57 protein-coding genes are annotated in these 52,424 nt (G+C 67.5%); 24 read left to right on the top strand and 33 right to left on the bottom strand.

Annotated elements, in window-relative coordinates; genetic code table 11:
* The 3 genes from GCN74_RS22260 to GCN74_RS22250 form a co-directional block, all read right to left on the bottom strand.
* Positions 1-197 (bottom strand): FecR/PupR family sigma factor regulator (locus GCN74_RS22260; protein ID WP_193317202.1); only part of this gene is annotated, 197 nt, incomplete at its 3' end.
* Between the two features lie 8 nt (positions 198-205).
* The gene (locus tag GCN74_RS22255) at positions 206-781 is read right to left on the bottom strand and encodes an RNA polymerase sigma factor (RefSeq protein ID WP_152258700.1); all 576 of its coding nucleotides are present in this window, start codon (positions 779-781) and stop codon (positions 206-208) included.
* Complete coding sequence (locus tag GCN74_RS22250) at positions 778-1,521, bottom strand: STN domain-containing protein (RefSeq protein ID WP_152258699.1); 744 nt, start codon at positions 1,519-1,521, stop codon at positions 778-780. The genes GCN74_RS22255 and GCN74_RS22250 overlap by 4 nt, the downstream gene beginning before the upstream one ends.
* Positions 1,522-1,730: 209 nt before the next feature.
* Here GCN74_RS22250 and GCN74_RS22245 point away from each other — a divergent pair, with 209 nt between their 5' ends.
* From GCN74_RS22245 to GCN74_RS22235, 3 genes are read left to right on the top strand one after another with little or no spacing between them, the layout of a single operon-like run.
* On the top strand, positions 1,731-2,747 hold the full coding sequence (locus GCN74_RS22245) for a M14 family zinc carboxypeptidase (protein ID WP_152258698.1): 1,017 nt from the start codon (positions 1,731-1,733) through the stop codon (positions 2,745-2,747).
* Positions 2,744-3,550, top strand: coding sequence for an alpha/beta fold hydrolase (locus tag GCN74_RS22240; RefSeq protein WP_152258697.1), 807 nt, complete (start codon positions 2,744-2,746; stop codon positions 3,548-3,550). Before GCN74_RS22245 ends, GCN74_RS22240 begins: the two co-directional genes overlap by 4 nt.
* Positions 3,541-4,602, top strand: a complete 1,062-nt coding sequence (locus tag GCN74_RS22235) for a serine hydrolase domain-containing protein (protein ID WP_152258696.1) — start codon at positions 3,541-3,543, stop codon at positions 4,600-4,602. Before GCN74_RS22240 ends, GCN74_RS22235 begins: the two co-directional genes overlap by 10 nt.
* A gap of 10 nt (positions 4,603-4,612) precedes the next feature.
* Here the strand turns inward: GCN74_RS22235 and GCN74_RS22230 are convergent, their stop codons facing one another.
* Together GCN74_RS22230 and GCN74_RS22225 are read right to left on the bottom strand one after the other, a co-directional pair.
* Complete coding sequence (locus GCN74_RS22230; protein ID WP_226939167.1) at positions 4,613-5,746, bottom strand: YbfB/YjiJ family MFS transporter; 1,134 nt, start codon at positions 5,744-5,746, stop codon at positions 4,613-4,615.
* Positions 5,743-6,618, bottom strand: a complete 876-nt coding sequence (locus GCN74_RS22225; protein WP_152258695.1) for a LysR family transcriptional regulator — start codon at positions 6,616-6,618, stop codon at positions 5,743-5,745. The genes GCN74_RS22230 and GCN74_RS22225 overlap by 4 nt, the downstream gene beginning before the upstream one ends.
* An 87-nt stretch (positions 6,619-6,705) precedes the next feature.
* Between GCN74_RS22225 and GCN74_RS22220 the strand changes: the two genes are divergently transcribed.
* Positions 6,706-7,767 carry an NAD(P)H-dependent flavin oxidoreductase gene (locus GCN74_RS22220; RefSeq protein WP_152258694.1) on the top strand — a complete coding sequence of 354 codons (1,062 nt, stop codon included), beginning with the start codon at positions 6,706-6,708 and terminating at the stop codon, positions 7,765-7,767.
* A gap of 19 nt (positions 7,768-7,786) precedes the next feature.
* Here the strand turns inward: GCN74_RS22220 and GCN74_RS22215 are convergent, their stop codons facing one another.
* Both GCN74_RS22215 and GCN74_RS22210 read right to left on the bottom strand, forming a co-directional pair.
* Positions 7,787-8,887: an agmatine/peptidylarginine deiminase gene (locus tag GCN74_RS22215; RefSeq protein WP_152258693.1), complete on the bottom strand. Its 1,101-nt coding sequence runs from the start codon at positions 8,885-8,887 to the stop codon at positions 7,787-7,789.
* Positions 8,888-8,909: 22 nt separating this feature from the next.
* On the bottom strand, positions 8,910-10,067 hold the full coding sequence (locus GCN74_RS22210; RefSeq protein WP_152258692.1) for an agmatine/peptidylarginine deiminase: 1,158 nt from the start codon (positions 10,065-10,067) through the stop codon (positions 8,910-8,912).
* A 130-nt stretch (positions 10,068-10,197) separates the two neighbouring features.
* Here GCN74_RS22210 and GCN74_RS22205 point away from each other — a divergent pair, with 130 nt between their 5' ends.
* The gene (locus tag GCN74_RS22205) at positions 10,198-11,094 is read left to right on the top strand and encodes a LysR family transcriptional regulator (RefSeq protein ID WP_152258691.1); all 897 of its coding nucleotides are present in this window, start codon (positions 10,198-10,200) and stop codon (positions 11,092-11,094) included.
* Here GCN74_RS22205 and GCN74_RS22200 read toward each other — a convergent pair whose 3' ends face one another.
* Positions 11,095-11,655 (bottom strand): phospholipase D family protein, encoded by a 561-nt coding sequence (locus GCN74_RS22200; protein WP_152258690.1) that lies wholly within the window; start codon positions 11,653-11,655, stop codon positions 11,095-11,097. It lies immediately after the preceding gene.
* A 35-nt stretch (positions 11,656-11,690) separates the two neighbouring features.
* On the opposite strand from GCN74_RS22200, the gene GCN74_RS22195 reads away from it, so the two are divergent.
* On the top strand, positions 11,691-11,981 hold the full coding sequence (locus GCN74_RS22195) for a hypothetical protein (protein ID WP_152258689.1): 291 nt from the start codon (positions 11,691-11,693) through the stop codon (positions 11,979-11,981).
* Between the two features lie 548 nt (positions 11,982-12,529).
* Here the strand turns inward: GCN74_RS22195 and GCN74_RS22190 are convergent.
* The 3 genes from GCN74_RS22190 to GCN74_RS22180 form a co-directional block, all read right to left on the bottom strand.
* Entirely contained in the window at positions 12,530-12,757 is a 228-nt protein-coding gene (locus GCN74_RS22190; protein WP_152258688.1) for a hypothetical protein, read from the bottom strand.
* A 55-nt stretch (positions 12,758-12,812) separates the two neighbouring features.
* A complete protein-coding gene (locus tag GCN74_RS22185) occupies positions 12,813-13,610 on the bottom strand; it encodes a TOTE conflict system archaeo-eukaryotic primase domain-containing protein (protein ID WP_152258687.1) in 798 nt (265 codons plus the stop codon).
* A 277-nt stretch (positions 13,611-13,887) separates the two neighbouring features.
* On the bottom strand, positions 13,888-15,276 hold the full coding sequence (locus GCN74_RS22180; protein WP_152258686.1) for an MFS transporter: 1,389 nt from the start codon (positions 15,274-15,276) through the stop codon (positions 13,888-13,890).
* Between the two features lie 93 nt (positions 15,277-15,369).
* On the opposite strand from GCN74_RS22180, the gene GCN74_RS22175 reads away from it, so the two are divergent.
* Positions 15,370-16,266, top strand: coding sequence for a LysR family transcriptional regulator (locus GCN74_RS22175; RefSeq protein ID WP_152258685.1), 897 nt, complete (start codon positions 15,370-15,372; stop codon positions 16,264-16,266).
* A 109-nt stretch (positions 16,267-16,375) separates the two neighbouring features.
* On the top strand, positions 16,376-16,990 hold the full coding sequence (gstA, locus tag GCN74_RS22170) for a glutathione transferase GstA (protein WP_152258684.1): 615 nt from the start codon (positions 16,376-16,378) through the stop codon (positions 16,988-16,990).
* A gap of 22 nt (positions 16,991-17,012) precedes the next feature.
* Here gstA and GCN74_RS28900 read toward each other — a convergent pair whose 3' ends face one another.
* The gene (locus GCN74_RS28900; protein ID WP_193317201.1) at positions 17,013-17,189 is read right to left on the bottom strand and encodes a hypothetical protein; all 177 of its coding nucleotides are present in this window, start codon (positions 17,187-17,189) and stop codon (positions 17,013-17,015) included.
* A 59-nt stretch (positions 17,190-17,248) separates the two neighbouring features.
* Here GCN74_RS28900 and GCN74_RS22165 point away from each other — a divergent pair, with 59 nt between their 5' ends.
* Positions 17,249-17,821: a DUF4337 domain-containing protein gene (locus tag GCN74_RS22165; RefSeq protein ID WP_152258683.1), complete on the top strand. Its 573-nt coding sequence runs from the start codon at positions 17,249-17,251 to the stop codon at positions 17,819-17,821.
* 23 nt (positions 17,822-17,844) lie between these two features.
* Here GCN74_RS22165 and GCN74_RS22160 read toward each other — a convergent pair whose 3' ends face one another.
* Together GCN74_RS22160 and GCN74_RS22155 are read right to left on the bottom strand one after the other, a co-directional pair.
* A complete protein-coding gene (locus tag GCN74_RS22160) occupies positions 17,845-18,465 on the bottom strand; it encodes a ParB-like protein (RefSeq protein ID WP_152258682.1) in 621 nt (206 codons plus the stop codon).
* A gap of 48 nt (positions 18,466-18,513) precedes the next feature.
* Positions 18,514-20,175, bottom strand: a complete 1,662-nt coding sequence (locus GCN74_RS22155; RefSeq protein ID WP_152258681.1) for a SulP family inorganic anion transporter — start codon at positions 20,173-20,175, stop codon at positions 18,514-18,516.
* Positions 20,176-20,337: 162 nt separating this feature from the next.
* On the opposite strand from GCN74_RS22155, the gene GCN74_RS22150 reads away from it, so the two are divergent.
* Entirely contained in the window at positions 20,338-20,667 is a 330-nt protein-coding gene (locus GCN74_RS22150; RefSeq protein WP_152258680.1) for a hypothetical protein, read from the top strand.
* Between the two features lie 134 nt (positions 20,668-20,801).
* Positions 20,802-21,911: an acyl-CoA dehydrogenase gene (locus GCN74_RS22145; RefSeq protein WP_152258679.1), complete on the top strand. Its 1,110-nt coding sequence runs from the start codon at positions 20,802-20,804 to the stop codon at positions 21,909-21,911.
* A gap of 32 nt (positions 21,912-21,943) precedes the next feature.
* Here GCN74_RS22145 and GCN74_RS22140 read toward each other — a convergent pair whose 3' ends face one another.
* The 3 genes from GCN74_RS22140 to GCN74_RS22130 are packed head-to-tail and all read right to left on the bottom strand — an operon-like array spanning position 21,944 to position 23,946.
* The gene (locus GCN74_RS22140; protein ID WP_152258678.1) at positions 21,944-22,423 is read right to left on the bottom strand and encodes a cupin domain-containing protein; all 480 of its coding nucleotides are present in this window, start codon (positions 22,421-22,423) and stop codon (positions 21,944-21,946) included.
* Positions 22,424-22,456: 33 nt separating this feature from the next.
* Complete coding sequence (locus GCN74_RS22135; protein WP_152258677.1) at positions 22,457-22,870, bottom strand: carboxymuconolactone decarboxylase family protein; 414 nt, start codon at positions 22,868-22,870, stop codon at positions 22,457-22,459.
* Positions 22,867-23,946 carry an alpha/beta hydrolase gene (locus tag GCN74_RS22130; RefSeq protein ID WP_152258676.1) on the bottom strand — a complete coding sequence of 360 codons (1,080 nt, stop codon included), beginning with the start codon at positions 23,944-23,946 and terminating at the stop codon, positions 22,867-22,869. Before GCN74_RS22130 ends, GCN74_RS22135 begins: the two co-directional genes overlap by 4 nt.
* Before the next feature lie 256 nt (positions 23,947-24,202).
* On the opposite strand from GCN74_RS22130, the gene GCN74_RS22125 reads away from it, so the two are divergent.
* The 3 genes from GCN74_RS22125 (at position 24,203) to GCN74_RS22115 (ending at position 26,477) form a co-directional block, all read left to right on the top strand.
* Positions 24,203-25,036: an HDOD domain-containing protein gene (locus tag GCN74_RS22125; protein WP_226939166.1), complete on the top strand. Its 834-nt coding sequence runs from the start codon at positions 24,203-24,205 to the stop codon at positions 25,034-25,036.
* 92 nt (positions 25,037-25,128) lie between these two features.
* A complete protein-coding gene (locus tag GCN74_RS22120) occupies positions 25,129-25,560 on the top strand; it encodes a hypothetical protein (RefSeq protein WP_152258703.1) in 432 nt (143 codons plus the stop codon).
* An 8-nt stretch (positions 25,561-25,568) separates the two neighbouring features.
* The gene (locus GCN74_RS22115) at positions 25,569-26,477 is read left to right on the top strand and encodes a DUF2145 domain-containing protein (RefSeq protein WP_152258675.1); all 909 of its coding nucleotides are present in this window, start codon (positions 25,569-25,571) and stop codon (positions 26,475-26,477) included.
* Here the strand turns inward: GCN74_RS22115 and GCN74_RS22110 are convergent, their stop codons facing one another.
* The 4 genes from GCN74_RS22110 to GCN74_RS22095 are packed head-to-tail and all read right to left on the bottom strand — an operon-like array spanning position 26,478 to position 29,522.
* Positions 26,478-27,053, bottom strand: a complete 576-nt coding sequence (locus GCN74_RS22110) for a flavin reductase family protein (protein WP_152258702.1) — start codon at positions 27,051-27,053, stop codon at positions 26,478-26,480. It lies immediately after the preceding gene.
* 5 nt (positions 27,054-27,058) lie between these two features.
* The gene (locus tag GCN74_RS22105) at positions 27,059-27,520 is read right to left on the bottom strand and encodes a GNAT family N-acetyltransferase (RefSeq protein ID WP_152258674.1); all 462 of its coding nucleotides are present in this window, start codon (positions 27,518-27,520) and stop codon (positions 27,059-27,061) included.
* Between the two features lie 46 nt (positions 27,521-27,566).
* On the bottom strand, positions 27,567-28,196 hold the full coding sequence (locus tag GCN74_RS22100; RefSeq protein ID WP_152258673.1) for an NAD-dependent dehydratase: 630 nt from the start codon (positions 28,194-28,196) through the stop codon (positions 27,567-27,569).
* 45 nt (positions 28,197-28,241) lie between these two features.
* Positions 28,242-29,522, bottom strand: a complete 1,281-nt coding sequence (locus GCN74_RS22095; protein WP_152258672.1) for an arsenic transporter — start codon at positions 29,520-29,522, stop codon at positions 28,242-28,244.
* Positions 29,523-29,781: 259 nt separating this feature from the next.
* Here GCN74_RS22095 and GCN74_RS22090 point away from each other — a divergent pair, with 259 nt between their 5' ends.
* The 3 genes from GCN74_RS22090 to GCN74_RS22080 all read left to right on the top strand — a co-directional run bounded on the left by GCN74_RS22090 (position 29,782) and on the right by GCN74_RS22080 (position 31,554).
* Positions 29,782-30,069, top strand: a complete 288-nt coding sequence (locus tag GCN74_RS22090; protein WP_152258671.1) for a DUF6150 family protein — start codon at positions 29,782-29,784, stop codon at positions 30,067-30,069.
* A gap of 21 nt (positions 30,070-30,090) precedes the next feature.
* Entirely contained in the window at positions 30,091-30,666 is a 576-nt protein-coding gene (locus tag GCN74_RS22085) for an Hcp family type VI secretion system effector (RefSeq protein ID WP_152258670.1), read from the top strand.
* A gap of 75 nt (positions 30,667-30,741) precedes the next feature.
* The gene (locus GCN74_RS22080) at positions 30,742-31,554 is read left to right on the top strand and encodes a hypothetical protein (protein WP_152258669.1); all 813 of its coding nucleotides are present in this window, start codon (positions 30,742-30,744) and stop codon (positions 31,552-31,554) included.
* A 3-nt stretch (positions 31,555-31,557) separates the two neighbouring features.
* On the opposite strand, the gene GCN74_RS22075 is transcribed toward GCN74_RS22080, so the two are convergent.
* Genes GCN74_RS22075 through GCN74_RS22065 form a run of 3 tightly spaced genes read right to left on the bottom strand, consistent with a single transcriptional unit; the run spans position 31,558 to position 37,291 of the window.
* On the bottom strand, positions 31,558-32,940 hold the full coding sequence (locus tag GCN74_RS22075) for an efflux transporter outer membrane subunit (protein ID WP_152258668.1): 1,383 nt from the start codon (positions 32,938-32,940) through the stop codon (positions 31,558-31,560).
* On the bottom strand, positions 32,940-36,092 hold the full coding sequence (locus tag GCN74_RS22070; protein ID WP_152258667.1) for an efflux RND transporter permease subunit: 3,153 nt from the start codon (positions 36,090-36,092) through the stop codon (positions 32,940-32,942). The genes GCN74_RS22075 and GCN74_RS22070 overlap by 1 nt, the downstream gene beginning before the upstream one ends.
* Positions 36,093-36,118: 26 nt before the next feature.
* Positions 36,119-37,291, bottom strand: a complete 1,173-nt coding sequence (locus tag GCN74_RS22065) for an efflux RND transporter periplasmic adaptor subunit (protein WP_152258666.1) — start codon at positions 37,289-37,291, stop codon at positions 36,119-36,121.
* Between the two features lie 133 nt (positions 37,292-37,424).
* Here GCN74_RS22065 and GCN74_RS22060 point away from each other — a divergent pair, with 133 nt between their 5' ends.
* Entirely contained in the window at positions 37,425-38,174 is a 750-nt protein-coding gene (locus tag GCN74_RS22060) for a response regulator (RefSeq protein ID WP_152258665.1), read from the top strand.
* Positions 38,174-39,271, top strand: coding sequence for an ATP-binding protein (locus tag GCN74_RS22055; protein ID WP_152258664.1), 1,098 nt, complete (start codon positions 38,174-38,176; stop codon positions 39,269-39,271). Before GCN74_RS22060 ends, GCN74_RS22055 begins: the two co-directional genes overlap by 1 nt.
* On the opposite strand, the gene GCN74_RS22050 is transcribed toward GCN74_RS22055, so the two are convergent.
* The gene (locus GCN74_RS22050; protein WP_152258663.1) at positions 39,272-40,180 is read right to left on the bottom strand and encodes a LysR family transcriptional regulator; all 909 of its coding nucleotides are present in this window, start codon (positions 40,178-40,180) and stop codon (positions 39,272-39,274) included.
* 101 nt (positions 40,181-40,281) lie between these two features.
* On the opposite strand from GCN74_RS22050, the gene GCN74_RS22045 reads away from it, so the two are divergent.
* Together GCN74_RS22045 and GCN74_RS22040 are read left to right on the top strand one after the other, a co-directional pair.
* A complete protein-coding gene (locus GCN74_RS22045; RefSeq protein WP_152258662.1) occupies positions 40,282-41,280 on the top strand; it encodes an aldo/keto reductase in 999 nt (332 codons plus the stop codon).
* Positions 41,281-41,401: 121 nt separating this feature from the next.
* Complete coding sequence (locus tag GCN74_RS22040; RefSeq protein ID WP_152258661.1) at positions 41,402-42,040, top strand: NAD(P)H-dependent oxidoreductase; 639 nt, start codon at positions 41,402-41,404, stop codon at positions 42,038-42,040.
* A 62-nt stretch (positions 42,041-42,102) separates the two neighbouring features.
* Here the strand turns inward: GCN74_RS22040 and GCN74_RS22035 are convergent, their stop codons facing one another.
* From GCN74_RS22035 to GCN74_RS22010, 6 genes are all read right to left on the bottom strand, one after another.
* A complete protein-coding gene (locus tag GCN74_RS22035; RefSeq protein ID WP_152258660.1) occupies positions 42,103-43,413 on the bottom strand; it encodes an ATP-binding protein in 1,311 nt (436 codons plus the stop codon).
* Positions 43,407-44,072, bottom strand: a complete 666-nt coding sequence (locus GCN74_RS22030; protein WP_152258659.1) for a response regulator transcription factor — start codon at positions 44,070-44,072, stop codon at positions 43,407-43,409. The genes GCN74_RS22035 and GCN74_RS22030 overlap by 7 nt, the downstream gene beginning before the upstream one ends.
* 69 nt (positions 44,073-44,141) lie before the next feature.
* Positions 44,142-44,408: a UBP-type zinc finger domain-containing protein gene (locus GCN74_RS22025; protein WP_152258658.1), complete on the bottom strand. Its 267-nt coding sequence runs from the start codon at positions 44,406-44,408 to the stop codon at positions 44,142-44,144.
* A gap of 43 nt (positions 44,409-44,451) precedes the next feature.
* Positions 44,452-45,141 (bottom strand): Fe2+-dependent dioxygenase, encoded by a 690-nt coding sequence (locus GCN74_RS22020; RefSeq protein ID WP_152258657.1) that lies wholly within the window; start codon positions 45,139-45,141, stop codon positions 44,452-44,454.
* A 9-nt stretch (positions 45,142-45,150) separates the two neighbouring features.
* Entirely contained in the window at positions 45,151-45,897 is a 747-nt protein-coding gene (locus GCN74_RS22015) for a tetratricopeptide repeat protein (RefSeq protein WP_152258656.1), read from the bottom strand.
* A complete protein-coding gene (locus GCN74_RS22010) occupies positions 45,897-48,299 on the bottom strand; it encodes a TonB-dependent receptor (RefSeq protein ID WP_152258655.1) in 2,403 nt (800 codons plus the stop codon). The genes GCN74_RS22015 and GCN74_RS22010 overlap by 1 nt, the downstream gene beginning before the upstream one ends.
* Positions 48,300-48,468: 169 nt before the next feature.
* Between GCN74_RS22010 and GCN74_RS22005 the strand changes: the two genes are divergently transcribed.
* Complete coding sequence (locus GCN74_RS22005; RefSeq protein WP_152258654.1) at positions 48,469-49,203, top strand: response regulator; 735 nt, start codon at positions 48,469-48,471, stop codon at positions 49,201-49,203.
* Positions 49,200-50,657, top strand: coding sequence for an ATP-binding protein (locus GCN74_RS22000; RefSeq protein ID WP_152258653.1), 1,458 nt, complete (start codon positions 49,200-49,202; stop codon positions 50,655-50,657). Before GCN74_RS22005 ends, GCN74_RS22000 begins: the two co-directional genes overlap by 4 nt.
* A 13-nt stretch (positions 50,658-50,670) precedes the next feature.
* Here GCN74_RS22000 and GCN74_RS21995 read toward each other — a convergent pair whose 3' ends face one another.
* Positions 50,671-51,264 (bottom strand): TetR/AcrR family transcriptional regulator, encoded by a 594-nt coding sequence (locus GCN74_RS21995; protein WP_152258652.1) that lies wholly within the window; start codon positions 51,262-51,264, stop codon positions 50,671-50,673.
* A gap of 92 nt (positions 51,265-51,356) precedes the next feature.
* On the opposite strand from GCN74_RS21995, the gene GCN74_RS21990 reads away from it, so the two are divergent.
* Positions 51,357-52,205: a siderophore-interacting protein gene (locus GCN74_RS21990; protein ID WP_152258651.1), complete on the top strand. Its 849-nt coding sequence runs from the start codon at positions 51,357-51,359 to the stop codon at positions 52,203-52,205.
* 43 nt (positions 52,206-52,248) lie between these two features.
* Here the strand turns inward: GCN74_RS21990 and GCN74_RS21985 are convergent.
* Positions 52,249-52,424, bottom strand: a 176-nt coding sequence (locus GCN74_RS21985) for a transposase (protein ID WP_152257550.1), incomplete at its 5' end; no start/stop codon positions are given.

Raw genomic sequence — 52,424 nt, 5'->3', positions numbered from 1 at the left:
CACACCTGCCCCAGCTCGCGCCAGGCGCGCGCATGCGCGGGGCTGCGCGCGCACCAGGCGCGCAAGGCGTCGGCGTCGGCCTGCGTGAAATCGTCGGCACGCAGCCGCGTCCACCAGACGGCGGCTTGCCGGCCGATGGCGGCATCGCCGTCGGCAGTTTCGGAAGGGGCGCGTGGATCGCGGTCAGGAGCAGTCATGAGATTCATCAATATTTACGGCGGCCCGACACATCGCTGCGCTGGGCGGCCTCGGCGTCGGCCATGCACGTTTTACAGTGTTGCATGGCGGCCTGCAATTCTTTCTTCACCATTGCCACGGAAATGCCGAAGCGCTCGGCGATCTCCGCGTTGAGCAAGCCATCGACCCTGGCGGCAGTCAGGATGGCGCGGCGGCGCGGCGACAGGTCCGCCAGGGCCGCGTCGAGCGCCTGCACGTCGAGGCGCGCCGAGACGATGCGGGCGGGATCGCTGATGTCGTCGCCCGTTTCGTCGGCCATGTGCATCAGCTCTTCGCGTTCGCGCTCCGTGACGATGATGCGGTCGCGGCGGTAGGCATCGGTGGCGATATTGGCGGCCATGCGCAGCAGGTAGGCGTCGGGATTGTGGACGGGCGCGGCGGCGGGGCCCGGCGCCACCATCGCTTCGAGGCGCAGCCACGTTTCCTGCAGCGCATCGGCCGCATTGTGCTTGCAGCCGACCACCCGTTCGAGGCGCCAGCGCAGCACGGCGTAGCGCGAACTGAGATGGCGTTTCAGCTTGGTGCGCAGGTCCGGCATGCTCATGGCGCCGCCCCTCCCGGCACGCCGGCGGCGCAATCGACTTCGCTGCCCGGCCCTTGCGGCAGCAGCAGGATGGAAACGGGCTGCGGCATCGATGGCAGCGGCGCCGCGCCCACGCGCATGCCCAGCACCAGGCGCGCGATGGCCGTGTCGCGCGCGCGCAGCCCCGTGCTGTCGAGCAGGTGCACGCGGTCCACCACGCCGGCGCGGTTCAGGTATAGCTGCAGCGCCAGCCGGTAGCCGCCGGGACGCGTCTGCGCCGCGCGGCACAGCAACCCCAGCAGCACGTGCTGCAAGCGGCTCACATAGGCCGCATGGTCGCCGCCGTTCTGCACGGCGCCCGGGATGTCGGCGGCGGCCACGACGGCGGCCGGCGGCAGCTCCGCTGCTGCAGCGGCGGCTGTGCCTGCCGGCGCGTACACGATGACGGCTTGCGCGTCGGACAGGCGCGATTGCAGCCCCGTGCCCGCCAGCAAGACTTGCAGGGCCGCGCCGGCCCCGTACGCGCCGCGCACTGCGGCCGACTGGCGCTGCGCGTAGCGCTGGTCCATCAGCACGGCGATGCCCGAGCGGCGGCTGTACAGGTCCAGCGCGTCGCCCAGGTTTTGCGCGGCGATATCGAACTGCAGCACGGGGCCGTCGGCCGGCTGCGCCCGCACGGGCCCCACCGCGGCCAGGAAACCCAGCAGTACCAGGTATCCCGCCAGCGCAAGCACATGGACGGATGCCGGGCTGCCTGTCATATCGCTATCGAGTCGCTATCGTGTGAGGGTGGAACTGCGTGGAAGCAAGGTATTGTCAAGTAACAATTCTTGCATCAACCGCAATAGCCTACACAGAAAAAATGACGGCTTCGTGACATGCTTGCGGTCAATAAATTTCGCCATGCGAGACGTCTGCCCCAGCAACGATTTCGGCTACACTGGCTGTCACATTCCCATTCAGACGCCTGATGATCGAAAAGAATCTGCCCGAGCTGGTCATGCTGAAGCGCCTCATCGACGAGGGCGGCAGCCACCTGGAAGTGGCTGCGCCCTGCAGCATCGCCATGGATGGGCGCGAGTTTCCCGTGTACACGATTGCCATGGGCAATCCCGGCCCCGACGTGCCCGTGCTGGGCTTTTTTGGCGGCATCCACGGCCTCGAGCGCATCGGCACGCAAGTGCTGCTGTCCTTCCTGGAAAGCCTGGTCGCGCGCCTGCGCTGGGACGCCACCCTGCACCAGCAGCTGGAAACCATGCGCCTCGTGTTCATGCCGCTGGTCAATCCGGGCGGCATGTGGCAAGCCACGCGCAGCAATCCCCGCGGCGTGGACCTGATGCGCAATGCGCCCCTGAGCGCGCGCGAAAAAGTGCCGTTCATGCTGGGCGGACAGCGCTACAGCGCCCGCCTGCCCTGGTACCGGGGCGCGGCGCACGGCCCCATGGAGCTGGAAAGCCAGGCCGTGTGCGACCTCGTCGAGCGCGAACTGCTGTCGCGCCAGTTTAGCATCGCCCTCGATTGCCATTCCGGTTTCGGCTTGCGCGACCGCATCTGGTTTCCCCACGCGCATACCAAGGTGCCCATCGAACACCTGGCCGAGATCGGCGCGCTGGAAGAGCTGTTCAGCCAGAGCTACCCCAACCACAACTACGTATTCGAGCCGCAAAGCCGGCAATACCGCACGCATGGCGACCTGTGGGACTATCTGTACCTGAACGGCACCAGCCATACGGGCCGCGTGTTCCTGCCGCTGACCCTGGAGATGGGCTCCTGGCTGTGGGTCAAGAAAAACCCGCGCCAGCTGTTCAACCGGGTCAGCATGTTCAATCCCACGGCCGCGCACCGGCTGCAGCGCGTGCTGCGGCGCCACCTGGTGTGGTTCGATTTCCTCATGCGCGCCGCCAGCAGCCACGGCCGCTGGGTGCCGGAAGGCTTGCTGCGCAAGGCGCAGCGCCGGCGCGCCCTGGCGCAATGGTACGAATCATGAGCGGGCCGCCCACCTGGGTCCTGCTGCGCGGCCTGATGCGCGAACAGCGCCACTGGGGCCGCTTTCCCGCCACCCTGGCGCACGCCCTGCCCGGTGCGCGCATCGTCACGCCCGACCTGCCCGGCAACGGCACGCGCCATCTGCAAACGAGCGCCACGCGCGTGGCGGACATGGTGGAAGACTGCCGCCGGCAGCTGCTGGAGCGGGGCATCCCGGCGCCCTACCACTTGCTGGCCCTGTCGCTGGGCGGCATGGTGGCCGTGGAATGGGCAAGCCGCTACCCGCAGGAAATCGCCCGCTGCGTGCTGATCAACACCAGCATGCGGCCCTACAGCCCGTTCTACCGGCGGCTGCGCTGGCAAAACTACGGCGCCCTGCTGCGCCAGCTGCTGCTGGGCGACCCGCGCAGCCAGGAAGCGCTGATCCTGCGCCTGACGAGCCGGCGGCATGGGCAAGGCAACGGCGCGCTATTGGCCGACTGGATGCGCTATCAGCAGCAATACCCCGTCAGCCGGCGCAATGCGCTGCGCCAGCTGCTGTCGGCCGCCCGCTACCGCGCCCCCGCCAGCCGGCCCGCCATGCCCGTGCTGGTGATGGCGGGCGCGCAAGACCGGCTGGTCGACCACCGCTGTTCGCAGCGCCTGGCGCGCGCCTGGCAGGCGGACTGCCTGATCCACGGCGACGGGGGCCACGACCTGCCGCTGGACGAGGGATCGTGGGTGGCGCAATCGGTGGCGCGCTGGATCGGGGTGGCAATGACGGATCATGGCGAGCAAAACACAATACAGTCAACATGCGGATAACGGAACGTGAAAACCACCTGGCGGCGCTGGCGCAGGCCGGCGTGCAGGATGGCGTTTTCCCAGGCGCGGCCTGGGCCTTTGGGACAGTCGACCACGATATGCACCGCGGCGTGGCGGGCGCGGCCGGGCGGCTCACCCCGGAGCCCGCCAGCGCCGCGATGCAGGTCGACACCCTGTTCGACATCGCTTCGCTGACCAAGGTCGTCAGCGTCTGGCCGCTGGTGGGCTGGCTGCTGAACCGCCGGCGCCTGCGCCTGGACGACCGCCTGGCCGGCCTGCTGCCCGGCACGGCCGGCTACGCGCTGGCGCCCATCACGGTCTTCCAGCTGCTCACCCATACGGCCGGCTTGCCGCTGCGCGCCCGCCTGCGCGCCAGCTATGGCGAGGTGTACGGCGATATCGTGCGCGGCGTGCTGCGCGAACCGCTGGAAGGCACGCCGGGCCAGGCCGTGGAATACACGGACCGCGCGGCCCTGATCCTCGGCCTTGTCATCGAGCGGCTGCTGGGCATGCCCCTGGACCAGGCGCTCAAACAGCATGTGCTGCGGCCGCTGGGCATGGCCGCCACGCGCTTCGGCCCCCTGCCCGCCGCGCATGGTGCGCTGGTCGCGCCCACCGAGTATTGCGAGCAGGCGGGCGCGCACCTGTCCGGCGTGGTGCATGATTTTTCCACCCGGCTGCTGGGCGGCGTATGCGGCATCTCCGGGCTGTTTTCCAACGTGCCCGACCTGCAGCGCTTCCTGCGGGCGATGCTGGCGCCGCAGGCGGGCCGCCACGGCGAAGTGTTTGACGCCGCCTGGGTGCGCGACTCGCTGACGGTGCAGACGGGCGCCCTGACGCCGTCGCGCGGCCTGTTCTGGCACCCGGCGGCAGGCACGCTGGCGCAGGACGACGTCTGGTGCCATCTGGGTTTCACGGGCACGGCCATGTGGCTCAGCCCCCGGCGCGGCCGCTACGCGGTGCTGCTGACGAACAAACTGTATTACACGCGCGATTCCGCCAGGGTCAACGCGCTGCGCAGCGACTTCATGCGCAGCGCATTCGACCTCTGACGCCGGCAGCTTACAGCCGCAGGCTCACGGCAATGGCCAGCAGCAGCGCGCCGGCCGCCGCCAATAGTGCGCTGTTGAAACTGTGCGACTGCGCATACAGGCTGCCGGCCAGCACGGGGCCGATGATCTGGCCCACGCCATACACGATCGTCATGATGGCCATCATGTTGGCGCCCGCCTTGCCCGCGGCCCGCTGCGCGGCCGGCATGGCGATGGTCACCGTGCCCACAAACGTGCCGCCGACGAGGATGGCGCTGAGCAGGTAGCCGGCGGCCGAAGGCGCCAGCACGGGCAGCGCCACGCCCAGCGCCTGCAGCAGCAAGTTCAGCCGCAGCGCCCGGCGCGTGCCCAGTCGCTCATGCAGCCGGTGCCACAGGAAACACGAGGGCGCCGCGCCCAGGCCGAACACGGCCCACACGTGGGCGGAATTGAGATTGGGCAAGGCCGCGCCCACCAGCACGGGCAGATACGTGGCCGTGACGATATAGCCGAGCCCTGCCAGTCCGTAGATCAGCACCAGCGGCCACGGCGCCACGGGCGCCAGCGCCGGTGCGGAAGCGTGCGCCGGCGGCGCGTCCGGGCCCGCCTGGCCGCCGGCGGCAATGGCGGGCGCGGCCGCCAGTCCCGCCAGCGCGGTGACGCCGGCCAGCAGCAGCCACATGCCGGCGCTGTGCCAGCCCAGGTACGATGCCAGCACCAGCAATTCGGCCGACACGGCGATGCCCGCCCCCACGCCCGCATACAGCAGGGGCGCGCCGCGCGCCTGGCGGCGCTGTTCCAGCAGCCACAGCGAGGCAGCCACCATGGCCAGCGCGCTGAAGACGCCCGCCACGCCCCGCACCGTCACGATGAACCAGACGGGCATGGGCAGGGCCAGCACGCCCAGGCACAGCGCCGTGCCGGCCACCGACCACAAACACAGCCGGTGCGCGCCGTGCGCCCGCGCGCGCATGGCCAGGATGGCGCCCAGCAAGTAGCCGGCATAGTTGGCCGAGGCGGCCAGGCTGCCGTCGCGCAAGCTCAAGACGCCTTCCTTGAGCATATGCGGGTAGATGGCCGTGAAGGCAAAGCGGCCGAAGCCCATGCCGATGGCGAGGATGGCCGCCCCGGCGATGGCCGCGCGCAGCCTGGCGGCCCCGCTCACGGCGCCGCCGCGCCGAGTTGCGCCAGCAAGTGCTGGAACGCGGGCACGTCGAAGCCCGCGCGCCACACCAGCATGGTGTCAATCTGCCCTGCAGGCAAGGTTTTCAAGCTTGCTGGCGCGTCCGACAGCGCCAGCACGCTGGCCGGCAGCAGGGTCACGCAGGCGCCGGCCGCCACGCAGGCGATCATGGTGTGATACGAACTCATTTCCTGCACCCGCCACTGCGTGCTGCCCGCCACGCCCAGCACCTCTTCCGCGATGCCGCGGTAGGTGCAGCCCTGGGGAAACGCCGCCAGCGAACGCGTGGCCACGTCCGCGGCCCGCCGCGCCTGCGCTTCGCTGGCAGGCAGCAGCAGGCACAGTTGCTCGCGCCACGCGGCCGTCGATGCCAGTCCCAGCTCCTCCAGCGCGGCGGCGCCGCCGAACGCTGGTGGCAAGGCAACAAACGCGCAGTCGAGCAAGCCCGTGCGTACCTGTTCGATCAGCGGACGCGACGGCCCCGTGCTCAACGCCAGCCGCGTCGCCGGATAGCGCGCGTGATAGGCGGCCAGCAAGGCCGGCAGGCGGCTGGCCGCCGTGCTTTCCATGCTGCCGACGCGCAAGGTGCCGCCCTCGCGCCCGCCCGTGACGACATGCCGGGCCTCGTCCGCCAGCGCCAGCAGGCGCTGCGCATACTCGAGAAAACGCTCGCCCGCCGCCGTCAGGGCCATGCGCTTGTTGGTGCGCACGAACAGTTCGGCGCCGATATCGGCTTCCAGCTGCTGGATGCGCGTGGTGACGCTGGACGGCGCGCGGCCCAGGCGGGCAGCGGCCTGGGTGACGCTCAGTTCACTGGCCACGGCGCAAAAGATCCGCAATGATTCCGGGTCCATTGTATTCTCTCTTTGAAAATGATTGTGCTATTATATTCTTAAAATACGAATTAAATGCAGCATCCTCAACTTCATGAAGGAATCATCATGACGTCAATCCAGCGTTTCCTCGACCGCCTCGGCCTGCAGTACCCCATCATCCAGGCACCGATGGCGGGCGTCTCCACGCCGCGCATGGCCGCTGCCGTCTCGAATGCGGGCGGCCTGGGCTCGCTGGCCATCGGCGCGGGCACGGCGGCGCAGGCGCGCCAGATGATCGCCGACACGCGCGCGCTGACGGCACGGCCCTTCAATGTGAATGTGTTCTGCCATGCGCCGGCCGTCAGGGATGCGCGGCGCGAAGCGGCTTGGCTGGCCCACCTGGCGCCCCTGTTTGCGGAGCTGGGCGCGGCCCTGCCCACGCAGCTGGACGAGATCTATCCAACGTTCATCGGCCATGCTGCGGCATTCGACCTGCTGCTGGAACTGCGTCCCGCCGTCGTCAGCTTTCATTTCGGCTTGCCGGCGACGCAGCAGATCGCGGCCCTGCGGCAGGCGGGCATCTACACGATGGCCACGGCCACCAATGTGCGCGAGGCGCTGCTCATCGAACAGGCCGGCGTCGACGCCATCGTGGCGCAGGGCGTGGAAGCGGGCGGGCATCGCGGCGCCTTCGATCCGCAGGCGCAGGACGAGCGCCACAGCACTTCCGTGCTGCTGCGCCTGCTGGCGGGCAGCACTGCCCTGCCCCTCGTCGCGGCCGGCGGCATCATGGATGGACAAGGCATCCGCGCGGCGCTGAACCTGGGCGCCGCGGCTGTCCAGCTGGGCACGGCGTTCGTGCTATGCCCGGAGTCGGCGGCCAATGCGGGCTATCGCGCCAAGCTGAAAAGCGGGCGGGCGGCCACTACCCGGCTGACCAGCGTGCTCTCGGGCCGCCTGGCGCGGGGCATGGTGAACCGCCTGATCGAACATGGCGAAGCGCCGGGCAGCCCGCCGCCGGCCGACTATCCCGTCGCCTACGATGCCGCCAAACAGCTGAATGCAGCGGCCAGCCTGCGCGGCGACAGCGAATTTGCCGCGCAATGGGCTGGCCAGGGCGCCCCGCTGGCGCGGGAAATGGGCGCGGCGGAACTGGTGGCCACCCTGGCGCGGGAAATGGCGGGCTGACTTTTCCCGGCCCCTCCGCCTACGCCGGCTGCTGCTGCGTGGTGCAGTGGATGCCGCCGCCACCGGCCGCGATGGCGTCGATGTTCAGCTGCACGATGTCGCGCCCGGGGAAGTGTTCGCGCAGGATGGCCCTGGTGTTGCGGTCGGCTGCCGCATCGCCGAATTCCGGGCACAGCACGGCGCCGTTGCAGACATAGAAATTGATGTAGCCGGCGGCGAAATCCTTGTTTTCATATTGCGGGCGCACCTGGCCCGGACCGGGCAGGACCACCACCTGCAGCGGACGGCCGCGCGCATCCGTGGCCTTGCGCAGGATGTCGAGGTGGCGCCGGGTGACGGCGCGCTCGGGAGAAGCGGGGTCGTTTTCAAAGCCGGCCGCGACGACGCCGGGGGCGCAGAAGCGCGCATAGAAATCCGTGTGGCCATCGGTGATGTCCTGGCCCGCGATGCCGGGCAGCCAGATGACTTTCTCGATGCCCAGCAGCCGGTGCAGTTCCTGCTCGCACTTTGCCTTGCCGACGCCGGGATTGCGGTTGGCATTCAGCACGCAGCTTTCCGTGATGATGGCCGTGCCCTGGCCGTCGACTTCGATGCCGCCCCCTTCCAGCACCAGGCTGCTTTCCAGCACGGCAACCCCGGCGCGTCCGGCAACAAAACCAGCCACCAGCGCATCGTCGTCATAGTCCTGCTTTTCGCCCCAGCCGTTGAAATTGAAATTCACGCCGGCCAGGGCGCCGCCCGCCTTCCTGACGAAGACAGGCCCCGTGTCGCGCATCCACAGGTCGTCGATGGGCTGCACCAGCAGCTTGACCTTGTTGCCGCACAGGCGAGCGGCCACGTCGTAATCTTCCTCGTTGACGAGCATGTGCACGGGTTCGACGCTGGCAATCGCTTGCGCGATGCGCGCCAGGTTCGCCTGCGCGCCCGCCTTCAGGCGCTTGCCCCACACCTCGTCATTCGCGCCAAAAGCCATCCACGTGGCCGCGTGGCGCTCGCCTTCGTCGGGCATGCGCCAGCCGGCCCCTGCGGCCAGGGCCGACGAGGCTGGCAAGGCGGGCAAGCCCACGGCGGCGCCTGCCGCCAGGCCCATGGCGCCCGAGAGAAAATGTCGTCGTTGCATGCTGTTCTCCTGTGATGCGCGTTTATGCCGGTTCCTGCTGCGTGGTGCAATGGATGCCGCCGCCGCCGGCCGCGATGGGATCGATATTGATCTGCACCACGGCGCGCCCAGGATACAGCTGCGCATACTGCGCCCTGGCGCTGGCGTCCGCCTGCGCATCGCCGAATTCCGGCAGGAAAATGGCGCTGCTGGTGGCATAGTAATTGATATAGCCGGCGGCGAAGGTGTTCGGGTTGTTTCCAGGCCGAATTTTCTCGGGGCCGTCGATGACGACGATCTGCAGCGGCTGATTATCGGCATCGGTGGCGCCGCGCAATATCTCCAGGTGGCGGCGGGTCACCGCGTAGTCGTACGATTCCGTGTCCATCTCGCGGTGCGCCACCACGACGCCGGGGCGCACGAAGCGGGCGTAAAAGTCCGTATGGGCATCCGTGATATCCTTGTTCTTGATGCCTGGCAACCAGATCACCTTGCGGATGCCCAGCAGGCGCTGCAGTTCCGCTTCGCAGTCGGCCTTGCTCCAGCCCGGATTGCGGTTACTATTCAGCACACAACTTTCCGTGATGATGGCCGTGCCCTTGCCATCGACTTCCAGCGCCCCGCCTTCCAGCACCAGGCGCGTGGCCAGCAGCGGTACCCGGGCCTGGGCGGCGACCGTGTCCGCCACCTGCCCATCCTTGCCGAACTGCTGCTTGTTGCCCCAGCCATTGAAGTTGAACTTCACGCCGGCCCGCTCGCCGTTCGGCTTGCGCACGAAGACGGGGCCCGTGTCGCGCATCCATAAATCGTCCATCTCGGCGGCAACCAGATTCACGCGCGCGTCGAGCAATTGCCGCGCGCCGGCCAGTTCCGCCGGGCGCACCAGCATGTTGACGGGTTCGTAGGCGGCTATCGCATTGGCGATGCGCACCAGGGCCAGCTGCACCTGCGGCACTTGCGCGCGCGTCCACACGGCGCTCGAGGCGCCATACGCCATCCACGTGGCCTTGTGGGCTTCGGCCTCGTCGGGCATGCGCCAGCCGTCCGCCTGATTGACGCCACCGCCGCTGATGCTGGGCGGCGTGGGCGTCACGGGGCCCGCTTCCGCAGCACCGCCGCCACACGCGGCCAGCATGCCGCCCAAGGCCAGCGCGCTGCCACCCACCATGCAATGACGCAAGAAATATCGACGTGTATTCATATCCATCCTTGATTAATTAGTCAGAGTGCCGCGCACCGTTTGCCGATGCGTTGGCATGCACGGCATTGTGGCGGGATCAAGATATGAAAACAAATGATATGATTTGCTTTAATTCATTAAGTTTTCTCATATGTCAGAACATCGCATTCCTTCGCTGAAATTATTGATGGGCTTTGAAGCGGCCGCCCGCCACGGCAATTTCTCGCGCGCGGCCGACGAACTGCACGTGACGCAGTCGGCCATCAGCCATCAGGTGCAGCTGCTGGAAGAACAGGTCAAGCAGCCGCTGTTTCGCCGCGCGGGACGGGGCGTGGAGCTGACGGTGGCGGGCGAAGTGCTGCTGCGCAGCGTGCAGCGCTCGATGACCGTGCTGCGCAGCGGCCTGGGGCGCATCGCCACCTATCTCGATCCCGGTCTCGTGGTGCTGGTGTGTCCGGCGCCCGTGCTGCACGGCTGGCTGCAGCCGCGGCTGCGGGCGCTGGAAGCGCAGCTGCCCGAACTGTGCCTGCTGCTGTCGGTGGACGAGAGCGCCCGCTTCGTCGATGAAATCGACGTCGATATCGCCATCGGCGACCGTCCCCTGCTGCAGCCGGACCTGCAGGAAATCCCCCTGCTGCACGATGAATGGGTGATGGTGGCCAACAGCGAGCTGGCGGCGCGGCTGGCCCGCGTGCCGCAGGAGGCGCATCACCTGCACGCGGATCTGGTGTGCCTGGAAGAAAGCTTGACGGGCGACGCGACGGCGCCCCTGTTCCTGGGTCCGCTGGCGCGCTTTCGCAAGCGGGCCATCTACGACGACGCGCGCCTCTTGCTCGACGCCACGCTCGACGGGCGCGGCATCGCCTGCCTGCCGCGCCTGCTGGTCGATGCCAGCCTGGCGCGCGGCCTGCTGCACGTGCTGCCCGCTTACCCCAGGGTGCCGGGCGCCACCTGGTGGCTGTCGGGCGTGGCGGAACATCCCCGTTCGCCCATCGTCGGGCAAGTATTCGACTGGCTGCGCGCGCAAGGCGCGGCGCAGGAGCAATGATCAGGGCGCCGGCACGCGCGCATAGTCGACGCCGCTGGCCCAGCGGTTTTCCCAGTGCGCCAGGTACGATTGCGCCAGGCGCGCGCTGTGCCACACGACGATCACATTTTCGCTGTTGGCGGTAGCGGCATCGGCCGTGTAATTGAAGCTGCCGTTCTGCACGGTCACGCCATCGGCAACGATGTACTTGTCGTGATGCAGCGCGTAGCGGGAAATGATACGGGTGGGGATAGCCGCGTCGACGAGCCGGTTCAAGGCGGCCCGGCTGTTCTTGCGCACGTTGCGCCGCGCATCGACGAGCACCCTGACGTCCACGCCCCGCTGGCGCGCCCGCTGCAAGGCCTCGACCACATGGGGCGAGCTGAACGAATAGGCGGCCAGCCGGATGCTCGACGCCGCGCTATCGATGACCTTGAGCACCAGCGCCTCCGCCCCGCCATCGGGCGAAAACGCGTTCTCGATGGTGACCGTGGGCGCGGCGTCGGCGGCAAGCGATACTGGCGATGCTGGCGACACACCCGCGGCCAGGCACAGCGCAAGGGCAAGCAGGAGATTCTTCATCGGTGGCATTTCCTTGTTTCAATAATCGGGTGTGGATGAACAAAAAATCAGCCTGCAAGCAGACCCGGAGCCTGCGTGACCGTCCGCTTTCACCCTTTGAAAAAGTCGAACGGCAACAATTTCAGGAGAACTCAGACTTCCAATCAGTCGGTGATCATTCAATAGCGGTGGTACTGGCCAGTCTAGGCTGGCAGGATTCCTATCTAAATGTCAACGTACCTGCGTTTTTCTACACAATAGGCCGATTGCAGGCCCTCGCAGTAAGACCAAGTGCCGAACAAGTTTCAGATATCGTTCGAAAAAACGAATTCGAAATGAGTCACTGAAGCAGGCGATTCAAGAACATCCTTTAGCATCTCAGCAAAAGACGGCAGATGCTCCCATGACCAACTTGCACTCCATTCCATATGCGGTTGAAGCTGACCATCGCTATGTAACGTAAATCCATCATACCCATGCAGACGGCACTTCTGCTCAAGAATCATCCGCAAGCATTTCTCTGCGTCTGTTCGTGCAACTAGCGTTATTCCTCCATGGTCGAGATGAGGGAATTCCCATTGTCGCAACAGTTGTTGTCGGTTCATATTGGAGCTAACTCACTTTAGAGCGTACGCCGGGGATACGGGCTTCTGGCCGTCCATGGAAAAGCCAAGACAAGTCTATGCACTTGTCCAGTTGAAATAACCGGTTAGGTCTCCAAAGCACTGTGGACATACCCAGTCGTCCCCAAGCGTATAACCTTCCTGAACTGAATCCGGAATATGCTGTTCGGCGATTGCAAGAGCGCGGCACTCTACATCGCCAAGCATTTTGGGCTCCTTGCGACTGTTCTCGCAAGTGTCTATGACCGCGTCTGGCCGGACCCGGCCGTTCTCTAGCGAGCGCCATGGGCACGGAGCGCCTGAGCGACCTCGAACAGGCCAAAATCCTCCTCCGCATGCCAAAGCGGCGTGGCGGCAGGAGCATCACGGTGGGGCTTGTGAGGGTTTGCACCTTGTTGTAGCAATTCTTGTACTTTAGCAAGGTCGCCTATGAACACGGCGTAAAGAAGCTCGGTCATTCCAAGGTCGTCATACGCATCAATCAGCTCGCATTTGCTCATTTATCACCAGCCTCTGACTGTACTGTTTGTCCACCTCGGGCCAGGCATGCCGCGCCTACGGCAGCCGGTGCCGGAACGTGGGTTCGATGTTGCGCGCGTGCAGCCAGCGCACGATGTCTTCCAGGGTGGCGTCCTGCAACAGCAAGCCTGGCTGGCTAGCGGGCGTGACCGCGGGTGATGGGACGGCGGGAGCGGCGGCAGGCACTGCCTCGGCCAGCCCAGCATGGCCCTGCAATTGCGCCAGCGCCTGCGCGAACTGGGCCGGGTTGATGCTGCGCAAGTTTTCCAGGAAGCCCAGCTGCGCGGCGGGCGGCGGCGGCATGTCCAGGCCAGGCTCGTCGACAAAGGCGGCGCCCATGCTGGGGTGGATGAAGGCGGCCCACTTGCCGGACGGCTGCAGGCAAGGCGGCAGCGCCACCTGCTCCACGAAGGCGGGCGGCGCGACGGCGAGGATGTCGGTCGAGGCAGGTAAAAAGGTCGAGCGCAGCAGTTGCGCGAACTGGCGCGCCTGGGCGACGGGCACGGGCGTGGCCAGCGACAGCCATAACTGGAATGCCGTGCCCGAGATGCTGACGGCGGGCGCCGGCAAGTCCAGCTCATGCTGCACGGCATTGGCAATCGTGCACAGCGCGCTCCAGTGCGCTTCGCCGCCGCCCTTGCCGCCAAACTCCAGCACCAGCGCGCGCGCCAGGCCGCTCCCGGTCACGAGTTGCACCGCTACCGTCTGTTCGCCCGCCAGGTGGCGCGCCAGCACGGCCGGCGTCAGCGCCTGTGCGCCGCCGTCCGCATCGACGTATTGCTGCTGTTCCTCGAACAGGTACAGGCGGGTGAGTTCGGAAATCAGTTTATGCATGGCAGCCTCTTAATGACGTTGAGCAACACTTGTCAACGTGCCCAGATTATAGCCTCCCCGAGCCACGGATCTCAGCCCGCCGGCAAGCAGGCCGCCTGCCCCGCCCGCCCGACCTTGCAACGATAACCATGCGGCGCCTTGGACAGCGCGATGAAATTGCCGCCACAGTTGCTTTCCGGCTACCGGCGCTAGCCAGTTATATCAGGCCAGGGAGTCGCAGTCGCTGGCCGAGGCAGCCTCGGCGGCCGAGCCTGAGGCGGGCAGTGGCCGCCTGGCCTCAAGCCAGCTCGCCTTCCGTCCTGGCGGACAGCACCAGCAGCATGGCGCTGGCGCCGCCCAGGGCCACCGTGACGCGGTGCGCCAGCAGCGGCAGGCCCGCCAGTTGGCCTGCGCCCAGGCCGGCCACGGCCACCAGCACCGCCAGGCCCAGCGCATTGCCCATCTGGTGCGCCACGTTGACGAGACCCGAGGCGGCGCCCGCATCCTGCGCGGGCACGCCGGCCACCCCGGCCGCCGTCAGCGGACTCAAGGCCATGCCCTGGCCCGCGCCGATCAGCACCATGGGCAAGGCCACGCCCTGCCAGTAAGCCGTGCCCGCATCCACGCGGCTCAGCCATGCCATGCCCAGCGCCGTTGCCGCCAATCCCAAGGCCAGCAGGCGCGCATTGCCCAGGCGGCGCGTCAGGCGCGGCACGCACAGGGCCACGCCGAAGTTCACCAGGGTCATGGGCAGGAAGGCCAGGCCCGTCAACGATGGCGGATAGCCGAGCACCACTTGCAGGAATTGCGTGGTGAAAAAGAAGAAACCGATCATGGCCCCCAGGAACAGCACGCGGGCTCCGTACGCGGCATTGCGCTGGCGGCTGGCAAACAGGCGCAGCGGCAGGATCGCGTGCGCGGCGCGCCGTTCAATGGCGATGAAAGCGGCCAGCAACAGCACGCCCGCCGCCGATGCGCCCTGCGTCAGGCCGTCTCCCCAGCCGGCGCCGGCCGAGCGGATCAAGCCGTACACGAGGACCGCCATGCCCAGGGTGGAGCTGGCCGCGCCGGCCACGTCGAAGCGGCCATGCGTCACTTCACTCTCGGCGAGGTAGCGGCGGGTTGCCGCCAGCATGGCGGCGCCGATGGGCAGGTTGATGAAAAATCCCACGCGCCACGACAGCCATTCGGCCAGCACGCCGCCCAGCACCAGGCCCACGCTGGCGGCAATGCCCGCCACGGCGCTGTACAGGGCGATGGCGCGCGTGCGTTCGCGCCCTGCCGTAAACGTGGTTTGCAGCAAGGCCAGGGTCGACGGCGCCACAATGGCCGCGCCCGCGCCCTGGATGGCGCGCGCGGCGACCAGCATGGCCGGCGACTGCGCCAGGCCGATGGCCAGCGACGCCACGGTAAACAGTGCCAGGCCCAGCTGCAGCAGGCGCCGCCGGCCATGGATGTCGCCGGCGCGCGCGGCCAGCAGCAGCAAGCCGCCAAAGGTCAGGGTGTAGGCGCTTTGCACCCAGGCCAGGCCGGTATCCGTAAAGCCCAGTTCCTGATGGATTTTCGGCAAGCCCGTCAGCACGATGGACGTGTCGAGCACGATCATCACGTAGCTGACGAGGATGATGGCGAGGATGGCCGCCTTGTGCGGCGCGGCGGAGGCAGTAGCAGCTGGCTGATTGTTCATGCCATCACTGTAAGCCGTATGCATTACCATGAATAGATGGTAAAGTCTGCATGAACTTATTAGCGCAACTAATGAATTGGAAAGGCATCCGCCATGGCACAAACCAACTTCAACGACATCCTCGCCTTCGTGGCCGTGGCCCGCGAAGGCAGTTTTACCCGGGCGGCGGGCAAGCTGGGCGTGTCGCAGTCGGCGCTGAGCCAGACGGTGCGCGCACTGGAGGCACGGCTCGATCTGCGCCTGCTGGTGCGCACCACGCGCAGCGTCTCGCCCACGGAAGCGGGCGAACAACTGCTGCGCACGGTGGCGCCCCGCTTCGACGAGATCGAGGCGGAACTGGCCCTGCTCAGCGCGCGGCGCGACAAGCCGGCCGGCAACATCCGCATCAGCGCGGGCGAGCACTCGGCGCTGACGGTATTGCAGCCGGCCATCGCCCGCTTGCTGCCCCAGTATCCGGACATCAACATCGAAATCGTCGTCGACAACGGCATGACCGATATCGTGGCCGCGCGCTGCGACGCGGGCGTGCGCCTGGGCGAGCAAGTGGCCAAGGACATGATCGCCATGCCCATCGGCCCGGATTTCCGCATGGCCATCGTCGCCTCGCCCGCATATTTCAGCCGCCATCCGGCGCCCGTCACGCCGCAGGACTTGATGGCGCACAACTGCATCAACATGCGTTTGCCCACGCTGGGCGGCCTGTTTGCCTGGGAATTTGCGAAGGACGGGCAGGAACTGAAAGTGCGGGTGGAGGGGCAGATGATCGTCAACAACCTGGCCCTGCGCCTGCATTCGGCCCTCGATGGCCTGGGCCTGGCCTGCATGCCGGAAGATGCGGTGCTGCCCTGCCTGGCCGATGGCCGCCTGGTCCGCGTGCTGGACGACTGGTGCCCCGCCTATGCGGGCTACAAGCTGTACTACCCGAGCCGGCGCCACCCGTCGCCCGCGTTTACCGTGCTGCTCGACACCTTGCGCTACCGCGGGGTTTGAGCCAGCGCAATCCTTTACCCGCAGTGAACAGTGAATTGCACGAACACGCGTTTACCGTGCGCCGAGGCAGGACTATAGTGGCTTCTTTCCCACCTGTTCAAGGATCGTCATGAAACTCTTCTACTCGCCGGGCGCCTGCTCGCAGGCACCGCACATCATCCTGCGCGAAACGGGCACGCCGTTCACCCTGGTCAAGGTCGACCTGGGCCAGCACCGCACGCAGGACGGCGGCAATTACTACGAACAGAACCCGAAAGGCCAGGTGCCGCTGCTGGCGCTCGACGATGGCACGGCCTTGAGCGAAGGCCCCGTCATCGCCCAGTACGTCGCCGAACAGGCCGGCAGGCAGGATCTGCTGCCGCCCGGGGGCAGCCTTGCCCGCTACAAGGTGCTGGAATGGCAGAACTACATCACGTCCGAGCTGCACAAGTCGTTCAGCCCCCTGTTCGATCCCCGCATCGACGCGGCCACCAAGGCCTTGTTCATCGAGCAGCTGGGCAAGAAATACAAATGGGTGGACAGCCGTCTGGAAGGCCGCGCCTACCTGACGGGCGACACGTTCACGGTCGCCGACGCCTATCTGTTCGTCATCACGGGCTGGGCCCCAGGCCTGGGCGTGGATCTGTCCGCGCTCACGCATCTGCAAGCCTTCCTGGGCAAAGTGGCCCAGCGCGACAGCGTCAGGGCGGCCAGGGAAGCAGAAGGGCTGGCCAAGGCCGCTTGAGCGCCGTGGTCCCGGGCTCGGGTCACGCCTTTGCAGGCTGGCCCTGCACCGCCAGGCTGGTCAGCCGCACCGGCGCGTACAAGGTTTCCTTGTCATCGGTCAAGGAGGAGCGGGCACGCCGTACGGCAGCCGCTCCTGCCCGGTCGCGTCCTGTGGCGGCGCCCGCCGGCTTGTACGGCAGATGCGGTAGTATCGTCATGTCGGCGCCAGTGCGCTGCCAGTTCGTTCCCTCCCACCTGCCCCCTCGAAAGGTCCGTCATGGAAGAAGAATATGAAGTACCGAGCCCCCATGAACACGCCGTGGAAGAGGCAACGGAGAAGGAACGCGATGGCCTGACGCAGAAAATCGCCCTGATGACGGCCATTCTCGCCACCATCGGCGCCCTGATCAGCTACCAGAGCGGCAATGCGCAGAACGAGGCCATGTTCCTGAAGAACGAGAGCATCCTCAAGCAGGCGCAGGCCAGCGACCAGTGGGCCCTGTACCAGGCGAAGTCGACGAAAGGCCATATCGCCGAAGCGACGGCCGCGCTGGCCGGCGTGCCCGAGGTGCGGGCCCGCTTCCTGGCGGAACAGGCCAGGCAGGAGCGGGAAAAGGCGCTGGTGCAGGCGCAGGCGCGCCAGCTGGAAGAGCAGTCGAGAAAGCTGGGCGAGGCATCGGAAGCCAAGCTGCGCCCGCACGAACGGCTGGCCATGGCCCTGACCTTCATCCAGATCGCCGTGGCGCTGGCCGCCATCACCGTGCTGACGCGGCGCCGCTGGCTGCTGTGGGGTTCCGTGGGCGCGGCGGCGGCCGGCATCCTGACGGCCGGCAGCGCCTTCCTGCTGTAGCGGCCCGTTGTTCAGGCGGACGTTCAGGCGGGCGGCACGACGCCGCTCCAGCCGGGCAAATAGCGCGCCTGCTGGCTGCGCGCCAGTTTCATCGCTTGCGCCAGGGCCTTGGGGAAGTTTTTCTTCAGGCTGGCAGGCGCGATGCGGCTGCGGAAGAAATCGGCCCACAGGAATTCGCTGAACGGCGTCACGTCCTTGGCGTAGCCGCCCGCGCTGCGCAATTCGCCGGCCAGGCTGCGGTAGGGATCGTCGTGCAAGCCGCTCAGGTGCCGGGGGATGGCGGAGAAATCGCGGCGCAAGCCTTCGCTGTCGTACGGGTGCACCCACTGGTGGTGGTCCATCACATGCCAGAAGTGCAGCGGCTCCAGCCAGGACAAATCCTTCAATATCATCAGGCTGACGGTCTTCACGCCTTCCTGGTGCAGCGCCAGGCCGAAATGGTGGTGGTCGACGATGTAGTGGCGCCCTTCCGGACCTATGATGCTGGGAAACCAGTGATCGGCCAGCGCCGCCGCCCGCGCCTTCCTGCCCAGGCTGGCCCAGTGCGCGCGCTTGAGCGCCACCTCGGCCATGCCGACCGTGATCTGCGTGGGCAGCAGCTTGTTCAGCCTACCCTTGACCAGTTGCGGTTTCGCGCTTGTCATACCGTCTCCCAGATGCGTGGCCCGGCCGCCAGCGTAGCATAGTCGCCGCTACTTTTCAGGCGTGGCGGCGGCCAGCAGGCGCACGGCTTCGGCCACGCTCAATTCGCTGAGCAGCAGCGCCGGCTCCCCTTCGGCGGCCAGCATGTCGCCCAGCGCCAGCTGCAGCACCGTGCATGCGGGCTCCTTCAGCCGCGCCAAGGCCAGGCCCAGGCCCCGTCCACGCACGAACGCGGCAAAGTCGCGCAAGGCTTCGACGCTGCTGCCATCGAGGTCCGGCGACTCTTCCAGGCTGAGGATCACCTGGCGCAGCGGACCGGACCGCTCTTCCACCAGGGCGCGCGCCAGATGCAGGCTGCGCTCGGCATTGACGAAGAACAGGGGCTCGTCGAGGCGCAGTATCAGCAGCTCCGGCTGCGCGCGGGCATCGCGGTGCAGCGCCAGCTTGACGTAATCATGGCTGTCGCCCAGCCGCCCCAGCACGGACATGCCGGGCCGCGACAGGCGCCGCAGCATCAGCAGCAGGCTGATGGCGATGGCCACCAGCAAGCCGTCGAGCACGCCGAACAGCAGCACGCCGGCGATCGCCGCCAGCACCAGCAGGCGGTCGCGGCGCCAGGCGAAATACGGCCGCAGCGCCATGGGATTGAGGGTATGGCTGACGGCGTGGATGACCACGGCGGCCAGCACGGGCACGGGTGTGAGCGCCACCAGCGGCAGCAGGGTCAGCACGATCAGGCCCACCACGGCGGCCGCCACCAGTCCTGCCAGGCGCGAGGTGGCGCCCGCCGCCTCGTTGGCCGACGTGGCCGAATAGCCGGCGCCCACCGGCATGGCTTGCAGCAATCCCGCCACCACGTTTGCCGCGCCCAGCGCCAGCAAGTCGCGCTCGGGCGCCACGGGGTCGCCATGTTTCAAGGCAAAACTGCGGATGGCGCCATACGATTCCGCATACAGGATCAGCGCCAGCGCAAACGCCAGCTCGGCCAGGCGCGTCCATTCCTCCTGCGTCAGGCGCGGCAGTACCGGCATGGCCAGGCTGACATCGATGGCGCCCACCAGGGCCACGCCGTGGCCCGGCAAATCGAGCCACTGTCCGGCGGCCATGCCCAGCGCGATGACGATCAGGCCGGCGGGCCAGCGCTGCCTGCCCCGCAGCAGGAACAGCAACAGCAGCGCCGCCCCGCACAGGGCCGCGCCGCGCCCGTTCCACTGCCCTGCCCGCGCCAGCAGGCCGGGCACGAGATGCAGCATGTCGCCCTGCGGCGGCTGCACGCCCAGCACGCCGGGCAGCTGTTTCACGATGATCACGATGGCCAGTCCGAAGGAAAAGCCCCGCAGCACGGGCTTGGCGACGAATTGCGTGACACTGCCCAGCCTGGCCACCCAGGCCAGCAGGAAAAATCCGCCCGTCAGTATCACCAGGCCCGCCATCAGCATCAGGCGGTGCCCCGCCGTGCCGCCCGGCAGGGAAGCCATGGCCGCGGCCAGCACGGCGGCCGACGACGACGTGGCCGAAACGATGGCAAAGCGGCTCGTGCCCAGCACGCCATAGCACAGCAGGCCCGCAAACAGGGCCAGGATGCCCGCCTGCGGCGCCAGGTTGCCGATGCTGGCATACGCCACCGCTTCCGGCAGCAGCAGGCCGGCGATCGACAGGCCGGCGCTGACATCCTGCCAGCGGTTCGTTTGCGTCGCAGCCGGTGCGCTCATGGCGATGCTCCTGGTGGGTGATGCTCATCCGCTCCATGATGCGGCAAAAACAGTGTTTCCGGCCACATTTGCTTACATTTTATACATAAAAACTGTCTACCGGCGGCCCCGGCAGCGCGTTCAGGCTGTGTGACATCCCTGATCGACCACCTGGAGACTGCAATGAAAACCACCGTCCTGTCCGCCATCACCGTAATCGTGCTCGCCTCGGCTGCCGCCAGCAGCTTTGCCGCAGAAACCACCTGGCAGAAAAACCATCCCCGCCGCGAACAGGTGAACAACCGCCTCGCGCATCAGAACGCGCGCATCCACAAGGAAGTCAAGGAAGGCGAGATCAGCAAGGGACAGGCGGCTGCCCTGCACCGCGAGGACCGCAGCATCCGCCGCGAAGAGCGCAGCATGGCCAAGCTCGACAACGGGCATATCACCAAGGCGGACCAGCGCGCGCTGAACCAGCAGGAAAATGTGGTCAGCAAACAGATCGGAAAGTGATTTGACGCAAGGGGCGGCGTTGCAGTGCAGCAACGGTACACTGCAACGGCCGCCCCATGGCAACGCGTTCCCGCCGCCCGCGGCATGCAGCTCTGTGCGAAAATGCCCGCCTTCGCCATTGCCCGATACCGCCCATGCCGCACCTTGCCATTGCTCCCCTCATCCCCGCCCTTTCCGCGCGCGACGCGCACCGCATCGCGCGCCATGCGCCGGCGGCCGACGCCGCCCGCTTCCTGCATCCGGCCCAGCAGGCGCTGCTGCACCGGCGCGGCTGGCTGACGATGCTGGCGCCGCGCAGCGCGGGCGGCGCCGAGCTGCCCTTGCCGCAGGTGGTGCGCCTGGAAGAAGCCGTGGCCGCCGTCGACGGCAGCATGGGCTGGGTGCTGACCCTGTGCGCGGGCGCGGGCTGGTTCGCGGGCTTCCTGGCGCCCGCCATGGCGCGGGCAATCATCGGCACGCCCCGCGTCTGCCTGGGCGGCAGCGGCGCCGCCACGGGATACGCGGAACAGGAAGGCGACGGCTACCGCATCACGGGCAGCTGGGACTACGCCAGCGGCGCGCCCATGGCCACCCACTTCACGCTGAACGCCCGGCTGCAGCGCGATGGCCAAGCCCTGCTCGATGACGAAGGCAAGCCGCGCATCCGCGCCTTCCTCGTGCCCGCCGCGCTGGTGCAGCTGGTGCCGTCGTGGAACAGCCTGGGCATGCGCGCCAGCGCCTCGCACAGCTACCGCATCGATGGCGGATGGATAAGCCAGGAACACGGCTTCGCCATCGATGCCAGCGCCGCGACGGCCGACGGGCCCCTGTACCGCTATCCGTTCTATTCCCTGGCCTACGCGACCCTGGCGGCCAACGTGGCCGGCATGGCCAGCCACTTCATGGCGCTGGCCGAGGAATGCATGCGCCACCGGCGCCATGCGCGTGCCGGCTTGCCGCTGCTGGAGGTACCTCAGGTGGCCGCCATGCTGCACGACAGGAAGCAGGCGTTCGCGGCCGCCCGCGCGCATTTCTATGCCGTGCTGGACGACAGCTGGGCGCAGGTGGCGGGCGGCGCGGCGCTAGACGGGGACGCCATGCTAGCCGTGCAGGCAAGCTCGCTGGCCCTGGTGGCGCTGTGCCGCGCGGCCGTCGACGGCCTGTATCCGTACTGCGGCCTGTACGCGGCCCGCGAGGACAGCACCATCAACCGCGTGTGGCGCGATTTCCATACGGCCAGCCAGCATGCGCTGCTGCTGCCCTAGGGTGCGCGCCCTCGGCGCCGCCAGCCAGCGCCTTAGCGGGGATAGTGCTCGTCCGCCACCTGTTCCAGCCAGCTGACGGCCGTCCCGTCCTGCGCCTCCGCAATGGCGACATGCTGCATGGCGGACGTGGCCGTCGCGCCATGCCAGTGCTTGACGCCGGGCGGTATCCACGCCACGTCGCCCACGGCCAGCGCCTGCAGCGGTCCCTGCCAGTGCTGTACCCAGCCCTGGCCTTGCGTGACGATCAGGGTCTGGCCCAGCGGATGCGTATGCCACGCCGTGCGGGCGCCCGGCGCAAAGCTGACGATGGCGCCGCCCGCGCGGGCCGGAGCCGGCTGCTGGAACCTGGCGTCGACTGCGACCGTCCCCGTGAAATAGGCGGCGTCGCCCATGCTGGTGGGCAAGGCGGCCGCGCGCGTGACGGTGACGGCCGCCGGCGCGGCCGCAGCCTCAACAGAGGCAGCCCCGGCGGGCAGGCAAAGCGGCAAGAGTGCCGCAGCATATCGGTGCATGGGTATTTCCTTTCTTGCCGCGCGCGGCGGCGGTCATTGTTTGCGAAAAACTTCTTTTGCCACGGCCAGCGCCGAGACGGCGTTCGGCCAGCCCGTATAAAAGGCCAGGTGCGTGAGCGCCTCGACCAGTTCCTCTTCGCTCACGCCGTTCTGGCGCGCCAGCAGCAGATGCGATTTCAGCTGCTCGGGGCGGTGCATGGCCACCAGCGCGCTGACGGTCACCAGGCTGCGGTCGCGTTTGGACAGCTGGGGACGCTCCCAGATGTCGCCATACAGCACCTTGTCGGTGAGCTCGGCCATCTTCGGAGCGATATCGCCCATCAATTGCTGCGCGCGCGAGGGCGGCCTGGCCTCCCCGTCCAGCTGTTGCGCGGGCGCCAGGGCCGGCAGCGCCAGGCAGGCCGCCAGCAAGCCCGTTTTGATGCCGTCCGAGACGCTGCCCATCATGCCCCCAGGTGCTGGCGGAAGAACGCGTCCAGCCTGGCCAGCGACTGCGCGATGTAAGGCGGCCGGTCGTACAGGTCCACGTGCGAGGCGCCCGGCACGACGAACAGTTCCTTCGGCTGCGCCGCCTTGCCGTAGGCATCTTCGCTGAAGTAGGCCGACGGGGCGCGCTCGCCCACGATCATCAGCAAGGGGCGCGGCGCAATCGTCTCGATCTGCGCGAACGGGAAGAAATTCATCATCGGCGCCAGGCTCGTCAAGGCGTACAGGCTGGTCGAGTGCGGGTGGCTGCCGCGGGGCGTGGCGTAGTAGTCGAGGAATTCGCGCACGATTTCCGGCGCGTCCGGCCCGGCCGACTCGGGCAGCGCGCGGATGTCGCGCCGTGCCTCGCCGCGCGCTTCGCGCGTGCGCTGCTCGCCGATCTCGTCCAAGGTCCGCATGCGCTGCTCGTAGGTCAGCGTGTCGCCCAGCCCCTGGCGGCGCGCGCGGCCCATGTCGTACATGCTGACGGTGGCGACGGCCTTGATGCGGTGGTCGATCTGCGCCGCGCTGACGGCATAGCCGCCACCGCCGCAAATACCGAGCACGCCGATGCGCGCCGGGTCCACGCCAGCATGGTTGGCGAGGAAATCCACGCAGGCGCTGTAGTCGCCCACGCGCGTGCCCGGCACTTCCGTGTAGCGGGGCAAGCCGCTGCTGTCGCCGTAATGGGAAGCGTCGAAGGCCAGGGTCACGTAGCCCAGTTCCGCCAGTTTTTGCGCATGCAAGCCCGCCGTCTGCTCCTTCACGCCGCCGAACGGGTGGCCGATGACGATGGCCCGATATTGTTTGGACGCGTCGAAGCGGGCCGGCTTGAACAGGTTGGCCGCAATCACCGTCTGCGCGCTGGTGTTGGGGAATGTGACGCGCTCGACAGCGACGCCGTTGCGCTGGGGGTGGCCCACGACCATGGGCCGGGTGGGTGCGGAGGCCTGCGCCTGGGCGGCACCTGCCAGCGCCATGCCGGCGCCGCCGGCCACCACGGCCAGCGAGGTATTGAGGAACGTGCGCCGTTGCGGCTGGAGGACTTCATCACGCATATGCATTCCTTGTAAACATTGATAAGGGACAAGCCGCACGCCCGACAAGGTTGCGGCAGGTCAAGCGTAACCGCCCTCGTCCACCGTGAATAGACAGCTAAATCCGCTAGGGTCTATAAGCGCAGCTCATGAATCGAGGCCTTGCTCCCCGTGCGCCCCGCCACGGGTGCGCCACGCATGGATGGAAAGGCTGGCGGGCGCCGTGCGGCCTCGATTGCCTGCTAATATGGGACATTGCTACTTCCCGCCCCTATCCATGCACGTCAACACCCTCAGCAGTCTGGCGCAGCTTCTGGCCAGCGCCGAAACGGAAACGCTGGCGTTTCCTACCAGCATCAACACGGCCCTGCTCCTGCAAAAGGAACTGGCCAACCCGGATTGCCACTCGGCCGACATCAGCCGCCTGCTGCTGTGCGAACCCACCCTGTCGGCGCGCGCCGTGGCGCTGGCCAATTCGGCCCTGTTCGCGCCCGGCCAGGCGCCCGCCATCACCAGCGTGCGCGCCGCCGTCGAGCGCCTGGGACACCGCAACCTGTATGCGCTGGCGACGGCGGCCGTGATCCGCCAGCTGAACGCGGGCATCCGCGACGACGCCTTGCGCGCCCGCGCCACCCAGCTGTGGGCGCACACCGTGCATGTGGCGGCGCTCGCGCACGGGCTGGCCGCCACCGTCACGCACACGGATGCCGATACGGCGCTGTTCGCCGGCATCGTGCATGAAGTGGCGGGCTTTTATCTGCTGGCCCAGGCCGACAAGACCCCGGGCCTGTACGCCCAGCTGGAAACGCAGATGGCGCCCACCCTGGAAGTGATCGGCCGCGCGCTGATGCGCCAGCTGGGCGTGCCGCTGCCCGTGGCCGATGCCGTCAATGCCTTGCCCGGCTCGACCATCATGCTGCCGCCCGAAGGCTTGCGCGACACCCTGCTGCTGGCCAAGGCGCTGGCGCCCGTGACCTCGCCGCTGCCGCAGGCGGGCATCACCGTCAGCGAAGCGCTGCAAGCCTACCTGGAACACGATCCCGTGCTGCAGGCGCTGCGCACGCAGCCGTCGGCCGAAGCGAAGGGACTGATCGAGGTACTGCTCAGCTGATGGCCGATCTGCTATGATGGCGCGGGCCGGGATGGACCCGGTCCGCTTTCATTGATGTTCACTGGAAAACTGCCTTGACTACCTCCTTACGCATGCTCGGCCTGGCCGCAGCACTGACCGTGGCGTGCAACGCCAACGCCGACAGCTTCGTTTCCTCGGCCTCCAGCGCCGGTTCCCAGTCGAGCGGCAGCATTTCCGATTCGCTCAAGGGCTCGAGCAACAGCTCTTCGCGCGACAACAAGGTGGCCAATGGCCCCTACCGCATCATCGACGTGGCCGCCGTGCCGGGCCGTAAGGGCATGACGCGCCTGACGATGCAGGCCGATGCCACAGCCACGCCGCTGGTGCTGGACTTGCCGCAGGCGGCGCTCGACAAGCAGCGGCTGGCGCAGGGCGACATGGTGCATGCGCAAAACCGCGCCTACGGCATCGAATTCTCGCGCAACGACACGCGCGCCGCCTTCTTCCTCGTGCTGGCCGACGACTGGTACGGCGAACTGGCCACGCGTCCCGTCAGCCTTTGATACGACGTATGACCCTGCGGCTGCTGGCCGGCTGCGCCGCACTGGCGCTGGCTGGCGCCGCCCAGGCAGGCACTGCGCTCGCCTCGTCGCGCTTTTGCGACCGCGCGCAGGAACTCACGGCTGCCGAACAGGACCGCCTGTTGCGCTTTGCCGCCGTCGTGCGCGAGGAACTGGCCGCCACCGAAGGCAGCGTGGCCCTGATCAGCCGTTCCGGCCTGGACCTGGCCCGCTTCGGCATCCGCTATTCGCACGCGGCGCTGGCCTGGCGCCACGACGACGACAGCGGCTGGTCCGCGCGCCAGCTGTACTACGCCTGCGATGAAGGCCGCCCGCGCATCTTCGACCAAGGCACGGCCGGTTTCGCCATGGGCACGGACAATCCCTCGCTCGGCTACATCTCGCTGCTCAAGCTGCCGGCGGAAACCGTGCCGCCCCTGCGCCGCGCCCTGCTCGACCCCGTGCGCGTGCAGCAGTTGCTGGCGGGACGCTACAGCGCCAACGCCTATGCGTTCAGCCTGAAATACCAGAATTGCAATCAGTGGGTGGTGGAATTGCTGGCCGCCGCCTGGGGCGAGCTGGCCGCGGGCAGCGACTTGCGCGGGCGCGCCCAGGACTGGCTGCGCGCCGCCCAATATGCGCCCGCCCCCGTCGACGTGGGTGCGCGCTGGCTGATGCTGGGCTCCATCTTCGTGCCCCTCGTGCACATGGACGACCATCCGCCCGTAGCCATCGGCACGATGCAGCTGGCAGTGAGCCTGCCGGCCAGCCTGGAAGCGTTCGCGCGCCAGCGCCTGCCCGCCAGCGAGCGCGTGGAAATCTGCCACGACGGCAGGCAGGTGGTGGTGCACCGGGGCTGGGAAGCCATCGCCGACGGCTGCGTGCCGGGCCCGGGCGACCGGGTCATCGCCCTCGACTGATCACTGCTGCGCGTCGAGCGCCTCGCCGATCGCATAAAAACGCCCGCCCGCGATGTAGTGCAGGCTGCGCCAGGACGGATCGGCCTCCTCGAAATGCCAGTGCCCGTCGCGGAACACGCGCGTGTCGGCCCAGGCGCCCACCACTTCGCCGATGAACAGGTCGTAGGCGGCCTGGTTGTGCGGCTCGGGCAGCAGCCGGCAGGCCAGCCAGGCGGAGCATCCGGCCACGCACGGCGCTTCAACACCTTCCATCTGGAACAGCCGCACGCCCGCGCGCGCCAGCTTGTCCGGCTGCGCGTCGAGGCTGTGCGTGCCCACGGCGTGCGTCAGCTGCAATTGCGCGGCCGTCGGCACCTGGATGACGAACCTGCCGCTGCCCTCGACCAGCGCGCGCGTGCGCGTGGCCTTGTCCAGCACCACGGTCAGTTTCGGCGGCGCGAAATCGAGGGCGCAGGCCCAGGCGGCGGCCATCACATTGTCGATACCGCCATGGCGCGCCGAGACGAGGATGGACGGGCCGTGATTGAGCAGGCGGTAGGCCTTTTCCAGCGGCACGGCGGCGATATGGCTGTCGATGGCTGTCACGATGCGTCCTTTGCAGAGAGTGTCAACAGCATGTCCCACTGGTCGATGCCGGGCCCGAAACCATCCGGCGTCACCTTCACCGGCACGAAGCCATAGCCCGCATAGAAGCCCTGCGTGTGCTGGCTGGTATTCATCCTCACGCTGGCGACTCCCGGCACGGCGCGGATGGCGTCCAGGCGCGCCTGCGTCAGCGCGCGGCCCAGTCCCTGTCCATGCGCGTCCTGCGCCACCATGCCCCAGCACAGGGCGGCGGTTGCCCCGTCCGCCTCGATGGCGTGGCCGCCGCAGGCGACGAGGCGGCCGCCGCGCAGGATGACCAGGTAGGGATGCGGCGAGGTATCGAGCCAGGCGGCAAAGTCCGCGCGTTCGGACGGGTCGAAAAAGCGCGGCGTATTGCCGTCGAACAGGGCCAGGCAGGCATCGCGGTCGCCGGCCTGGTAAGGACGTACAGTCTGCATGTGTTGTACTTTCAGGGACAGGAGCACAAATTATACGGGCATGCGCTCACAGCAGCCGCTCCGACGCCACCACGTGCACGCCCGGTGCGGCGGCGATGGCCGCTTCCAGCAAGGCGCCGGCGATGCGGTGCGCGGGATTGATGCGCCAGCGGCGCGGCAGCACGGGAGCGAGCACGCGCAGCAGGCCCAGCGCCAAGCCCTCGCCCGTGCGCACTTCATCGCGCTGGCCGCCGATCAGTCCCGGGCGCACGTGGGTGAGCGAGTCAAACCCCAGCCCTTCCAGGTCGCGTTCCAGCTCGCCCTTGACGCGGTTATAGAAGATGCGCGAAGCGGCGTTGGCGCCCGCGGCGGAATTGAGCGCATACGTGCGCGTGCCGGCCGCCAGCGCCAGGCGCGCCACGGCCAGCGGATAGTCGTGGTCGACCCTGCGGAACAGCTGCCGCGTGCCGGCCGCCTGCATGGTCGTGCCCAGGGTGCAGATGACGGCGTCCGCCTGCCACCACGATGCATCGGGCGGCAAGCGGTCGAAGTCGACGAGGGGCGCGTCCAGTTTCGGGTGCGGCGGCAAGGCCTTGCGCACGGGCGCGGCGACATGGCTGACGCGCGCATCCATCAGCGCCAGCCGCAGCACTTCGCGGCCTACCAGGCCCGTGGCCCCCACAAGTAGTAATTTCATGGCTTTCCCGTCAAAATTGCTGTCAGCCTCAACCATACACGCAACTCAGCCCAGGCGCAGCGCCAGTGCCGCCAGGGTCACCAGCAGCACGGGCACGGTCAGCACGATGCCGACGCGGAAATAGTAGCCCCAGGAAATGTGGATATTCTTGCTGTCAAGCACATGCAGCCACAGCAAGGTGGCCAGGCTGCCGATGGGCGTGATCTTCGGCCCCAGGTCGCTGCCGATGACGTTGGCGTAGATCATCGCTTCGCGCACGGCGCCCTGCGCCGTCGTCGGGTCGATGGCCAGCGCCCCCACCAGCACCGTCGGCAGGTTGTTCATCACGGAAGACAGCAACGCCGTCAGCACGCCCGTGCCCATGGCCGCGCCCCACACGCCGTACTGGGCGAAGTGGTTCAGCATGCCCGTCAGGTAGGCCGTCAAGCCCGCATTGCGCAAGCCGTACACGACCAGGTACATGCCCAGCGAAAAGACGACGATATGCCACGGCGCATGGCGGATCACGTGGCGCGTGGAAATCACATGCCCCCTGGCGGCCACGCCCAGCAGCAGCGCGGCGCCCACGGCGGCGATCAGGCTGATGGGCACGCCCAGGCTTTCTTGCGAGAAAAATCCCACCAGCAGCAGCGCCAGCACCAGCCAGCCCGCGCGGAAGGTGGCCAGGTCGCGGATGGCGGCGTCCGGGCGTTTTAATTGTGCCACGTCATAGTCGCGGGGAATATCCTGGCGGAAAAAGAGCAGCAAGGCCGCCAGGGTGGCAAGCACGGCTACCACGTTGACGGGCACCATCACGGACGCGTATTCGGCAAAGCCGATCCTGAAGAAATCGGCCGAGACGATATTCACCAGGTTCGACACCACCAGCGGCAGGCTGGCCGTGTCGGCGATGAAACCGGCCGCCATCACGTAGGCCAGCGTGGCCTTGGCGGAAAACTTCAGCGCCCGCAGCATGGCGATGACGATGGGCGTCAGGATCAGCGCGGCGCCGTCGTTGGCGAACACGGCGGACACCAGGGCGCCCAGCAAGACCAGCAGCACGAACAGTTTGCTGCCGCTGCCGCCACCCCAGCGCGCCACGTGCAAGGCGGCCCATTCGAAGAAGCCGGCCGCGTCCAGCAGCAGGCTGATGATGATCACGGCAATGAAGGTGCCGGTGGCATTCCACACGATATGCCAGACGACGGGAATGTCGCCCCAGTGGATCACGCCGGCCAGCAAGGCGACGCCGGCGCCGATGACGGCGCTCCAGCCGATGCCCAGGCCGCGCGGTTGCCAGATAACCAGAGTCAAAGTGGCCAGGAAGATCAGGAAAGCGGTCAGCATGCGGTCATGGTCCCGTGCAATGCGGCGTCGCGGGCACCATGCGCCGCAGCCTGTGAATTTGAACAATAATTCAATGATACTGGAATTATTGAATGAATGCAAAACTGCGGCACTTGCGCCTCACTGCGGCACGCTGCCAGCCAGGCTGGCCGGCGGCGCAAAAAAAATGCATGCGCCTGCGATTATGATTGTCTTTAAGCAACTTAATCGGTGTATAGTCGCAGCACCGTTGAAACCAGGATTGAACAAGGAAACATACATGGCGCGCATTTATCAGAGCAACAATATGGGTGATGCCGACGTGCGGGTGGCCATCGTGCAGCGCGGCAAGGCCGACTTGCTGGTGCACCGCGCGACCAGCTGGGGCCTGGCGCACGGCGACGCGCAGTGGTTCATCACCCGTGAGCGCCAGGATGCGACGGCCAGCGTGTATTTCACCTCGCCAGGCTTCGCGCAGCTGACCATCTGTTTTGTCGACCAGGCGGGCGAGGCAGGCTGGGTCCGGCCACACCGCTTCAAGGGCTGCCTGTCGCACGGCGGCAGCTGACATCAAGCGGAGGAGTTCGTCATGGAGTTGATCTTGCTGGAACCCGGCAACGGGGAATTGGTATTCGGCAAGGCGCCGGACGGAGAAAGCAAGGGCGGCGGTATCGACGCCATCTGGCGCGACGCCGCTGCGCTGCGGGGCATGGGCCAGTGCATCGAGCTGGTGTCATTACATCAAGGCATGAAGCAGCAAGTGACGGCGGACGTCAGCAACTCTGCGCGCACGTCCGGCCGGCCCGTCATCACGGAGTTTACCTGTGTCAAATATGTCGACCAGACGTCCGTCAAACTGTATGAACTGTGCCTGCGCGCCGAGCCGCTGGGCAGGGGCGCGGCCCAGCCGACCAGGCTGTACATCGCCCGCCATGCGGGCAGCAAGACGGCCAACATCATCACCATCGCCCTGCGCGACGCCCTGATCAGCGAAATCCAGCTGCAAACCCATCCCGACGACATGCCCACCGAACAGTTCAAGCTGAGCTTTACGGAAATCCTCTGGAGCCACAGCGTGCAGCAGGCCGACGGCCAGCCCGGCGCCCAGCACACGACGGGCTGGAGCCTGACGCGCAACCGCCCGATCGGGGCGTTTACGGGATAAGCACATGAACGACGCGGCACATTCTCCTGACATCGTTTGCATCGGCAATACCGATACTTTTACGAGGAAACCCGCATGAGCAACTACATCCGCATCGCCGGCAACCCCGCAACCGGCATCGTGCTGCTGGGCGACGATGGCACGGTGCGCAGCCAGGGCCAGGTCGAAACATGGTCGGCATGGCTGGATTCCCCGCGGGCCGCCGGCTTCGTGCCCGGCGAAGCTGCGTTTGCCTGCCTGCACGGCGACGGCGCGGGCTTCGTCACGGTGGCCCATGGCACGGCCATCCGCTATCTCTCCGTCCTGGGCCAGCCGAATGCGCGCTGGAAGGACGTCGCCCCGCCGCCCGCCGGCACCGGCATCGCCGGCCTGGCGGGCGGTCCCCTGGAGGGCTACCTGCTGCTGGCCGCCGATGGCCGCCTGTACCGGCTGGACGGCGGTGCCGCTGGCGGCGGGAACGCATGGCAAGCCTGCGCCGCCCCGCCGTTCAGTGGCAAGGCCGCGCTGATCGCCGGCGACTGGCAGCATGGCGTGCTGGCGCTGGCCGACGGCGCCGCAGCAAAGCTGCAGAGCGGCAGCACCGGCGACGCCTGGACGGCGCTGCCGGCGCCACCGCTCGCCTTCGAGATGGTGACGGGGAATTGTCAGGATGGCTTCATCGCCTACGGCGAGGGACGCATGTTCATGCTGGACATGGGCGCCCAGCCGAGGTGGAGCCGCCTGGCCATGCCAGGCTTCGACATGCGCGCCCTGTCCGGCGATCCCGTTCACGGCGTGGCGGCCGTGCTGGCCGACTCCAGCGGCGACGGCACCCTGGTCGTCTATGCCCTGCGTCCGGGCAGGGAATCGTGGTCGCTGGTCCTTGCGCCGTCGGCAAGGCGCGCATAGTCCCTACTCTTCCAGCCCGCCCCCCAGCGCCTTGTACAGGGCCACGGCCGACTTGAACTGGTCGCGCCGCGCGTCCAGCAAGGCTTGCTGCGCCGCATACGACTGGCGCTGCGCGTCGAGCAATTCCAGCCGGCTGTCCTGGCCCGCGTCGTAGCGCAGCTGCGACAGGCGCTGGCGCTGCTGCGCCGCGGCCACCACGCGCTGCTGCGCGGCGATCTGCTGCGCATACGTGGCGCTGCCGGCCAGGCCGTCGCGCACCTCGCGAAACGCCGCCTGGATCGCCTGCTCGTATTGCAGCACGGCGACGTCCTTGCGCAGGCGCGACAGCTGCAATTCCGCGCGCAGCTGGCCGCCCTGGAACAGCGGCTGCGTCACTTGCGGCGCGAACGACCAGCTGCGCGCGCTGCCGCGGAACAGGTCGCCCAGCTCCGGACTGGCAAAACCCAGCGACGCCGTCAGCGACAGACGGGGGAAGAAGGCGGCGCGGGCGGCGCCGATTTCCGCATTCGCCGCCACCAGCGCGTATTCGGCTTGCACGATGTCGGGTCGCCGCGCCAGCAGGTCCGATGGCAAGCCGGGCGGCAGCTGCGTCAGCACGGGCTGGCCGTCGAGCGCGCGGCCGGCGGGCAAGTCGGCGGGCAATGGCGCGCCCAGCAGCAGTTCCAGGTTGTTGCGCGCCAGGGCACTGGCCCGCTCGCGGGCCTGCACGTCAGCCTCCGCCGTGGCCGCCTGCCCTTGCGCTTGCGCCACGTCCAGGCCGCTGCCCTGCTGCGCGCCATGCAGGCGCTGCGTCAGGACCAGGGCCTGGCGCCAGTCGGCCAGGGTCTGCCGCGCCAGCGCCAGCTGTTCCTCGGCCAGGCGCTGCTCCAGGTAGGCATCGGCCACGCCGCCGATCAAGGCCATGTGGGCGGCGCGCTGGCCCTGCTCCGTGGCCAGGTAGCGGGCAAACGCCGCGTCCGACAGGGAAGCCAGGCGGCCGAACAGGTCGATCTCGAACGCGCTCATGGCGATGCCGGCCGTGAACTGTTTTTGCGTGACGCCATCGGCAGCGCGCTGGCGCACGCCGCCCGCATTCGCGCCGATGGCCGGATAGCGGGCCGCATCCTGGATCTGGTACTGGGCCCGCACGGCTTCCACGTTGAGCGAAGCCACGCGCAAGTCGCGGTTGTTTTCCAGCGCCAGGCTGACCAGGCGCTGCAGGCGCGCATCGAGCAGCATCTGGCGCCAGCCCAGGTCGGCGGCAGTGCCGGCCATGCCTGCCGGCGCGGCCGCCTCGCCCGCATGGTAGCTGGCGGGGATGGGCGGCGCCGGCTTGACCAGCGGCGGCGTCAGCGAACAGGCCGACAAGGCCAGCGCGGCCAGGGGCATGATGAATATGGAACGCATTACGACTCTCCTTCCACCGCTTTGACCGCGGTGCGATTGCGCTTACTGTCTTTTAAGAAATAATTTGCCAGCTTGTCGACGGCGCCCAGCACCACGACAAAGAACACGGGCACGAAAAACACGGCCAGCACGGTGGCCGTGATCATGCCGCCGAACACGCCCGTGCCGATCGCGTGCTGCGTCTCGGCGCTGGCGCCCGTGGCCAGCATCAGCGGCACCACGCCCAGCGCGAACGCCAGCGACGTCATCAGGATCGGGCGCAGGCGCAGGCGGGCCGCTTCCACCGTCGCCTCGACCAGTCCCTTGCCCTGCGCCTGCAGCTGGCGCGCATATTCGACGATCAGGATGGCATTCTTCGCCGACAGGCCGATGATGGTGATCATGCCCACCTTGAAGAACACGTCGTTCGGCATGCCGCGCAACATCACGGCCAGCACGGCGCCCAGCAAGCCCAGCGGCACCACCAGCATCACGGACACGGGAATGCTCCAGCTTTCATACAGGGCCGCCAGCACGAGGAAGACCACCAGCATCGACAGCGCCATCAGCATGGGCGCTTGCGAGGCCGATTCCTTCTCCTGCAGCGATTGTCCTGTCCAGGCCAGCGCGAAGCCGGGCGGCAGCTGTTTTACCAGGCGTTCCATTTCCAGCATGGCGTCGCCGCTCGAGACGCCGGGCGCGGCGCTGCCCGAAATGCGCGCGGCAGGATACCCCTGGTAGCGCACCAGTTGCAGCGGCGATTCGCTCCACACGGGGCGCACCAGTTCGCCCAGGGCCACCATGCCGCCCGCGTTATTGCGGATGCGCAAGGCCAGCACGTCGTTCAACTGCATGCGCGACGGCGCATCGGCCTGGATGATCACTTGCTGCATGCGGCCCGCGTTGGGAAAATCGTTGACATAGGTCGAGCCCATGGCCGCCGTCAGCATGTCGGCAATGGCCGTAAACGACACGCCCAGCGCTTCCGCCTTGGTGCGGTCGATATCGAGGCGCACGCTGGCGCCGGGCGGCAAGCCGTCCGGATACACGCCCGCCACCTTGCTGCTTTGCGCGGCCAGGCCCAGCAGCTGGTTCTGCGCCGCCTGCAGGGCAGCGATGCCCTGGCCGGCGCGGTCTTGCAGGCGCAGGGAAAAACCGGACGAATTGCCCAGCTCATCGATGGCGGGCGGCATCAGGCTCATGATCACGCCCTCCTTCGCCTGCGACATGGCGGCCTGCGCCAGCGCCACTTCTTCCTGCGCCGTGGCGCCGTTGCGCTGCTTCCAGTCCTTCAGCATGGTGAAGGCCAGGCCCGCATTCGGTCCCGCGCCGGAAAAGCTGAAGCCCAGAATGGACTGGTTCACCTCGATGCCGGGCCGCGTGGCCACGTGCTGCTCGTACAGCTTGACGACATCGAGCGTGCGCTCCATGGTGGCGTCGGACGGCAGCTGGATCGAGGTAATGAAATAACCCTGGTCTTCTTCCGGCAGGAAGGCCGACGGCAGCTGCACGAAAGCCACGCCCAATGCGGCGACGATGGCGCCGTAGACCACCATCGAGCGGCCCGCGCGTTTCAGCATGGCCACCACGCCCTTTTCATAGCGGGCCGTCATGCGCTCAAACTGGCGGTCGAACCACAGGAAGAAGCCCTTCTTGTCATGGTCGTGCGGACCGATGGGTTTCAACATGGTGGCGCACAGGGCCGGCGTCAGGGTCAGCGCCAAAAAGGCCGAGAACAGGATCGACACGGCCATGGCCAGGGTGAACTGGCGGTAGATGGCGCCCACGGAGCCGCTGGCCAGGGCCATGGGGATGAACACGGCCGTCAGCACCAGCGTGATGCCCACCACGGCGCCCGTGATTTCGCGCATGGCCTTCGACGTCGCTTCCTTCGGCGACAGGCCTTCCGTGGCCATCAGGCGTTCCACCGCCTCCACCACGACGATGGCGTCATCGACGATGATGCCGATGGCCAGCACCATGCCGAACATGGTCAGCACGTTGACGGAATAACCGGCCAGCAGCATCACCGTAAACGTCCCCATCAGGGCGATCGGCGCGACGATGGCGGGAATCAGGGTGTAGCGTATCTTTTGCAGGAACATGTACATGACGAGGAAGACCAGCACCATCGCCTCCAGCAGGGTGACGACGACCTTCTCGATCGAGATCTTCACGAACGGCGCCGTATCGAACGGCACCGAGTACTTGATCCCGGCCGGCATGGTGTGCGCCAGTTCAGCCATGCGCGCACGCACAGCGCTGGCCGTCTGCACGGCGTTGGCGCCGGGCGACAGCATGATGGCGGCGCCCGAGGCGGCTTGCCCGTTTTCGCGGATGCTGAAATTGAAGCTCTGCGCGCCCAGCGACACGCGCGCCACGTCGCCGATGGTCACTTTCGAGCCGTCCGCATTCGCGCGCAGCACGATGGCGGCAAATTCGGCCGGCGTTTGCAGCTGGCCCTGCACCGTCAGCGGAATGGTGACGCGCTGGCCGTGCACGGCGGGCGAATCGCCCAGGCGGCCCGGGGCGATCTGCGCATTTTGCTGCGCCACGGCGGCCGTGATATCGCCCATGGCGATGTTGTACGACACCAGCTTGGCCGGGTCGACCCAGATGCGCATGGCCCGCTCGGAGCCGAACAGCTGCACCTTGCCCACGCCGGGAATGCGGCGCAATTCCTCCGTCACGTTGCGCGCCAGGTAGTCGCCCAGCGCCACTTCGTCGTGCTGGCCAGTCTCGGAAATCAGGCTGACGATCATCAGGAAGCCGGACGATGCCGACTCCACCGTCAGGCCGTTTTGCCGCACGGCTTGCGGCAGGCGCGGCTCAATGGCTTTCAGGCGGTTTTGCACGTCCACCTGGGCCATTTCCGGATTCGTGCCGGGCTGGAAGGTGACGGTGATCGAGGCCGAGCCCGAGGTATCGGTGGACGACTCGAAATACAGCAGGTGCTTGACGCCCGACAGTTCGCGCTCGATCAGGCCCACCACGGAATCGTTCATGGTTTGCGGCGTGGCGCCAGGGTAGCTGGCGCTGATGCTGACGCTGGGCGGCGCCACCGAAGGGAAGCGCGCAATCGGCAATTGCGGTATGGCGATCAGTCCGAACAGGACGATGAAGACCGCCACCACCCACGCAAAGACGGGGCGGTTGATGAAGAATTGAGGCATGTCATTAAGCTTTCAACAAGTACTGGTCAGCGCACGGCGCTGGCGGGAGCTGCGGTGGCAACGGCGGCGGCCCGCTTCCACGGCTGGGGCGCGGCGGTGGCGCCCGGCTGCAAACGTTCCTGGCCTTCGATGACGACCGTGTCGCCCGCCTTCAGGCCGCCGTTGACGACGTACTGGTGCTCGACCACGTCGCCCACGGTTACCGGTTTCAGGCTGGCCTTGTGCGCGCCGTCGAGTACCCAGGCCTGCGCCTGGCCGTCGCTGCCGCGCAAGACGGCTTGCTGCGGCACCAGCACGCCGTCGGCCTGCACGGCGCGAGCGATGCGGGCCCGCACGAACATGCCCGGCAACAGCTGGCGCTGCGGATTGTCGACCAGCACGCGGATGACGGCGTCGCCCGTGCCCGCATCGACGCTGATGCCGGAGAACAGGATGCGCCCCATGACGGGATGCGGCTGGCCATCGGCGCCCAGGATGGTGACGGGCAGCTTGTCTGCGCCGCCCTTGCCGTCCGCGCTCGCGGCCCGCAGCGCGGCCAGCGCAGCGGCCGGCTGGCGCACGTCGACATACACCTTGTCGATCTGCTGGATGCGCGCCATCGGCGCAGCATCGGCCAGGCCCACCAGCGCGCCTTCCGTCACCAGTTCGGAGCCGATGCGCCCCGCGATGGGCGCCTCGATGCTGGCAAAGGCCAGGTCCAGGCGGCGGCGCGCCAGGCTGGCCCGCGCCTGCGCCACGGTGGCCACGGCTTGCTCGCGCTGGGCCACGGCATCGTCGTACGCCTGGCGGCTGATGGCGTCCGCCTCGACCAGCGGTTTCAGACGCTCGGCCTGGCTGCTGGCGCGGTTGGCCGTGGCCACCGCATGCTGCAGGGCGGCGGCGGCCGAATCGACGTCCGCCTGGAACGGTGCGGGGTTCAGCTGGAACAGCTTCTGCCCCGCCTGCACTTCGGCGCCCTGCTCGAACTGGCGGCGCAGCACGATGCCGCCCACCTGCGGGCGGATGTCGGCTGTGCGGAAGGCTGCTACCCTGCCCGGCAATTCGTCGCTGAGGAGCACGGGCGCCGCCTGCAGCTTGAGCACCGTCACGGCGGCGGGCGGTGCGGCGCCTTCTTCCGGCGCGGGTTTGGAACAGGCGGCAAGGCTGAGCAGTGCCGCGGCGATCAACATGTTTTTCTTGGTGAGGTGGCTCGGATGCATGGTCTTTCTCTATGGCAGATCCCAACCGGCGGTCCGGTCGACAGATAAGCGCAGCATAAAAGGCTTGCGTGGATGTTCCGTCAAAGAAATGTGGAGATTCGATGGAGAGAGCGAAGAATGCTAGACTATTTGCATGAACTATCTCCACAGCTCCACGCAACCCTCCTTCCTTGCCACCACGCCGCCTTCCGCCCTCATCCTGATCGCCGAAGACGAACCGCAAATCGCCCGCATCCTGTCCGGCTACCTGGAGCGCGACGGCTACCGCACGGCGTTCGCGCCCGATGGCCAGGAAGCGCTGAACCAGCACCTGGCGCTGGCGCCGGACCTGCTGCTGCTCGACGTGCAAATGCCCCGTGTCGATGGCTGGGGTGTGCTGACGGAAGTGCGCCGGCGCGGCGAAACGCCCGTCATCATGCTGACGGCGCGCGACCAGGATGCGGACAAGCTGGCCGCCCTGCGCGTGGGCGCGGACGACTACATCATCAAGCCCTTCAATCCGGCCGAAGTGGTGGCCCGCGTGGCGGCCGTGCTGCGCCGCTCGCGCGTGCGCCACCACCCGGTGGGCGGCCAGCGCCTGCGCTGCGGCCCCATCGAAATCGACCAGGAAACGTATGTGGCCAGCGTGCTGCGCGACGGCGTGCCCGTGCCCCTCAGCCTGACCCTGACGGAATTCCGCCTGCTGGCCCACCTGGCGCGCACGCCGCGCCGCGTGTGCAGCCGCCTGGAACTGCTGGAGTCCTGCATGCCCGAGAGTAATTCGCTGGAGCGCACGGTGGACAGCCATGTCAGCAAGCTGCGCAAGAAACTGGAGGAAGCGGGCGTGATGAACATGCCGGCCAGCCTGCGCGGCGTGGGCTACCGGCTGGAAAGCGAGCTCTGATGCGCTTCACAGGCTTGAACCGGCAGATCGTGCTGTCGATGTCCGTGCTGATGGTCAGCGGCATCCTGCTCATCTGGATCGGTTCCTGGACCTTCTTTGCCATCGCCTTCAAGATCGACCCCGGCATGCTGTCCGAGCCGGACGACTGGTCGCCCACGACGGCCGAATGGCTGTGGATCTTCGCCATCACCATCTTCGGCCTGGGGCTGGCGGCGTTTTTCGCCATCAAGCTCGCTTCGCGCATTCTCAAACCGATCAATTCCGTGATGGACAGCGTGCGCCGCGTGGCGCATGGCGACCTGTCCGCGCGCGCGTTCGCGGGCGACCGCAGCCTGGGCGAGACGGCCATGCTGGTCGACGACTTCAACAGCATGGCCGAACGCTTGCAGCGGGCGGCCAAGGAGAGCGAAACGTGGAATGCGGCCATCGCGCACGAGCTGCGCACGCCCGTGACCATCCTGCGCGGCACCCTGCAAGGCGTCGTCGACGGCGTCTTCAAGCCCGAGGAAGTGCCGTTTTCCAGCCTGCTGGCGCAAGTGGAAGACCTGGGCCGCCTGATCGAGGACCTGCGCACCCTGAGCCTGGCCGACAGCGGCCACATGCAGCTGCGCATGGCGTGGACGGACCTGACCCTGGAAATCGGGGAAGTGGGCCGCCTGCTGGCGCCGGAGATGGAAGCGGCCGGCTTTACCCTGCAATTGCACCTGTCCGACCATCCCGTCTGCTGCGACGCGGCACGCATCCGGCAAATCGTGCTGGCCCTGCTCGACAACGCCCGCCGCTATGCGCATCCGGGCCTGCTGCGCGTGCGCACCCGCGTGCAGGCGGGCCAGTATTACCTCAGCGTCGAGGATGCGGGCCCCGGCATTCCGGAGGAACTGGCGCCGCACGTGTTCGAAGCGTTCCGCCGCGGCGACAGCGCCAGGGTCGACCTGAATGCGGGCAGCGGCCTGGGACTGGCCGTGGTCGAGGCCATCGCCCGCGCCCACGGCGGCAGCGCCGCCTGCACGCGCGGCAAGGCGGGCGGCGGCCTCGGGGGAAGCGTGTTCACCGTCAAATGGCCCGTCGAGCATGGCGCGCCGCCGGCCGCAGGCTGACTACGCGGGTGCCTGCGGCGGCATGGCCGCATCGGCGCGCAGCATGTCGACAAAGGCGCGCAAGACGGCCGGCATCTGCCGCCGGCCCGGGTAGTACAGGAAGTAACGGGGCGGCGGCGGCAGGCAGCGCTCCAGCACGCAGACCAGCCGCCCCGCCGCGATATCGGCGCGCGCATCGGCTTCGTACACATACGCCAGTCCCGCGCCGTCGCGGGCCGCGCGCAGCATCAGCTCGTCATCGTCGAACACCAGCGGGCCGCCGACGGCGATGCTGACGCCCTCGCCCGCCTGGCAGAACTCCCACGCATACTGGCGCCCGCTGGGAAAACGCCGGCCGATGCAGGCATGTTCGAGCAGCGCGCGCGGCGTGCTTGGTGCGCCATGCGCCGCCAAGTAGGCGGGCGACGCCACCACCACGAACGGCTGCGGCGCGCCCACGGGCACGGCGATCATGTCGGCCGCCACGTGCTCGCCGAAGCGGATGCCCGCGTCAAAACCGTCGCGCACGATGTCGATCATGCCGTCATCGGTGACGAGTTCCACTTGCACGCGCGGATAGCGGGCGACAAAACGGGCCAGCATGGGCGCCAGCAGCAGCCGGGCAGCGGGACGGGGCACGTTCAGGCGCAACTTGCCTGCGGGCACATCCTGCAAGGTGCTCAGGTCCAGCAGGGCATCCGTGATTTCGCGCATGGCCGGCGCCAGCCGCGCCAGCAGCTGCTGCCCCGCCTCGGTGGGCGTGACGCTGCGCGTGGTGCGGTTCAGCAGGCGCACGCCCAGGCGCTCTTCCAGCGCGCGCAGCGCATGGCTGAGGGCCGAGGCGGACACGCCCCGTTCCAGCGCCGCCTTGCGAAAGCTGCGCAGGCGGGCGACGGCGGCAAAGGCCGTCAATTCATTCAGGTCAGCCATTATTCATGAACCATATTCAGTAATACATGCAGGATAAGCGATCTTATCGCATGGTGTTCCTTCCAGCATACTGATTGCCTCTTTTTGGAAAAGGAATGGCAATGGAATACAGAACACTGGGCACCTCCGGCCTGCAGGTCGCCCCCATCGGCCTGGGCTGCATGGGCATGAGCTTTGCGTACGGCGGCGCGGACGAGGCAACCTCGCTGCGCGTGCTGCACCGCGCCGTGGAACTGGGTGTGACCCTGATCGACACGGCGGAAGTCTACGGCCCCTACGCCAACGAGGAATTGGTGGGGCGCGCCCTGAAGCAGCTGCGCGGCAAAGTGAGCATCGCCACCAAGTTCGGCTTCAGGATATTGCCGCACGGCCAGGGCGTGGAACGCATGGCGGGCGTGGACAGCCGGCCCGAACACATCGTGCGGGCCGTGGAGGCATCGCTGTCCCGGCTGGGCATCGACAGCATCGACCTGCTGTACCAGCACCGCGTGGACCCCGCCGTGCCCATCGAAGACGTGGTGGGCGCCATGGCCGGGCTGGTCCGGGCGGGCAAGGTACGCCACCTGGGGCTGTCGGAAGTGTCGGCCGCCACCCTGCGCCGCGCCCACGCCGTCCACCCGATTGCGGCCGTGCAATCCGAATACTCGCTGTGGAGCCGCGACGTGGAAGCGCAGGTGCTGCCCGCCTGCCGCGAACTGGGCATAGGCTTCGTGCCCTACAGCCCGCTGGGCCGGGGCTTCCTCACGGGCCAGCTTCCTTCCAGCGCCACGCTGGCGCCCGACGACTACCGCCACAGCCTGCCCCGCTTCCAGGCGCCGGCGATGGCGGCCAACGGGCGCCTGGTGGCTGCGCTGCAAGGCCTGGCGGCGGCGCGCGGCGTCACGGCGGCCCAGCTGGCCCTGGCCTGGCTGCTGGCGCAAGGCAGCGACATCGTGCCCATTCCCGGCGCCCGCAGCCTGGCGCACCTGGAAGAGAATGTGGCCGCCGCGCAGGTCGCGCTGAACGCAGGCGAGCTGGCCGCCATCGGCGCCGCCATCGCGCCCGCCGCCGTGCAGGGCGCGCGCTACCCCGCGGTGGAACTTGCCATGGTTGGCCTGTAGACAACATTGCCCGAGTGCGCTAATTTGGGCACGAACGACAAGTTCTTTTAGCCGCCGCACTTGAAATGGCCGAATCCGCTATCATTTCCAATCTGAACTATTCATTATGAAAGGGATTTACATGTCCGATTTGCTCGAAACATTGCAATGGCGCTACGCCACCAAGAAGATGGACCCGGCGAAAACGGTGCCGCAAGACAAAGTCGAGCGCATCCTGGAAGCCGTGCGCCTGACGGCCAGCTCCAGCGGCCTGCACCCGTATGAAGTGTTCGTGGTGACGAATCCGGCCCTGCGCGAGCAGATCAAGCCGCATGCATGGAACCAGGCCCAGGTGACGGATTCCTCGCACCTGCTGGTGTTTGCCGCCTGGGACAATTACACGGTGGAACGTATCAACCAGCGCTTCGACCTCGTCAACGAGGTGCGCGGCTTCAGGAATGAAGGCTGGGAAGCGTACCGCCAGCAGATCCTGGCCTCGTATCCGCAGCGCGACGCGGAAACCAACTACCAGCACGCGGCGCGCCAGGCATATATCGGCGTGGGCACGGCCCTGATCGCCGCGGCGCAGGAAAAAGTCGATTCGACGCCGATGGAAGGTTTTGATCCGGCCAAGGTCGACGAAATCCTGAACCTGCGCGAAAAAGGCTTGCGCTCCGTCGTCATGTTGCCGCTGGGCTACCGCGCCGGCGAAGGCGACTGGCTGGTGGACCTGAAAAAAGTGCGCCCCGCGCGCGCGCAATTCATCACCGAGCTGGCGTAAGCGCTTCGCCTGCGACTGAAAAGCGGATGCCCTCGCCGGCATCCGCTTTTTTTTTTGTCCGTTCAGGCCGCCTGCGGAAAGCGCACCGTCACCTGCAAGCCCCGCCCCGCCTCCCCGTCGGCCAGCGCGATGTCGGCCTGGTGGTGCTCGGCGATGTGGCGCACGATGGACAGTCCCAGGCCGCAGCCCCAGGCGTCGTTGCCGTCGGGGCGGAAGAAGCGGTCGAACAGGCGCGCATGGTGCTGGCGCGGCACGCCGGGGCCGTTGTCGGAGACGCGCAGCAGGGGCCGGCCCTCTTCCAGCGCCGCCTGCAGATCGACCCGGCCGCCCTGCTGCGTGTAGCGCAAGGCGTTGTCGATCAGGTTATTCAGCAGCACTTGCAAGCCGTCCGGGTCCGCCTGCACCAGCACCGTGGCCGGCAGCGTTTCCACCACGCCCAGGTCGATCTCGCGGCTGTCTGCCAGCGCGCTGTGGTCGGCCACGGCCGCTTCCAGCAGCTGCCCCAGGTCCACCGTGTGCAGCTGGCTGGCCGCCAGTGCCGTCTCATGGCGTGCCAGGCTGAGCAGCTGGCGCACCAGATGCGTGCTGCGGTCCAGCCGTTCATGCAGGCGCGCCAGGGCCACGCGGCGTTCTTCTTCGCTGGCGGCGCGCTCGGCCACCTGCAGCTGCAGTTTCAATGCCGTCAGCGGCGAACGCAATTCATGCGCGGCATCGGCGACAAAGGTGCGCTGCGCCGTCAGCGCCGCCTCGAACTGCCCCATCAGGCTGTTGAGCGCCAGCGCCACGGGCCGCAGTTCGGGCGGCATGTCGTCGGCTGCCAGCGGCGTGAGCGCATCGGGCGAACGGCCCGCCACCGATGCGGCCAGTCGCTGCAGGGGCGCCAGCGCGCGTCCCACCACGACGACGATAAGCAGCCCCAGGAGCAGCGCAAACGCCAGCAGCGGCGCACCCGCCCGCACGGTCATTTGCCAGGCCAGCTGGTCGCGCACGGCCTGCGCCTGCGCCACCTGCACGTAGCGGCCGCGCCGCGTCACGCCGTACAGGCGCCAGTCCTCGCCCTGCACCAGGACGTCGGCAAAGCCGGCCAGCGCATAGCGCGGCAATTGCGGCTGGTCCGGCAAGACGGGCAATGGCTGCCCGTCCTCGTCCCACGCCTGCAGCACGAACGCTTCTTCCGGGTCCTGCGCGGCGGGCAAGCCCGTCTGCGGTTCGAATTCGTCGGGCAAGGCCACGGCCAGCTGGCGCAGCTGCAGATCGGCCAGTTCATTGGTTTCTTCCAGCAGCGAGCGGAACAGTGAAATGCCCGCCCCCAGCACGCACAGCAAGGTGGCGGCAAGCAAGCCCAGCTGCAATTGGCGGCGGAGGGTCAGCAAGATGCTACCCGCATCTTGTAGCCCACGCCGCGCACGGTCTGGATGCAGTCCGCGCCGAACTTCTTGCGCAGCTGGTACACGTACACGTCGACGGTATTGCTTTCCACTTCGCTATCCCAGCCATACAGCTTTTCGCCCAGCTGGCGCTTCGACACCACCTTGCCCGGATGGTCGAGCAAGGCGCGCAGCACGGAAAACTCGCGCGGCGGCAACTTGATCTGTTCTCCCTCGAACGTGACATCGTGGCTGGCCAGGTCCAGGGTCAGCGCGCCATGCTCGATGACGGAGCGCGAACGGCTGACGCGGCGCCGCAGCAGCGCGCGGATGCGCGCCAGCAGCTCGTCGAGGTCGAACGGCTTGACCAGGTAGTCGTCGGCGCCGCTGTCGAGCCCTGCCACGCGCGCGGGCGTGCCGTCGCGCGCCGTGATGATCAGCACGGGCAGCCCGGCGCCCCGCGCCCGCGCGCCGCGCAGCACATCCATGCCTTCTTTGCCGGGCAAGCCCAGGTCCAGCAGCATCAGATCGTAGTCAAAGCCGGCCAGCGCCAGCTCCGCATCGTGGCCATCGCGCACCCAGTCCACGGCATAGCACTCGCCGCGCAAGCCCTCGACCAGGCTTTCCCCGATCATCGGATCGTCTTCCACCAGCAGCACGCGCACCCGGGCCTCTCACAGTCTTGAAAATACCGTCATCTTACCTTGGCTGGCGGCAAGCCATCGGATGGCCGGCTAGATCGGGTCATAGAACAGCTGGTCCACATAGCACCAGCCCCAGGTTTCGCCCGGCTCCTTCGAGCGGATGATGGGGTGGCCCGTGGCGTGGAAGTGCCGGCCCGCATGCCGGTTTTTCGAGTCGTCGCAACAGCCCACATGGCCGCACACCATGCAGACGCGCAAGTGTACCCAGCTGTCGCCCGTTTTCAGGCATTCCTCGCAGCCATCGCCATTCGCGCCACGGGTATGGATATCCTGCAGATGCCGGCAAGCCTCGCTCATGCTGTTCTCCTTCGACGATGCAGGCATGGTAGCGCAAATGCGCTCAGCCCTGCGCCCACATGCGCAGCAGGTTGTGATACGCGCCCGTCAGGCCCAGCACGGCCGTGGACGTCGCGTGCTGCTCTTCGACGCGCAGCAGCATCAGGTCGCGGTCCATCTGGAACAGCAGCCGGCGCTGGGCTTCGTCACGCACCATGCTTTCCAGCCAAAAGAAGCTGGCATAGCGGCAACCTTTGCTGACGGGATTGACCCGGTGGATCTTGTCGGCCGGATACAGCAGCATGTCGCCAGCCGCCAGCTTGACGTGCTCGTCGCGCCAGCTGTCGGCCAGCACCAGCTCGCCGCCCTCGTACTCCTCGGGATGGCTGAGGAATAAAGTACAGGACAGGTCCGTGCGCACCCGCCCGCCATCGGGCAGGTAGCGCATGGCCACGTCCACGTGCTCGTCCAGGTAGTCCCGGCGTTCGCCGTCGTAGCGGCTGAACATGGGCGGCGCGATGTGGCGCGGCAAGGCGGCCGAAAAGAACAGCTGGTTGCGGCGCAAGGCTTGCAGCACCAGCTGCTGCAAGTGCTGCGCCAGCGGTCCCTGCTGGGGCAATTGCCCATTGCGCTTGATACTCTCCGGCAAACTGCCCGAGGTGACCCTGCCATCTTCCCAATCGGCGCCTTCCAGCGCCGTGCGCGCGTGCGCCAGTTCGGCTGCGTTCAGCACGGCTTTCAAATGCAGCATGATGTTGCTCTCTTATTCAATAAATAATGGTTCGGCCGCCAGCGCGCGTACGGCGGGCACATCCGATTGCGCCAGCCACGGGTGCAGATTGGCCATGAACGCGGGCGTGGCCGTGACGGGAATGCGACGCAGCCAGGCCACGGCCTGCTGTGGCTTGCCCCGCAGCAACAGCAAACGCGCATGGTTGAACTGGCCGCGAAAGTCGCCGCCGATAGCCGCCTGGCAATACAGCACGGCCGCCTGCGCCGGGTCGGGCAGCATTTCCCAGCCTTCTTCATAAAAACGGCCCAGGATATTGATGGACTTGGCGTGGCCCAGGCGGGCGGCCTGGCGGTACAGCGCCAGCGCGGCAGGCCGGTCGGCGGCAAGGCCCTTGCCGCTCATCAGCAGATTCGCCAGGTTGTACATGCCCCAGTCCAGCCCGCCTGCGGCCGCCTGCCGGTACCAGTACACGGCCAGCTGCGCATCCTCCGCCACGCCCCAGCCGTTTTCCAGGCAGCGGCCCAGCATGTTGACGGCTTCCACATCGTCGCGCGCGGCCGCCTGGCGGAACCAGTGCACGGCTTGCGCAGGGTCGGGCGGCACGCCCTGCCCCACCAGCAGGCGCTGCGCCAGGATCGCCTGGGCGCGCGGCACGCCCTGGCGGGCGGCGGCCTGCAGCCACGCCAGCGCCTGCTGTCCATCGCCATCGGCGCCGGACAGCATGGCGGACCAGTGCGCCGCCGGCAGCTGGCCCAGCGCCTTGACACTGGCCGGCATCAGAAGCTCAGGTCCGCGCTCAGGCTGACGCTGCGGCTGGCGCCGGGCACGCCGTACAGCTGGAAACCATCCAGCGAGGAACCGATGCGCGCCCAGTAAAACTTGTTGGCCAGGTTTTGCACGTTCAGGTTGAGCGCCAGGCGCGGGTTGACCCGGTAGCGGGCGGCAAGGCTTTGCACCCAGTACGACGGCGCCTTTTCCGTGTCGAACACATAGGTGGGCGCCTTGCCCGCGGGGCCGGCAACGGTGCTGCTGTTATTGTTCAAGCCGCCCACATAGGCATTGTCCGAATAGCGGCGCTCGCCCACGTACTGTGCGCCATAGCTGAGCACCAGGCCCGCCGTCGGCGTGTACGAGGTCCACAGATTGAAGGTCCAGTCCGGCACATTCTTCGCTTCGCTGCCGCGGTTGGCGCCCTTGGTCTGCATGCTCATCAGACGCGACATGCCGCCATACACGGACCATTGCTCCGTGACATTGCCCTGCACGCCCAGTTCCGCCCCCTGGACCCGCTTGGCCGGCAAGGCGCGCACGGGCGAGACTTCGTCGTCGCCGTACTCCCAGGAATCGCTCACTTGCGTGCGGAAAATGGCGCCCGTCAACGCCAGGCGGTGGCGCAGCACATCCCACTTGCCGCCCAGCTCCATGGTCTTCGACGTGGCCGGCGCATACGCGGATGCCGCCGCCGAGCCGTAGATGGCATTGTTCGTCGAGGCGCCCAGGGCCGACGGCTGGGCCGCCTGCGCGTACGCCAGGTACAGGCTGGCCTCGTCGACGGGCTTGTACAGGACGGCGAGGCGGCCGCTGGCGGCGCCATCGCTGCTGTGCGAGGTATGCACGCCCTTCAGCGACGTGTCCGCCTTCCAGTGGTCGTAGCGCAGGGACGCCACCATGCGCCATTGCGGCGTCAAACGGATGGCGTCCGTCACGTACAGGCCCGCATTGCTGATGACCGATTCCAGGCCGCCATTGCCCTTGACGGTGGCCACGCTGCCCTGCGCCACTTGCGGATGGGCCATGTCGAACCACAGGGTACCCGCGGGGGCATTCACCGTGCGCTGGTAGTCGCCATAGGTTTCGCGGTACAGGTCCAGGCCCGCCACCACTTCGTGCCGCACGGGTCCCGTGTCAAAGGCGACGCTGGCATCGGTCTGGTTCGCCAGTATCCTGTAGCGCTTCGAGGTGCCGAAATCGCTGCCGCGCAGCACGCCATACGCATCCGTCTTGTTGCTGGCATCCGCGTACGCGGCAATGCCATTGATTTTCGTCAAGCCGCCCACGCCCGTGTAGCCCAGCGACGTGCCCAGGGTGGCGCCATTGGCGCTGGCTGCATTGAAACGGGCCGGCGACAGCACGGACAGATTGTCCGTCAGCGCCCAGCGCGTCTGGTTGCGCAGCTTCACGCCCGGCGCGAAATCGTGCTCGACCTTGATGCTGGCCGCATCCGACGTGGTGCGCTGGGTGTAGCTATCGGCGCCGAACCAGGCGCTGTGCGGCACGTTGGCCATGGGCTGGCCGCCCGTGCCCCGCTGGATCGGCAAGCCGCCGTCGGGCACGTTGTCATCTTCCTGGTGGAACAGGTCGACCCACACGCGCGTGGCGCTGTCCAGGCCCGTGCCCGCCGACAAGGCCAGGCCCTGGCGCTCGTTGTTCGTCACGTCGCGCCCCGCCGCGTCGTTCTTTTGCTTCATGACATTCAGCCGCAGGGCGCTGCCCGTGCCCAGCTGCCGGTTCACATCGGCCGTCACGCGGCGGTAGGCCGCGCTGCCCACGCCAAAGGACGCCGTATTCGCATTGCCCAGTCTGGCTTCCTTGCTGACCAGGTTGACGGTACCGCCCACGGCCGACGTGCCCGATTCGATGGAACCGGTGCCCTTGAACACTTCTACCTGGTCCAGGTTGAACGTGTCGTTGCGGCTGGACATGCCCGCGTCGCGCATGCCGTCCACCGTCAGACTTTGCTCGGAAGAAAAACCGCGGATGGTAAACAAATCGCCCCAGCCCAGGTTGCCCTCGCCCGACGTAAACGTGATGCCGGGCACGTTCTTCAGGATGTCCTGCAGGTTTTGCGCATTTTGCTCCGTCAGCACTTCGCGCGGCACGATGGTGATGCTTTGCGGCGTGTCGCGCAGGGGCTGGGCGAATTTCGCCGAACTCAGGTGTTCCGGCTTGTAGGCGGGCGCTTCGCGCTCGGCCTTGACGACCACCTCGTTCAATTGCTGCGGCTGCGTGGCGGCCGAAGTGGCCGCATCGGCCGCATCGGCGGCCAGGGCCGCGCCCGTGGCGCCCAGCGACGTCAACGCCACCCCGGCGGTGGCCGACAGCTTGCCGTACTGGCCGAACAACGATTCGATGGTCCTGGCCGTGCTATTGCTGCGGCTGAATTGTTTCTCCTGATGCATGTCGCTTCCCTTTGCGGATTGTAATGATTCTCACTACAGGTACTATAATGGCCGGCTGGCAGGGCCAGAACAGGCCCGCGGGCGGGAATGTAATGAAATGTGTTGGCGCAGCATGGCCGTCACATGCCATTACAAAAATGCGCAACACATCACCTTTGACAGCAGGAACATGGCTACAGGAACGAAACGGGCGGACCAGGTATTGATCGTCGACGACGATGGGGAAATCCGGCAATTGCTGTCGGCATATCTGGACGGTGCAGGCTACCAGGCGCACGCGGCGTCCGGTGGCGATGAAATGTGGCAAGTGCTGGCCAGCACGCCCATCGACATGATCATCCTCGACCTGATGCTGCCCGGCGACGACGGCCTGGAACTGTGCCGCCAGTTGCGCGCGCGGCGCAACATTCCCGTCATCATGCTGACGGCGCGCGGCACCCTGGTCGACCGCATCGTGGGCCTGGAAGTGGGCGCCGACGATTACCTGCCGAAACCCTTCGATCCCCGCGAATTGCTGGCACGCATCAAGGTCATCATCCGCCGCGCCCGCAGCTTCCCGGAAAAGCACGAAGCGGACCGCATCGCCACGCTGCGTTTCGAAGGCTGGCAGCTCGACACGCGGGCGCGCCAGATGCGCTCGCCGCAAGGCGTGACCTTGTCGCTGGGCAGTTCCGACTACCTGGTGCTGCGGGCCTTGCTCGACCATCCGAAACGCACCCTGAGCCGCGACTTCCTGCTGGCCGCCGTGTATGGCAAGGAAAGCCTGCCCTTCGACCGTTCGATCGACGTGTGCGTCAGCCGGTTGCGCCAGCAGCTGGGCGACAATCCGCGCCTGCCGGCCCTGATCAAGACCATCCGCAATGGCGGCTACATGCTCAACGCCGACGTGGCGTACGAAGAATGAGGCGCCTGGCCGCCGTGCTGCAACGGCTGTGGCCGCGCAGCCTGTCGGGCCGCCTGGCCCTGGTGCTGGTGCTCGGCATGCTGGCCGCGCAGGCCTTGACGGGCACCATCTGGTATGACATGCGCTACGGCAAGGCGATGGAAATTCCCACGCGCCTGGCCGCCACCCGCCTGGCCGACGCCGTGCGCATGCTCGACGCCGTGCCGGCCGCCAGCCGCCCCGCCATGCTGGCCGCCATCAGCAGCGCCGATTTTAACGTGCGGGCCGTCGACGGCCCCGCCGCGACGCCGCCGCCCCTGGACCGCAACGACGTCTTCAGCAGCGAACTGTTCCTCGACGTGCTGCGCCAGCGCCTGGGCGGCCAGGCCGATGAACTGGCGCATCATGGCGTGCGCGTGCTGGCCAGCGAACTGGCGCACGCGGCGCCCCGCGAAGGCAACTGGCTGACCCTGCTGCGCGATCCCTTCCCCACGGGCCACTTCGTCGTCCAGCTGCGCCTGCACGACGGCACCTGGCTGCAGGCACAAGCGCGCGAAGGCCAGGCGGGCATGAGCACGGCGCCGCGCGCGGCCGCCATCGACTATCTGCTGCGCATCTACGTGCTGCGCATCGCCGCCATCCTGCTGCTGGCCTGGCTGGCCGTGCGCCTCGTGATGCAGCCGCTGGGCAAGCTGGCCAGCGCGGCCGACAAGCTGGGCGAAAACATCTTCAGCCCGCCCTTGGGCACGCATGGTCCCACGGAAGTGCGCAAGGCATCGCAGGCGTTCAACGCCATGCAGCGCCGCCTGATCGACAATATCGCCGAGCGCACGCGCTTCCTGGCTGCCGTCTCGCACGACCTGCGCTCGCCCATCACGCGCATGAAACTGCGCACGGAGCTGCTGCCCGGCGAGGGGGAGCGCGTGAAATTTCGCCGCGACCTCGATGAAATGGATGCACTGGTGGGTGCCACCCTGACCATGGTGCAGGACAGCGGCTTGCACGAACAGCGGCAGATGGTCGATATCGACAGCCTGCTGGCCAGCCTGCGCAGCGATTGCGCGGAAACGGGCGGCCAGGTCAGCATTACGGGCCAGGCGGCGCCCCTGCCCGCCCACCCGCGCAGCCTGAAGCGCTGCCTGCAAAACATCGTCGACAATGCCATCCGCTATGGCGGCGCGGCCCGCGTGCTGGTACAAGACGACGCAAGCGAGGTGACGATCGAGGTGCGCGACGACGGTCCCGGCATTCCCGAAGCGCTGCTGCAGCGGGCGCTGGAACCGTTTTATCGGCTGGAAACATCACGCAACGCCGCCACGGGCGGCTTCGGCCTGGGCCTGTCCATCGCCCAGACGGTGGCGCTGGCGCACCATGGTGAATTATCCTTGCGCAATGGCGAGGAACGGGGCCTGGTGGTGACCCTGGTGCTGCCGCGCGCCAGCGGGCAATGGCGGCCGGAGCACGCGCAGGCGTAGCCAGGGGGCGGCATCACTGCGCTGGCATGGCCAGCGCCCCGGTCACCAGCGCGCGCATGCCCAGGTCGAACTCGGCCTCGATGGCCCTGTCGCTATCGTTAGCGTCCTCGTCATCCCATGCATCGCCGGCCGGCGCATACGCGGTGTCGGCCAGCGCCACGCAATGCAAGGCCACGGTCGACAGCAGCCAGCGGGCGCGCTGCTTCGGCAACTGGTAGGCGTGCGCCACCTGCGCCTGGTGGGCGTCGATGCGGGCCAGCATGGCCGGTGTCGTCGCTTTCCTGCGCAGCAGGTAGGGCGCCAGCCCCGGGTGCGACTTGACCAGTGCGCGCAGCGAAGCGCTGAAACGCAGCAGGTAGTTCTCCAGGCCATCCTCGCCGGGCGCCGGCAATTGCCAGCGCGAAAAAATCTCCTCGGCCACCAGCAGCTTGAGCGCGGCCAGGTGCGCCACGTGCTTGTACAGCGCCACGTGGCTGACGCCCAGCAAGGCGGCCACGCCCGTGAAGGTCATGGCGGGCAAGCCCAGCGCGATGCCCGCGTCCGCGATGCGCTCGCGCGTGATGCTGGCGGGACGCCCGGGACGGGGCGAAGTTGTGGCAATAGTCATCGTGATTGTCCGTGGCGGCAGCTGCGTTGTCGGTTTCAGATAATTAGTTTAGCATGATGAAACTAATTACCCAATACCAAGGAGTACTTACCATGGCAACACCCCCAGAACAGCAATCCGGCGGCCCCCTGCGCAACGCCGAGCATGACCGCAGCCTGCATGAAGTGACGGCCGCCGTCGTCGCCATCGCGCACCCCGTTCCCAGCGTGCTGCGCGTCACGGCCCGCCTGGCGCGTTCCGGCGACGATCCCCACTGGGCCCTGCCCAACGTGGCTTTCCGCATCCATCTCGACGGACCCGCGTACGGCGGCGCCTCGCGCATCTACACCGTGCGCAGCTTTGACGCGCAGGCAGGAACGTTTGCCTTCGATATCGTGCGGCATGCACACGCGAGTCCGATGATGCGCTGGGGTAATAAGCTGCGCGCGGGCGATGTCTTCCGCCTGACGGGACCGCGCCCGCAATTCGTCATTCCTGCCGGTGCCGAAAAGAAAATCGCCCTCTTCCTCGACGAAACGGGCATTCCCGCCCTGTACGCCATGTTGCGGCAATGGCCCGCCGGCGCCGCCGGCATCGGCTGGGTCGTGACCGATGATGCCGCCGCGTTCGAAGAATTACCCGCCGTGCCGGGCCTGGCATTGCAGCGCCTGGGCACGGACCACGTGGCGCCGGACGGACCGCTGGCAGCCCAGGCCCGGGCCTTGCCGGACCCGCACGGTTACGTCATCTGGGGCGCCGGCGAGCGCGATGAAATGCGCGCCATCCGCCAGTATTTGCGCATGGATGCGGGCCTGGCGAAAGAGCAGGTGCTGGTGGCGGGCTACTGGAAACGGGGCGTCAGCAACACGGACATCGATCTGCGCCGCCGGCAAAGTTTCGAGCAGTTGATCGCCAATGGCGGCACCCTGGCCGACTTCGACGACCTGGCCGTCGAGGTGTGAGCAGCGCCGGTCGCGGCGCGCGCTAGGGTCTATCTGACTGATTTCAGAGGAGCCATAGAATCATTGTTGCGATAATCACGACTGCCAGATAGTTGTGTCCGCGTTTATCGTAGCGAGTTGCGACGGCACGGAAATCTTTCAGGCGGTTGATTGCGCGCTCGACGACATTGCGGCCTTTGTAAGCTTGTGCGTCAAAGCGCGGCGGCGCTCCACCTCGAC

It is taken from the genome of Janthinobacterium sp. FT14W (genome assembly GCF_009208755.1).
In the GTDB taxonomy this organism is placed as follows: Bacteria; Pseudomonadota; Gammaproteobacteria; order Burkholderiales; family Burkholderiaceae_D; genus Janthinobacterium; species Janthinobacterium violaceinigrum.
Note: the sequence above shows the minus strand (reverse complement) of the source record. Positions and strands in the feature narration are given on the sequence as shown.

Coding starts and splice junctions, on each gene's coding strand:
- GCN74_RS22255 (WP_152258700.1), bottom strand. CDS start 781: ATGAGCATGCCGGACCTGCGCACCAAGCTGAAACGCCATCTCAGTTCG.
- GCN74_RS22250 (WP_152258699.1), bottom strand. CDS start 1,521: ATGACAGGCAGCCCGGCATCCGTCCATGTGCTTGCGCTGGCGGGATAC.
- GCN74_RS22245 (WP_152258698.1), top strand. CDS start 1,731: ATGATCGAAAAGAATCTGCCCGAGCTGGTCATGCTGAAGCGCCTCATC.
- GCN74_RS22240 (WP_152258697.1), top strand. CDS start 2,744: ATGAGCGGGCCGCCCACCTGGGTCCTGCTGCGCGGCCTGATGCGCGAA.
- GCN74_RS22235 (WP_152258696.1), top strand. CDS start 3,541: ATGCGGATAACGGAACGTGAAAACCACCTGGCGGCGCTGGCGCAGGCC.
- GCN74_RS22225 (WP_152258695.1), bottom strand. CDS start 6,618: ATGGACCCGGAATCATTGCGGATCTTTTGCGCCGTGGCCAGTGAACTG.
- GCN74_RS22220 (WP_152258694.1), top strand. CDS start 6,706: ATGACGTCAATCCAGCGTTTCCTCGACCGCCTCGGCCTGCAGTACCCC.
- GCN74_RS22215 (WP_152258693.1), bottom strand. CDS start 8,887: ATGCAACGACGACATTTTCTCTCGGGCGCCATGGGCCTGGCGGCAGGC.
- GCN74_RS22210 (WP_152258692.1), bottom strand. CDS start 10,067: ATGAATACACGTCGATATTTCTTGCGTCATTGCATGGTGGGTGGCAGC.
- GCN74_RS22205 (WP_152258691.1), top strand. CDS start 10,198: ATGTCAGAACATCGCATTCCTTCGCTGAAATTATTGATGGGCTTTGAA.
- GCN74_RS22200 (WP_152258690.1), bottom strand. CDS start 11,655: ATGAAGAATCTCCTGCTTGCCCTTGCGCTGTGCCTGGCCGCGGGTGTG.
- GCN74_RS22195 (WP_152258689.1), top strand. CDS start 11,691: ATGAACAAAAAATCAGCCTGCAAGCAGACCCGGAGCCTGCGTGACCGT.
- GCN74_RS22190 (WP_152258688.1), bottom strand. CDS start 12,757: ATGAGCAAATGCGAGCTGATTGATGCGTATGACGACCTTGGAATGACC.
- GCN74_RS22185 (WP_152258687.1), bottom strand. CDS start 13,610: ATGCATAAACTGATTTCCGAACTCACCCGCCTGTACCTGTTCGAGGAA.
- GCN74_RS22180 (WP_152258686.1), bottom strand. CDS start 15,276: ATGAACAATCAGCCAGCTGCTACTGCCTCCGCCGCGCCGCACAAGGCG.
- GCN74_RS22175 (WP_152258685.1), top strand. CDS start 15,370: ATGGCACAAACCAACTTCAACGACATCCTCGCCTTCGTGGCCGTGGCC.
- gstA (WP_152258684.1), top strand. CDS start 16,376: ATGAAACTCTTCTACTCGCCGGGCGCCTGCTCGCAGGCACCGCACATC.
- GCN74_RS28900 (WP_193317201.1), bottom strand. CDS start 17,189: ATGACGATACTACCGCATCTGCCGTACAAGCCGGCGGGCGCCGCCACA.
- GCN74_RS22165 (WP_152258683.1), top strand. CDS start 17,249: ATGGAAGAAGAATATGAAGTACCGAGCCCCCATGAACACGCCGTGGAA.
- GCN74_RS22160 (WP_152258682.1), bottom strand. CDS start 18,465: ATGACAAGCGCGAAACCGCAACTGGTCAAGGGTAGGCTGAACAAGCTG.
- GCN74_RS22155 (WP_152258681.1), bottom strand. CDS start 20,175: ATGAGCGCACCGGCTGCGACGCAAACGAACCGCTGGCAGGATGTCAGC.
- GCN74_RS22150 (WP_152258680.1), top strand. CDS start 20,338: ATGAAAACCACCGTCCTGTCCGCCATCACCGTAATCGTGCTCGCCTCG.
- GCN74_RS22145 (WP_152258679.1), top strand. CDS start 20,802: ATGCCGCACCTTGCCATTGCTCCCCTCATCCCCGCCCTTTCCGCGCGC.
- GCN74_RS22140 (WP_152258678.1), bottom strand. CDS start 22,423: ATGCACCGATATGCTGCGGCACTCTTGCCGCTTTGCCTGCCCGCCGGG.
- GCN74_RS22135 (WP_152258677.1), bottom strand. CDS start 22,870: ATGATGGGCAGCGTCTCGGACGGCATCAAAACGGGCTTGCTGGCGGCC.
- GCN74_RS22130 (WP_152258676.1), bottom strand. CDS start 23,946: ATGCGTGATGAAGTCCTCCAGCCGCAACGGCGCACGTTCCTCAATACC.
- GCN74_RS22125 (WP_226939166.1), top strand. CDS start 24,203: ATGCACGTCAACACCCTCAGCAGTCTGGCGCAGCTTCTGGCCAGCGCC.
- GCN74_RS22120 (WP_152258703.1), top strand. CDS start 25,129: ATGCTCGGCCTGGCCGCAGCACTGACCGTGGCGTGCAACGCCAACGCC.
- GCN74_RS22115 (WP_152258675.1), top strand. CDS start 25,569: ATGACCCTGCGGCTGCTGGCCGGCTGCGCCGCACTGGCGCTGGCTGGC.
- GCN74_RS22105 (WP_152258674.1), bottom strand. CDS start 27,520: ATGCAGACTGTACGTCCTTACCAGGCCGGCGACCGCGATGCCTGCCTG.
- GCN74_RS22100 (WP_152258673.1), bottom strand. CDS start 28,196: ATGAAATTACTACTTGTGGGGGCCACGGGCCTGGTAGGCCGCGAAGTG.
- GCN74_RS22095 (WP_152258672.1), bottom strand. CDS start 29,522: ATGCTGACCGCTTTCCTGATCTTCCTGGCCACTTTGACTCTGGTTATC.
- GCN74_RS22090 (WP_152258671.1), top strand. CDS start 29,782: ATGGCGCGCATTTATCAGAGCAACAATATGGGTGATGCCGACGTGCGG.
- GCN74_RS22085 (WP_152258670.1), top strand. CDS start 30,091: ATGGAGTTGATCTTGCTGGAACCCGGCAACGGGGAATTGGTATTCGGC.
- GCN74_RS22080 (WP_152258669.1), top strand. CDS start 30,742: ATGAGCAACTACATCCGCATCGCCGGCAACCCCGCAACCGGCATCGTG.
- GCN74_RS22075 (WP_152258668.1), bottom strand. CDS start 32,940: ATGCGTTCCATATTCATCATGCCCCTGGCCGCGCTGGCCTTGTCGGCC.
- GCN74_RS22070 (WP_152258667.1), bottom strand. CDS start 36,092: ATGCCTCAATTCTTCATCAACCGCCCCGTCTTTGCGTGGGTGGTGGCG.
- GCN74_RS22065 (WP_152258666.1), bottom strand. CDS start 37,291: ATGCATCCGAGCCACCTCACCAAGAAAAACATGTTGATCGCCGCGGCA.
- GCN74_RS22060 (WP_152258665.1), top strand. CDS start 37,425: ATGAACTATCTCCACAGCTCCACGCAACCCTCCTTCCTTGCCACCACG.
- GCN74_RS22055 (WP_152258664.1), top strand. CDS start 38,174: ATGCGCTTCACAGGCTTGAACCGGCAGATCGTGCTGTCGATGTCCGTG.
- GCN74_RS22050 (WP_152258663.1), bottom strand. CDS start 40,180: ATGGCTGACCTGAATGAATTGACGGCCTTTGCCGCCGTCGCCCGCCTG.
- GCN74_RS22045 (WP_152258662.1), top strand. CDS start 40,282: ATGGAATACAGAACACTGGGCACCTCCGGCCTGCAGGTCGCCCCCATC.
- GCN74_RS22040 (WP_152258661.1), top strand. CDS start 41,402: ATGTCCGATTTGCTCGAAACATTGCAATGGCGCTACGCCACCAAGAAG.
- GCN74_RS22025 (WP_152258658.1), bottom strand. CDS start 44,408: ATGAGCGAGGCTTGCCGGCATCTGCAGGATATCCATACCCGTGGCGCG.
- GCN74_RS22015 (WP_152258656.1), bottom strand. CDS start 45,897: ATGCCGGCCAGTGTCAAGGCGCTGGGCCAGCTGCCGGCGGCGCACTGG.
- GCN74_RS22010 (WP_152258655.1), bottom strand. CDS start 48,299: ATGCATCAGGAGAAACAATTCAGCCGCAGCAATAGCACGGCCAGGACC.
- GCN74_RS22005 (WP_152258654.1), top strand. CDS start 48,469: ATGGCTACAGGAACGAAACGGGCGGACCAGGTATTGATCGTCGACGAC.
- GCN74_RS22000 (WP_152258653.1), top strand. CDS start 49,200: ATGAGGCGCCTGGCCGCCGTGCTGCAACGGCTGTGGCCGCGCAGCCTG.
- GCN74_RS21995 (WP_152258652.1), bottom strand. CDS start 51,264: ATGACTATTGCCACAACTTCGCCCCGTCCCGGGCGTCCCGCCAGCATC.
- GCN74_RS21990 (WP_152258651.1), top strand. CDS start 51,357: ATGGCAACACCCCCAGAACAGCAATCCGGCGGCCCCCTGCGCAACGCC.